The sequence below is a fragment of the Stenotrophomonas nitritireducens genome (assembly GCF_001431425.1).
Taxonomy (GTDB): Bacteria; Pseudomonadota; Gammaproteobacteria; order Xanthomonadales; family Xanthomonadaceae; genus Stenotrophomonas; species Stenotrophomonas nitritireducens.
In genome coordinates this window covers 1-55,193 of the sequence record NZ_LDJG01000004.1, presented here as the reverse complement: position 1 = coordinate 55,193, position 55,193 = coordinate 1, and the positions used below count along the sequence as shown (strand labels likewise).

General features: G+C 68.8%; 54 protein-coding genes and 1 pseudogene (1 of these 55 running past the window's edge). 17 read left to right on the top strand and 38 right to left on the bottom strand.

Translation table 11 applies throughout. From position 1 onward, the window contains the following. The 3 genes from ABB22_RS03600 to ABB22_RS03590 all read left to right on the top strand — a co-directional run. On the top strand, nt 1-1,641 hold the 3' portion of the coding sequence (locus ABB22_RS03600; RefSeq protein WP_082443479.1) for a sensor domain-containing diguanylate cyclase. The gene continues 9 nt to the left of window position 1, outside the view; the window shows 1,641 of its 1,650 coding nt (coding positions 10-1,650); the start codon falls outside the window, past its left edge; its stop codon occupies nt 1,639-1,641. A gap of 7 nt (nt 1,642-1,648) precedes the next feature. Continuing rightward, nucleotides 1,649-2,371, top strand: a complete 723-nt coding sequence (locus tag ABB22_RS03595) for a pseudouridine synthase (RefSeq protein ID WP_055764428.1) — start codon at nt 1,649-1,651, stop codon at nt 2,369-2,371. A 90-nt stretch (nt 2,372-2,461) separates the two neighbouring features. Then, nucleotides 2,462-3,526 carry a sensor domain-containing diguanylate cyclase gene (locus ABB22_RS03590; protein ID WP_055764430.1) on the top strand — a complete coding sequence of 355 codons (1,065 nt, stop codon included), beginning with the start codon at nt 2,462-2,464 and terminating at the stop codon, nt 3,524-3,526. Between the two features lie 7 nt (nt 3,527-3,533). Here ABB22_RS03590 and ABB22_RS03585 read toward each other — a convergent pair whose 3' ends face one another. The 3 genes from ABB22_RS03585 to ABB22_RS03575 form a co-directional block, all read right to left on the bottom strand. Beyond that, a complete protein-coding gene (locus ABB22_RS03585) occupies nt 3,534-4,463 on the bottom strand; it encodes a DMT family transporter (protein WP_055764433.1) in 930 nt (309 codons plus the stop codon). Between the two features lie 46 nt (nt 4,464-4,509). Beyond that, nucleotides 4,510-5,340, bottom strand: coding sequence for a DUF72 domain-containing protein (locus tag ABB22_RS03580; protein WP_055764435.1), 831 nt, complete (start codon nt 5,338-5,340; stop codon nt 4,510-4,512). A 97-nt stretch (nt 5,341-5,437) separates the two neighbouring features. Next, nucleotides 5,438-5,869: a VOC family protein gene (locus ABB22_RS03575; protein ID WP_055764438.1), complete on the bottom strand. Its 432-nt coding sequence runs from the start codon at nt 5,867-5,869 to the stop codon at nt 5,438-5,440. 97 nt (nt 5,870-5,966) lie between these two features. Between ABB22_RS03575 and ABB22_RS03570 the strand changes: the two genes are divergently transcribed. Further along, the gene (locus ABB22_RS03570; protein WP_425529550.1) at nt 5,967-7,547 is read left to right on the top strand and encodes a serine hydrolase; all 1,581 of its coding nucleotides are present in this window, start codon (nt 5,967-5,969) and stop codon (nt 7,545-7,547) included. 414 nt (nt 7,548-7,961) lie between these two features. Then, entirely contained in the window at nt 7,962-9,794 is a 1,833-nt protein-coding gene (locus ABB22_RS03565; RefSeq protein ID WP_055764442.1) for an ABC transporter ATP-binding protein, read from the top strand. 97 nt (nt 9,795-9,891) lie between these two features. Here ABB22_RS03565 and ABB22_RS03560 read toward each other — a convergent pair whose 3' ends face one another. The 12 genes from ABB22_RS03560 to ABB22_RS03505 form a co-directional block, all read right to left on the bottom strand. Then, entirely contained in the window at nt 9,892-10,404 is a 513-nt protein-coding gene (locus tag ABB22_RS03560) for a DUF1993 domain-containing protein (protein WP_055764444.1), read from the bottom strand. A 539-nt stretch (nt 10,405-10,943) separates the two neighbouring features. Beyond that, a complete protein-coding gene (locus tag ABB22_RS03555; RefSeq protein ID WP_082592144.1) occupies nt 10,944-11,573 on the bottom strand; it encodes a TMEM175 family protein in 630 nt (209 codons plus the stop codon). A gap of 13 nt (nt 11,574-11,586) precedes the next feature. Then, complete coding sequence (locus ABB22_RS03550) at nt 11,587-12,066, bottom strand: iron chaperone (protein WP_055764448.1); 480 nt, start codon at nt 12,064-12,066, stop codon at nt 11,587-11,589. Nucleotides 12,067-12,112: 46 nt separating this feature from the next. Next, entirely contained in the window at nt 12,113-12,364 is a 252-nt protein-coding gene (locus ABB22_RS03545; RefSeq protein WP_055764450.1) for a DUF6868 family protein, read from the bottom strand. Between the two features lie 31 nt (nt 12,365-12,395). Beyond that, complete coding sequence (locus ABB22_RS03540; RefSeq protein WP_055764452.1) at nt 12,396-12,734, bottom strand: tRNA-binding protein; 339 nt, start codon at nt 12,732-12,734, stop codon at nt 12,396-12,398. A 75-nt stretch (nt 12,735-12,809) separates the two neighbouring features. Beyond that, nucleotides 12,810-13,199 (bottom strand): YybH family protein, encoded by a 390-nt coding sequence (locus ABB22_RS03535; RefSeq protein ID WP_055764454.1) that lies wholly within the window; start codon nt 13,197-13,199, stop codon nt 12,810-12,812. Between the two features lie 406 nt (nt 13,200-13,605). Then, nucleotides 13,606-13,995 (bottom strand): VOC family protein, encoded by a 390-nt coding sequence (locus ABB22_RS03530; RefSeq protein WP_055764456.1) that lies wholly within the window; start codon nt 13,993-13,995, stop codon nt 13,606-13,608. Between the two features lie 67 nt (nt 13,996-14,062). After that, the gene (locus ABB22_RS03525) at nt 14,063-14,461 is read right to left on the bottom strand and encodes an MAPEG family protein (protein WP_055764458.1); all 399 of its coding nucleotides are present in this window, start codon (nt 14,459-14,461) and stop codon (nt 14,063-14,065) included. Nucleotides 14,462-14,559: 98 nt separating this feature from the next. Then, a complete protein-coding gene (locus ABB22_RS03520; RefSeq protein ID WP_055764460.1) occupies nt 14,560-15,048 on the bottom strand; it encodes a hypothetical protein in 489 nt (162 codons plus the stop codon). 90 nt (nt 15,049-15,138) lie between these two features. After that, nucleotides 15,139-15,693, bottom strand: coding sequence for a hypothetical protein (locus tag ABB22_RS03515; RefSeq protein WP_055764461.1), 555 nt, complete (start codon nt 15,691-15,693; stop codon nt 15,139-15,141). 86 nt (nt 15,694-15,779) lie between these two features. After that, complete coding sequence (locus tag ABB22_RS03510; RefSeq protein WP_055764463.1) at nt 15,780-16,040, bottom strand: SHOCT domain-containing protein; 261 nt, start codon at nt 16,038-16,040, stop codon at nt 15,780-15,782. 147 nt (nt 16,041-16,187) lie between these two features. Then, nucleotides 16,188-17,990, bottom strand: coding sequence for a DUF885 domain-containing protein (locus tag ABB22_RS03505; RefSeq protein ID WP_055764466.1), 1,803 nt, complete (start codon nt 17,988-17,990; stop codon nt 16,188-16,190). Nucleotides 17,991-18,095: 105 nt separating this feature from the next. Here ABB22_RS03505 and ABB22_RS03500 point away from each other — a divergent pair, with 105 nt between their 5' ends. Further along, nucleotides 18,096-18,452, top strand: a complete 357-nt coding sequence (locus ABB22_RS03500) for a GFA family protein (RefSeq protein ID WP_055764468.1) — start codon at nt 18,096-18,098, stop codon at nt 18,450-18,452. After that, nucleotides 18,449-19,246 (top strand): DUF4349 domain-containing protein, encoded by a 798-nt coding sequence (locus ABB22_RS03495; RefSeq protein WP_055764470.1) that lies wholly within the window; start codon nt 18,449-18,451, stop codon nt 19,244-19,246. Before ABB22_RS03500 ends, ABB22_RS03495 begins: the two co-directional genes overlap by 4 nt. Nucleotides 19,247-19,286: 40 nt before the next feature. Here ABB22_RS03495 and ABB22_RS03490 read toward each other — a convergent pair whose 3' ends face one another. Together ABB22_RS03490 and ABB22_RS03485 are read right to left on the bottom strand one after the other, a co-directional pair. Next, nucleotides 19,287-19,517, bottom strand: a complete 231-nt coding sequence (locus ABB22_RS03490) for a hexameric tyrosine-coordinated heme protein (RefSeq protein WP_055765344.1) — start codon at nt 19,515-19,517, stop codon at nt 19,287-19,289. A 131-nt stretch (nt 19,518-19,648) separates the two neighbouring features. Then, nucleotides 19,649-19,942: a hypothetical protein gene (locus ABB22_RS03485; protein ID WP_055764472.1), complete on the bottom strand. Its 294-nt coding sequence runs from the start codon at nt 19,940-19,942 to the stop codon at nt 19,649-19,651. Between the two features lie 192 nt (nt 19,943-20,134). Between ABB22_RS03485 and ABB22_RS03480 the strand changes: the two genes are divergently transcribed. Then, nucleotides 20,135-21,001: a DMT family transporter gene (locus ABB22_RS03480; protein ID WP_055764474.1), complete on the top strand. Its 867-nt coding sequence runs from the start codon at nt 20,135-20,137 to the stop codon at nt 20,999-21,001. 59 nt (nt 21,002-21,060) lie between these two features. Here the strand turns inward: ABB22_RS03480 and ABB22_RS03475 are convergent, their stop codons facing one another. After that, the gene (locus tag ABB22_RS03475; RefSeq protein ID WP_055764476.1) at nt 21,061-21,957 is read right to left on the bottom strand and encodes a peptidylprolyl isomerase; all 897 of its coding nucleotides are present in this window, start codon (nt 21,955-21,957) and stop codon (nt 21,061-21,063) included. A gap of 152 nt (nt 21,958-22,109) precedes the next feature. Here ABB22_RS03475 and ABB22_RS03470 point away from each other — a divergent pair, with 152 nt between their 5' ends. Both ABB22_RS03470 and ABB22_RS03465 read left to right on the top strand, forming a co-directional pair. After that, complete coding sequence (locus ABB22_RS03470; protein ID WP_055764478.1) at nt 22,110-22,475, top strand: PadR family transcriptional regulator; 366 nt, start codon at nt 22,110-22,112, stop codon at nt 22,473-22,475. Then, a complete protein-coding gene (locus ABB22_RS03465) occupies nt 22,472-23,455 on the top strand; it encodes a sensor domain-containing protein (protein WP_055764479.1) in 984 nt (327 codons plus the stop codon). Before ABB22_RS03470 ends, ABB22_RS03465 begins: the two co-directional genes overlap by 4 nt. 167 nt (nt 23,456-23,622) lie before the next feature. Here the strand turns inward: ABB22_RS03465 and ABB22_RS18700 are convergent. From ABB22_RS18700 to ABB22_RS03455, 3 genes and pseudogenes are all read right to left on the bottom strand, one after another. Then, nucleotides 23,623-23,676, bottom strand: a pseudogene (locus ABB22_RS18700) (hypothetical protein); the annotation flags it as partial. Nucleotides 23,677-24,054: 378 nt separating this feature from the next. Beyond that, the gene (locus tag ABB22_RS03460) at nt 24,055-25,368 is read right to left on the bottom strand and encodes a polyhydroxyalkanoate depolymerase (protein WP_055764481.1); all 1,314 of its coding nucleotides are present in this window, start codon (nt 25,366-25,368) and stop codon (nt 24,055-24,057) included. Between the two features lie 130 nt (nt 25,369-25,498). Continuing rightward, complete coding sequence (locus ABB22_RS03455; protein ID WP_055764483.1) at nt 25,499-26,095, bottom strand: class I SAM-dependent DNA methyltransferase; 597 nt, start codon at nt 26,093-26,095, stop codon at nt 25,499-25,501. 62 nt (nt 26,096-26,157) lie between these two features. Between ABB22_RS03455 and ABB22_RS03450 the strand changes: the two genes are divergently transcribed. Next, complete coding sequence (locus ABB22_RS03450; protein WP_055765347.1) at nt 26,158-26,613, top strand: CopD family protein; 456 nt, start codon at nt 26,158-26,160, stop codon at nt 26,611-26,613. 116 nt (nt 26,614-26,729) lie between these two features. On the opposite strand, the gene ABB22_RS03445 is transcribed toward ABB22_RS03450, so the two are convergent. The 17 genes from ABB22_RS03445 to rpsB all read right to left on the bottom strand — a co-directional run bounded on the left by ABB22_RS03445 (nt 26,730) and on the right by rpsB (nt 47,802). Continuing rightward, nucleotides 26,730-27,689 (bottom strand): acetyl-CoA carboxylase carboxyltransferase subunit alpha, encoded by a 960-nt coding sequence (locus ABB22_RS03445; protein WP_055764485.1) that lies wholly within the window; start codon nt 27,687-27,689, stop codon nt 26,730-26,732. A 74-nt stretch (nt 27,690-27,763) separates the two neighbouring features. Then, nucleotides 27,764-31,351 (bottom strand): DNA polymerase III subunit alpha, encoded by a 3,588-nt coding sequence (gene dnaE, locus ABB22_RS03440; RefSeq protein WP_055764487.1) that lies wholly within the window; start codon nt 31,349-31,351, stop codon nt 27,764-27,766. Between the two features lie 230 nt (nt 31,352-31,581). Further along, entirely contained in the window at nt 31,582-32,229 is a 648-nt protein-coding gene (locus tag ABB22_RS03435; RefSeq protein ID WP_055764489.1) for a ribonuclease HII, read from the bottom strand. Then, on the bottom strand, nt 32,226-33,488 hold the full coding sequence (gene lpxB / locus ABB22_RS03430; RefSeq protein WP_082443456.1) for a lipid-A-disaccharide synthase: 1,263 nt from the start codon (nt 33,486-33,488) through the stop codon (nt 32,226-32,228). The genes ABB22_RS03435 and lpxB overlap by 4 nt, the downstream gene beginning before the upstream one ends. After that, complete coding sequence (gene lpxA / locus ABB22_RS03425; RefSeq protein WP_055764491.1) at nt 33,485-34,276, bottom strand: acyl-ACP--UDP-N-acetylglucosamine O-acyltransferase; 792 nt, start codon at nt 34,274-34,276, stop codon at nt 33,485-33,487. The genes lpxB and lpxA overlap by 4 nt, the downstream gene beginning before the upstream one ends. A gap of 19 nt (nt 34,277-34,295) precedes the next feature. Then, the gene (fabZ, locus tag ABB22_RS03420; RefSeq protein ID WP_055764493.1) at nt 34,296-34,754 is read right to left on the bottom strand and encodes a 3-hydroxyacyl-ACP dehydratase FabZ; all 459 of its coding nucleotides are present in this window, start codon (nt 34,752-34,754) and stop codon (nt 34,296-34,298) included. Next, a complete protein-coding gene (gene lpxD, locus ABB22_RS03415; RefSeq protein ID WP_055764494.1) occupies nt 34,751-35,773 on the bottom strand; it encodes a UDP-3-O-(3-hydroxymyristoyl)glucosamine N-acyltransferase in 1,023 nt (340 codons plus the stop codon). The genes fabZ and lpxD overlap by 4 nt, the downstream gene beginning before the upstream one ends. Nucleotides 35,774-36,004: 231 nt before the next feature. Then, nucleotides 36,005-38,470, bottom strand: a complete 2,466-nt coding sequence (gene bamA, locus ABB22_RS03410) for an outer membrane protein assembly factor BamA (RefSeq protein ID WP_055764496.1) — start codon at nt 38,468-38,470, stop codon at nt 36,005-36,007. 71 nt (nt 38,471-38,541) lie between these two features. Then, nucleotides 38,542-39,900 carry an RIP metalloprotease RseP gene (rseP, locus tag ABB22_RS03405; protein ID WP_055764498.1) on the bottom strand — a complete coding sequence of 453 codons (1,359 nt, stop codon included), beginning with the start codon at nt 39,898-39,900 and terminating at the stop codon, nt 38,542-38,544. 26 nt (nt 39,901-39,926) lie between these two features. Beyond that, nucleotides 39,927-41,141 carry a 1-deoxy-D-xylulose-5-phosphate reductoisomerase gene (locus ABB22_RS03400; protein ID WP_055764500.1) on the bottom strand — a complete coding sequence of 405 codons (1,215 nt, stop codon included), beginning with the start codon at nt 41,139-41,141 and terminating at the stop codon, nt 39,927-39,929. 1 nt (nt 41,142) lies between these two features. Next, on the bottom strand, nt 41,143-41,964 hold the full coding sequence (locus ABB22_RS03395) for a phosphatidate cytidylyltransferase (protein WP_055764501.1): 822 nt from the start codon (nt 41,962-41,964) through the stop codon (nt 41,143-41,145). Next, nucleotides 41,961-42,710: a polyprenyl diphosphate synthase gene (gene uppS / locus ABB22_RS03390; protein ID WP_055765354.1), complete on the bottom strand. Its 750-nt coding sequence runs from the start codon at nt 42,708-42,710 to the stop codon at nt 41,961-41,963. Before uppS ends, ABB22_RS03395 begins: the two co-directional genes overlap by 4 nt. A 27-nt stretch (nt 42,711-42,737) precedes the next feature. Continuing rightward, nucleotides 42,738-43,295 carry a ribosome recycling factor gene (gene frr / locus ABB22_RS03385; protein ID WP_055764503.1) on the bottom strand — a complete coding sequence of 186 codons (558 nt, stop codon included), beginning with the start codon at nt 43,293-43,295 and terminating at the stop codon, nt 42,738-42,740. A 165-nt stretch (nt 43,296-43,460) separates the two neighbouring features. Continuing rightward, nucleotides 43,461-44,189: a UMP kinase gene (pyrH, locus tag ABB22_RS03380; RefSeq protein ID WP_055764505.1), complete on the bottom strand. Its 729-nt coding sequence runs from the start codon at nt 44,187-44,189 to the stop codon at nt 43,461-43,463. A 109-nt stretch (nt 44,190-44,298) separates the two neighbouring features. Next, nucleotides 44,299-45,804 carry a GGDEF domain-containing protein gene (locus tag ABB22_RS03375; RefSeq protein WP_055764507.1) on the bottom strand — a complete coding sequence of 502 codons (1,506 nt, stop codon included), beginning with the start codon at nt 45,802-45,804 and terminating at the stop codon, nt 44,299-44,301. Between the two features lie 182 nt (nt 45,805-45,986). Further along, nucleotides 45,987-46,868: a translation elongation factor Ts gene (gene tsf, locus ABB22_RS03370; RefSeq protein ID WP_055764510.1), complete on the bottom strand. Its 882-nt coding sequence runs from the start codon at nt 46,866-46,868 to the stop codon at nt 45,987-45,989. A gap of 145 nt (nt 46,869-47,013) precedes the next feature. Then, the gene (gene rpsB / locus ABB22_RS03365; protein WP_055764512.1) at nt 47,014-47,802 is read right to left on the bottom strand and encodes a 30S ribosomal protein S2; all 789 of its coding nucleotides are present in this window, start codon (nt 47,800-47,802) and stop codon (nt 47,014-47,016) included. A gap of 352 nt (nt 47,803-48,154) precedes the next feature. Here rpsB and map point away from each other — a divergent pair, with 352 nt between their 5' ends. The 6 genes from map (at nt 48,155) to ABB22_RS03335 (ending at nt 55,051) form a co-directional block, all read left to right on the top strand. Then, on the top strand, nt 48,155-48,946 hold the full coding sequence (map, locus tag ABB22_RS03360) for a type I methionyl aminopeptidase (protein WP_055764514.1): 792 nt from the start codon (nt 48,155-48,157) through the stop codon (nt 48,944-48,946). After that, the gene (locus ABB22_RS03355; protein WP_055764517.1) at nt 48,943-51,591 is read left to right on the top strand and encodes a [protein-PII] uridylyltransferase; all 2,649 of its coding nucleotides are present in this window, start codon (nt 48,943-48,945) and stop codon (nt 51,589-51,591) included. The genes map and ABB22_RS03355 overlap by 4 nt, the downstream gene beginning before the upstream one ends. Further along, a complete protein-coding gene (gene dapD / locus ABB22_RS03350) occupies nt 51,591-52,625 on the top strand; it encodes a 2,3,4,5-tetrahydropyridine-2,6-dicarboxylate N-succinyltransferase (RefSeq protein WP_055764518.1) in 1,035 nt (344 codons plus the stop codon). Before ABB22_RS03355 ends, dapD begins: the two co-directional genes overlap by 1 nt. Nucleotides 52,626-52,742: 117 nt before the next feature. Further along, nucleotides 52,743-53,099 carry an arsenate reductase gene (locus ABB22_RS03345; protein WP_055764520.1) on the top strand — a complete coding sequence of 119 codons (357 nt, stop codon included), beginning with the start codon at nt 52,743-52,745 and terminating at the stop codon, nt 53,097-53,099. A gap of 50 nt (nt 53,100-53,149) precedes the next feature. Further along, the gene (gene dapE, locus ABB22_RS03340) at nt 53,150-54,277 is read left to right on the top strand and encodes a succinyl-diaminopimelate desuccinylase (RefSeq protein ID WP_057505053.1); all 1,128 of its coding nucleotides are present in this window, start codon (nt 53,150-53,152) and stop codon (nt 54,275-54,277) included. A 123-nt stretch (nt 54,278-54,400) separates the two neighbouring features. Further along, nucleotides 54,401-55,051 (top strand): GGDEF domain-containing protein, encoded by a 651-nt coding sequence (locus ABB22_RS03335; RefSeq protein ID WP_268768248.1) that lies wholly within the window; start codon nt 54,401-54,403, stop codon nt 55,049-55,051. The last annotated feature ends 142 nt before the right edge of the window (nt 55,052-55,193 follow it).

Genomic DNA, 55,193 nt, shown 5'->3' with positions numbered 1-55,193 from the left:
TCCCTGCTGCTGGCGCTTCTGCTGTTCCCGCTGGCTGCCGCCGCCCAGACTCCGCAGGCAGGCCGGGATTACCTGCTGGTCGGCGAGCCGACCGACGAACAGGCGCCGATCCGCGCCTGTCCGCCCGAAACGCTGGAGCGGCTGGGCGACGGCATCCTGATCGCCGCGCCCGCCGAAGGCTGGTCCGGCGCGCCGCAGGCGGTGGACGTGTTCAACGTGTTCGCCGGCGAAGTGATGATCTCCCACGGCGACCGCCGGATCTGCGGCAACATGCAGGACGCGCGTACCCGCGATTCGCGCTTCCGGGCGGGCATCGGCATGGTGCTGGTGCCCAAGCCGGGTGACATGGAGCCGATCCGGGTGGCCTGGGAAACGCCGCTCAAGGCGCGCTGGGTTCCCACGCTGCGGCTGGGTGCGCCAAGCCCGGTGCAGCAGATGGATACGATGCGCCTGCTGGTGCGCACCGCCTGCATCGCCATTGCCATCGCCCTGGCGCTGTCGGCGCTGATGGGTTTCCTCACCACCCGCGATCGCGACTTCCTGGTCTACACGCTGGCGACTGCGCTGCTGGTGGTCTGGCAGTCGGTACTCAGCGGCCTGAGCGGCTATCCCGAACCCTGGCTGCCGGTGGGCGGTTTCGCCCCCTGGTGGATGGTGTCGGCCTCGGCGCTGAGCATCGCGGTGATGGGCTGGGTGCTGTGGCGTCTGTGCGGCGGCCTGCAGACCTGGCCGCGATCGCGCCCCTGGGTGCGCCGTTTCGCGCAGCTGCTGCTGGCGCTGGCTCTGGTCACGCCGCTGTTGCCATGGGCCGGGCTGGCCTGGGCCGCCGCCGCGCTGGACCACGCTTTCAGCCTGGTCTGCGTGCTGGCGCTGGTGGCCGGGATCGTCTCGCTGCGCCGTGGCGACTACCAGGCGGTGGATGGCGTCGCCGCGGTGGCTCCGCTGCTGTTGATGGCGCTGGCGGACATCGCCGGCAGCCGCGACCTGGTGCGGTTCCGGGTCGAGGCCGTGCAGCTGTCGGTGACCTGGTTCCTGATGATGTATGCCTACGGCATCAACCGCCGGCTCGGCCAGCTGCGCCAGCAGCGCGACGAGATGCGCCAGCTGGCCGACACCGACGCCCTGACCGGGTTGCCCAACCGCCGCGCCGGCCTGCGCCAGCTCGAACGCCACATGCTCCGTGCGCGGAAGGACCGGCTGCCCCTGTCGATCGGCTTCCTGGACATCGACCTGTTCAAGCAGATCAACGACCGCTTCGGCCATGAGATGGGCGATGCGGTGCTGGTGTCGGTGGCCAACATGCTGCTTGCCGCGGTGCGCGACCGCGACGACGTGATCCGCATGGGCGGCGAGGAATTCCTGGTGCTGTTGCCAGGCACGCACGCCGAGGCGGCCCTGCCGCGGCTGGAGCAGCTACGCGGGAAGATCGCGCGGCAGGCGGCCGAGCGGCGCCATGACGGGCCGGTGGTCACGGTCAGCATCGGCTTGGCGGAAATGCGTGCGCAGGGCGATGACCTGACCGCGCTGCTGCGCCGCGCCGACAACGCCATGTACCAGGCCAAGCGCGGCGGCCGCGATCGCGTGGTCGCCGCGGGCGACGATGCGCCCGTGCTGTCCGGCGACCCGGGCGATGGCGGATAATCCGTCGATGACGAACCGACTCAACAAGCACATCGCCGAAACCGGCTTCTGTTCCCGTCGCGAGGCCGACCGCCTCATCGGCGCCCGCCGCGTGACCGTCAACGGCATCGTCGCCGGCACCGGCGCGGTGGTCGGCGAGGGCGACGAAGTGCGCGTGGACGGCCAGCCGCTGCGTGCCCGCGTCGTGCAGAAGACCACCGGCCGCCGGCATGTCTACATCGCGCTGAACAAGCCGGTGGGCATCACCTGCACCACCGAGAGCGCGGTCAAGGGCAACATCGTCGACTTCGTCGGCCACGAGCAGCGCATCTTCCCGATCGGTCGCCTGGACAAGGATTCCGAGGGCCTGATCCTGATGACCAGCAACGGCGACATCGTCAACCAGATCCTGCGCGCCGAGAACGGCCACCAGAAGGAATACCTGGTGGCGGTGAACAAGCCGGTCACCGACGAGTTCCTGCGCGGCATGGCGCGCGGCGTGCGCATCCACGACCAGATGACGCTGCCGTGCCGCGCCACGCGCATCGCCAAGTTCGGCTTCCGCATCGTCCTCGAGCAGGGCCTGAACCGCCAGATCCGGCTGATGGCCGCGGCCTTCGGCTACCGCGTCACCCAGCTGCGCCGGGTGCGCATCGACAACGTCAAGCTCGGCGCGCTCAAGCCCGGGCAATGGCGCAACCTCACCGAGCAGGAGCTGCGCGGACTGCTGCCGCAGCAGCGGGAATGGTGAAGTGTGACCGGCTCGCCGCGCTGATCGCCGCGCGGTGAGGCTAGACTCGGCCTGTTTACGCCGTTTCCAAGGACACAGGCCCGGACCCGGATGATCAAGCCCGCCCTTCCCGCCAACGAGGCCGAACGCCTGGCCGCGCTGCAGCGCTATCGCATCCTCGATACCCCGCGCGAACAGGAATTCGAGGACCTGGTGACCATCGCCCGCACCATCTGCGGCACGTCGATGGGGGCGGTGACCCTGATCGACAGCGAGCGGCAGTGGTTCAAATCTCTGCAGGGGCTGGAGGGCGAGCAGACCCCGCGCGACGAAGCGTTCTGCGCCCATGCCATCCTGCAGCCGACGCACCTGACCGTGGTCGAGGACGCGTGCCAGGACGAGCGCTTCCGCGGCAATCCCTCGGTCACCGCCGATCCCTTCATCCGCTTCTACGCCGGCGCGCCGCTGCTGAGCAGCGACGGCTACGCGCTGGGCACGCTGTGCGTGTTCGATTCGAACCCGGGCCAGCTTGCGCTCGGCCAGGCCGAAGCGCTGTGGGCGTTGTCGCGGCAGGTGGGGCTGATGCTGGAGATGCGCGGCCTGCGCCGCCGCATCGACCTCCACCAGGGCGAGCATGACTGGTACGAGGCACGCCTGGCCGAGTACTACGCGCAGCTGGAGCAGCAGAACGTGGAGCTGTCCGAGCAGACCCGCACCGATCCGTTGACGGGCCTGCCGAACCGGCGCGCGCTGTCCGCGGCGCTGGCCGAGGCGATCGAGCGGGGGGCCGACCGGCCGCCGGCGGTGGCCATCGTCGATATCGACCACTTCAAGCAGGTCAACGACATCCACGGCCACGACGAAGGCGACCGGGTGCTGGTCGAGCTGGCCGGCGTGCTGCGCGCGCACTTCGCCGGGCGCGGCATGGCCGCGCGCTATGGCGGCGAGGAATTCGTGATCCTGATGCCGGACACGCCGCTGGCGCAGGCCGAACTGCAATGCCAGTACCTGCGCGAAGCGGTGGCGCACCTGCCGATGGGGTTGCCGGTCACGATCAGCATCGGGTTGGCGGTGCAGCACGCCGGCGAATCGGCGCAGGAAACGCTGCGCCGTGCCGATGCTGCGCTCTACCAGGCCAAGGCGCAGGGCCGCGACCGCGTGGTGGTCGCCGGCTGAAAGTCGTTTATTCCAGCCCCGGGCTGCTGGCCGTAGCGGGCAGCGGCCGCGTGCGGTTGAGCAGCGGGTGCAGGAACACCGCGCCGATGATGATCGCCACGCCCAGGTAGAACAGCGGCGTCAGCTCGCGCTGCTCGCCCAGGAACAGCACCGCCAGCACGATCGCGTAGACCGGTTCCAGGTTGGTGACCAGCTGCATGGTGTAGGCGCTGAGATGGCGCAGCGCCACCAGCGCCAGCGCGAACGGCAGCAGGGTGCACAGGCCCGACAGCGCCAGCAGCAGGACGCCGTCGTGCAGGTCGGGCATCACCCACAGCGGGCTGGCCAGTGCCGGCAGCAGCAGCGGCAGGGCCGGTGCCAGCAGGGTCAGGGTGAGGGTGCCGGCACCCAGTTCCAGCGCGGTGACGGTCAGCGGATCGGCATGGCTGACCAGGCGCTTGTTGAACGAGCCGAACAGGGCCACCAGCAGCGCCGACAGCGCGCCCACCGCCACGCCCAGGCGCATGCCATCGGGCACGCCGCCGACCACCAGCGCCACGCCCGGCAGCACCGCCACGCCGAAGGCGAGCTCGCGCGGCTGGAACGGCCGCTTGGCGATCCAGGGCTCGACGATGGCGGTGAATACCGGCGCCAGTGCGATGCAGGTGGCCGCCACCGAGGCATTGGCCAGCTTCACCGCGCCGTAGAACGTGAGCCAGTGCAGCGCCACCAGCGCGCCGATGCCGCCGTAGCCCAGCGCCAGCCGCAGGGTGAGCGCCGACAGCCCGCGCCATACCCGCGGCAGCAGCGCCAGCATCGCCACCACCAGCAGCATGCGCCACCACACCAGCGGCAGTGCGGGCAGGGTGATGAGCTTGCCGAGGATGGCGGTCACGCCCCATAGCAGCACGCAGAAATGGATCTGCAGCAGGGCCTTGCGGGTATCGGGATTGGGCATCGACGAATTGTCGCCGATGTGTGCGGCCGACGCCGCACCGCGCGCTTCAGTTTCCGCCGAGCAGGCGCAGCAGTTCGCGCGCCGCCGCCGGGTTGCGGTGCTTGGCCGCGCTGATGAAGTAGACGAACACCTCGCGCGGCGCCGGGGTGGCCGTCACCGGGCTGGAGTGCGGCAGGTCGTGCGGGTCGCGGCCCTGGCGCCAGTCGCCGATGCGTTCGGCCCAGCGCGCCAGTTCCCGCGGCGGATAGCCGGCGGCGCAGTCGTCGCGGCTGCGCATCAGTCGCGCGTAGACGAAGTCGGCGCACAGGTCGGCGGCATTGGGATGGTCCGGCGAATCGGTGAAGACCAGCGCCATCCCGCGCTGCCGTGCCTGCGCGACCAGCCCGGCGTCGAGGAAGGCCGGGTCGCGGATCTCCAGTGCGTGCCGCTGCGCCCGGCCGTCCACCTGCGGCGGCAGCAGGTCGAGGAAGCCGGCGAAGTCGTCGGGGTCCAGCGTGCGCCCGGCCTCGAACTGCCAGACCAGCGGCCCCAGCCGGTCGCCCAGCGCGGCGATGCCGGCGATGAAGTCCTGCACCTGCGTACCGGTGCCGGCCAGCTGCCGCGCGCCGGTGATGCGCTTGGGCGCCTTGGCCGAGAACACGAAGCCTTCCGGCGTGGCATCGCGCCAGCCGGCGTAGATGGCCGGCTTCTGCGTGCCGTAGTAGGTGCTGTTGATCTCGATGGCGGTGAGCTGGCGGCTGGCGTATTCCAGCTCGCGCCGCTGCACCAGCCCCGGCGGGTAGAACATGCCGCCACGCCAGGGCGCGTAGGTCCAGCCGCCGATGCCCACGTGCACGCCCTGCGTGGTTGCGGGGGCGGGAGCGAACAGGTCATCCATGGGCATGCGGGTCCGGGCGGGGCGTCATCGCGCCGATTCTATCGGCAGGTTCCGCGGACGCATCGCTGCCGCGCCCATCCGCGTACCGTCCTTGGGTTCATGGCGCTTTCGCGGCCCACGGGTCGTAGCTGCCGAACCACCACAGGTGGCCTTCCGGGTCGCGGCAGGCATAGCCGCGGCCGCCGTAGTCCTGGTCGGCGATGTCGATGACGATCTCCGCGCCGGCCGCCGTGGCGCGCGCATGGTGGGCGTCGGCGTCGCTCACGATCACACAGGCGCTCTGCGTCTCCATGCCGCCCACCTCATCGGGCTGGATCATGTTGCTGCCCCAGGCGCCGGGCTGCACCGAACCGAGCATCACCATGCCGTTGCCGAACACCAGCTGCGCATGGTGGACGGTGTTCCCGTCCTGGTAGACGGCGTGGCGCTGGAAGCCGAAGGCGCGGCACAGCCAGTCGATGGCCGCCGGCGCGTCGCGATAGCGCAGGCACGGGATGATGGTGGCGGTGGTGCGGGCGGCGAGGTCCATGGCGGCGTTCCGGTGGCGTGGAGGGCGAGGGTGGGCGCGGCCGCGTTACCATCGCGAGAAGGCCGGCATGCCGGCATCGATCTCGAGGGAGAACGCATTGAACAAGTGGTTGGGGAGCGGGCTGGCGCTCGCGATGGGCATGGCGGCGCAGGCGGCCGACGCACAGGAGACGGCAATGCCGGGGGAACTGCAGCAGCTCGACGCCACCGTGGAACGGGTGCGCCAGCAGTTCGACGTGCCGGGCGTGGCGGTGGCGGTGGTCAAGGACGGCAAGGTCGTGCTGGAGCGCGGCTGGGGCCTGCGCGAGATCGGCAGGCCGGAGCCGGTACAGGCCGATACGCTGTTCGCCATCGCTTCGAACACCAAGGCTTTCACCGCCACCTCGCTGAACCTGCTGGCCGAGGAAGGCAAGCTGAAGATGAGCGACCGGGTGGTCGACCACCTGCCCGGCTTCCGCATGTCCGATCCCTACGTCACCGGCGAGATGCGCATCCGCGACCTGCTCTCGCACCGCAGCGGCCTGAGCCTGGGCGCCGGCGACCTGCTGTTCTGGCCGACCACCACCTACAGCAACGCCGAAGTGGTGGCGCGGCTGGCGCACGTGCCGCTGAAGAACGGCTTCCGCGACCGCTACGCCTACGACAACATCCTCTACGCGGTGGCGCAGCAGGTGATCGAGAAGGTGTCCGGCCTGTCGTACGCCGATTTCCTGCAGCAGCGCATCTTCGACAAGGTCGGCATGGCCGGCACCCGCTACAACGCCGACCACCTCAAGCCCGGCGACAAGCCGGCCATCGGCCACGCCAAGTTCGACTTCAAGGACCTGCGCCCGGTGGCGCCGCTGACCTGGTCCAACAACGCCGGTGCCGGCGGCATCTATTCCAGCGTGCACGACCTGGCCCGGTGGATGAACGTGCAGCTGGCCGGCGGCAGGCTGGCCGACGGCACGCCGCTGTTCTCGGAAAAGACCCAGCAGCAGATGTGGCAGATGCAGATCCCGCAGGTGGTGGCCACGCCGTCGGTGCCGGAACTGATGCCGGCCAAGCCCAATTTCGCCGGCTATGGCGAAGGCTGGAGCCTGAGCGACTACCGCGGGCAGAAGCTGGTGTGGCACACCGGCGGCTGGCCGGGGCAGGTGTCGCGGCTGACCCTGGTGCCCGACCAGAACCTGGGCGTGGTGGTGCTGACCAACCAGGAATCGGGCGCGGCGTTCAACGCCATCACCCTGAGCGTGCTCGACGCGATGCTGGGCGCGCCCGCGCATGACTGGGTGGGCGCCTACGCCGCCAGCGTTGCCAAGGCGCAGGACGGCGCCGACGAAGGCTGGCAGAAGCACGTGGCCGCGCGCGATGCGAAGAGCCGGCCGTCGCTGCCGCTGTCCGGCTATGCCGGCACCTATCGCGATGCGTGGTACGGCGACGTGTCCGTGGAGCAGAAGGGCGGCAGGCTGCGCCTGCGCTTCGGCGCTACTGCCGATCTGCAGGGCACGATGGAGCACTGGCAGCACGACACCTTCATCGTGCGCTGGGACAACCGCTCGCTCAACGCCGACGCCTTCGTCAACTTCAGCCTCGATCCCGACGGCAAGGTGCGCGAGGTGCGCATGCAGGCGGTTTCGTCGTTGACCGATTTCAGCTTCGATTTCCAGGATCTGCTGCTGCAGCCGACGGCGCAGTGACGATCCGGCGCCTGCCGGACGCGGTTCTCGGCAGGATGCGCGCCGGGGATGGACGGGAAAGGGGCAGGATTGCCCCTTTCCCGCCAGCCGCACATGGCCGTGTCCGGCGCGCCATCGGCGGTCGGCATCGACCCTGCGGGCTCTCCTGATCGGCATCCTGTCGATTCATTCCCGGCCCGGCATCCACCCGGCACGATCGCAGGGAGTCCGTGCCTTCGCCGTCTGGCAGCGAAGGCGCCATCCCACTCTTCTGGAGACCTCCCCGCGCTGCTGCATGCCGAACGGGCGAGCCCGTCGACATGACCTGCATCGCCCGGGCTGCATGCCGGCGCGCGAACGCCGCGCCTTGCCGGCACCCTGGGTCGCGGGGATACGCGACAATGGCCAACCCCATCCGTTCGCTGGCCCGTCTCCATGTTCCGTTGGTTCGAATCCCGCCTCGACCCGTTCCCGTCCGATCCGCCCACGCAGCCGCCGCGCGGCCTGTATGCCTTCTGTCGCCATTACACGCGCGGCGCGGAAAAATGGCTGCTGCTGATGGCGCTGACCACCGCCGGCATCGCCGTGGCCGAGTTGGCGCTCTATGCCTATGTCGGCTCACTGGTGGACCGGCTTGGCGCGACCACGCCGGCCACCTTCCTCGATGTCGAGGGCCCGCGCCTGCTGTGGATGGCGCTGCTGGTGCTGGTCGCGCTGCCGCTGCTGGTGCTGCTCAATTCGCTGGTGCAGCACCAGACCCTGCTCGGCAATTTCCCGATGCGGATCCGCTGGAGCGTGCACCGCTACCTGCTGCGGCAGTCGATGGGCTACTTCCAGGACGAATTCGCCGGGCGCATCGCCACCAAGCTGATGCAGACCTCGCTGGCGGTGCGCGAGACCGTGGTCAAGCTGTTCGACATCGGCAACTACGTGCTGGTGTTCTTCATCGGCACGCTGGCGGTGGCCGGCGCTTCGGACTGGCGGATGATGCTGCCGTTCGCGGCCTGGCTGGCCGGCTATGCGCTGTTGATGTGGCATTTCGTGCCGCGCATGGAGCGCATCTCGCGCGAGCAGGCCGATGCGCGCTCGGAGATGACCGGGCGCATCGTGGACAGCTACACCAACATCGCCACGGTCAAGCTGTTCTCGCACTCGCGGCGCGAGCAGGCCTACGCGCGCGAGGCGATGGCCGGCTTCCTGGACAAGGTGCATCCGCAGATGCGGCTGGCGACGCGTATCTACTCGCTGCTGTATGCGCTGAACATGCTGCTGTTGTTTTCCGCGGTGGCATTGGGCCTGTGGCTGTGGCACGGCGGCTCGGTGAGCGCCGGCGCGGTCGCGGTGACCGTGGCGCTGGTGCTGCGCATGCTGGGCATGTCGCAGTGGATCATGTGGGAGTTGTCGGCGCTGTTCGAGAACATCGGCACCGTGCATGACGGCATCAATTCGATCTCGTTGCCGCCGACGGTGGACGATGCGCCCGGCGCCCCGGCGCTGGCGCGGTTGGCCGGCGACATCCGGTTCGAGGGCGTGTCCTTCCATTACGGCAAGAACCACGGGGTGATCGAAGGACTGGACCTGCACGTGCGCTGCGGGGAGAAGATCGGCGTGGTCGGGCGCTCGGGGGCGGGGAAATCCACGCTCGTGAACCTGCTGCTGCGTTTCCATGACGTCGAACGCGGCCGCATCCTGGTCGATGGCGTGGACATCGCTTCCGTGCAGCAGGACTCGCTGCGCGCGCAGGTGGGCGTGGTCACCCAGGACACCTCGCTGCTGCACCGTTCGATCCGCGACAACCTGCTCTATGGCCGCCCCGATGCGACCGAGGACCAGCTGCGCGCCGCCGTGGCCAAGGCCCGCGCCGATGGCTTCATCGCCGATCTGCGCGACAGCGAGGGCCGCAGCGGCTACGACGCCCATGTCGGCGAGCGCGGCGTGAAGCTCTCCGGCGGCCAGCGCCAGCGCGTCGCCATCGCCCGGGTGCTGCTCAAGGATGCGCCGATCCTGGTGCTGGACGAGGCGACTTCGGCACTGGATTCGGAGGTGGAAGCGGCCATCCAGGAGAGCCTGGATGAGCTGATGGGCAACAAGACGGTGATCGCCATCGCCCACCGCCTGTCCACCATCGCGCGCATGGACCGGCTGGTGGTGATGGACCATGGCCGCATCGTCGAGACCGGCAGCCATGCCGAGCTACTCGCCGCCGGTGGCCTGTACGCGCGGCTGTGGGCGCGGCAGACCGGTGGCTTTGTCGCGGCCGAAGACTGAGGCCGCGGCGCCGGCGGCTGTTGTCCCGCGCCGTGAAAAGCCGCTGCCGGCAGCGCCGGCAGCGGCTTCCAGGCAGGGCCCGGCCGGGCCGGCGGACTCAGTAGCTGCCCATGTAGTCGCGCTTGCCGATCTCCAGGCCGTTGTGGCGCAGGATCGCGTAGCTGGTGGTCACGTGGAAGAAGAACTGCGGCAGGCCGTACTGCAGCAGGTACACATCGCCCTGCAGCTTCTTCTCCTTCGGCGTACCGGCGCGCAGCACGATCTCGCGCGACTCGCTGCCTTCGAACTGTTCGGCGCTGAAGCTGTCCAGGTGTGCCAGCGCCTTGGCGATCAGCGCCTGCAGTTCGGCGAAGCCGGCCTCGGCGTCGTCCGGCCAGGACGGCACCTCGGTATTGCCCAGGCGCGAGCTGATGCCCTTGGCGAAATCGGCCGCGATCTGCACCTGGCGCACCAGCGGGAACATGTCCGGGAACAGGCGCGCACCAAGCAGCGCGGCCGGTTCGATCTTCTTCTCGGCGGCATGGGCTTCGGCCTTGGCCAAGACCCCGGACAAGGCGCCGAGCATCTGCTTGAGAACGGGTATCGAGGCGCTGTACATCGAAAGAGACATCGTGGAACTCCGTCAGAGGGAAAACCGGCGCGGCGGGGTGGCCGCGCGCGTACTGAAACCCCGACAGCATAGGTCGTGCACGCGCGATATGCGCCTGAAGCGCAAGGCGGGATTGCTGGTCGGGCGCCACCGGCGCGTTGCATGGCTCATGCCGGCAGCCTGATCCGCGCCGGCACCCGTAGCAGACCCGGCACAACGACCGCGGCAAAGCCGCCGTTGGCAAAGCCGCCATTGGCGATGTCGTGTGGTCGCCTGTGCGGCCTCGCTGCGGGCGCTGGACTGCGGCGCGGTCCTGGCGATCAACGCCCGCGCCTGGGTTGTGCGCGGGTCCGCGTCCAGCTCGCCGGCCCTGATCGCTTCGGCGATGATTTACAGCTGCCGCACCGCCTGCGGGTACTGGTGCGGCAATTGACGTGCGGCGCGGTAGTCCCTGGACAGCGTCTGCCTTCGCGGATGGAACCGGATGGAGGAGGATTCCTGCGCCTGCCGGATCGGCCGTGACCGTTCGAGCTGTACTTCGGCCTGCCTGCCGCGGCGGCTCAGCCGATGCGACGTTCGATGCGGCGGTCCGGGATCAGCCAGAGCAGCGCCACCAGCGCGTAGGTTGCCTGCGCCAGATGCACCTGTACGAAGCTCAGGCCGATGCCGAGCAGATACAGCACCGGGGACAGCTTGCCTTTCCAGTCACCGGCCAGCATCTGTTTCAGTGCCGAGCTGTCGCCTTCGGCGGCGATGATGCGCCGCTGCAGCAGCCAGTACGCCACCGCTGCGCCCAGCAGCACCACGCCATAGGCCGCGCTGGGCAGCGGCTGGGTGTAGTAGTCGTCCATCCAGCGGGTGCCGAAGGGCAGCAGCGACAACCAGAACAGCAGGTGCAGGTTGGCCCACAGCACGCTGCCGGAGATGCGGCTGGACGCCTGCAGCAGGTGGTGATGATTGTTCCAGTAGATGCCCACGTAGACGAAGCTGAGCACATAGGCCAGCAGCGTGGGGATCAACGGTTCGAGCGCGGCCAGCGTGGCCCCGTCCGGGACCTGGATCTGCAGCACCATGATGGTGATGATGATCGCCAGTACGCCGTCGCTGAATGCTTCAAGACGTCCCTTGCCATGTGCTGTCCCCGTTGGTTGCTGTCCTGGCGGTGATCTCCCGTCGCGGGAGAGATGGATGGTCGATTCCGGCTCAACCGGCTGCCCTGCGCACCAGCGAGGCCAGCGTGGCGGCCTCGGCGTCGCCGAAGCGGTGGATGGCGAACGACGTGGGCCACAGGCCGCCGTCGTCCAGCCTGGCCTGGTCGCTGAAACCGAAGGTGGCGTAGCGCGTCTTGAACTTGCCCGCACTCTGGAAGAAGCACAGCACCTTGCCGTCCTTCGCCCAGGCCGGCATGCCATACCAGGTGCGTGGCTGCAGGCCGGGCGCAGTGGCCATCACCAGCGCGTGGATGCGGCGTGCCACGTCGCGCTCGGCCGCGGGCATTTCCTCGACGCGGGCCAGCAGGTCGGCCTCGCCTTCGGCGCTGCTGCGGTTGGCGCGCGCCTCGGCCTTCAGTTCCCGCGCCCGCGCCTTCATGGCGGCCTGTTCTTCCGCGGTGAAGGTGCTGGCGGCCTTCTTCGTGGCCGTGCTTTTGCGCGGACTGCTCTTGGCGGTGGCAGAGCGGGTCATGGGAATCCTCGTCGCGGAACCGGCGGATGCCAGCGAAGGTTGTGGGTCAACCGCCGTTGCGCGCCAGGCAGAGCGCGACCAGCGGGGCGAGATTGAACAGCAGGATGCCGATCTTGTACACGGCCATGCCACCGTAGTGGATCGCATCGAAGGTGGCGTCCGGCAACGCGAACCAGCGGCCGTGCAGCCGCCGTAGCGCGCCGCGCGCGGAGATGAAGGCGATGAACCAGGTCAACAGCACGGCGTAGTTGAAGGCGAGCGACCACAGCAGGAAACGGCAGAGGAAATCGCTGTGCATGGCAGTGCTCCGCAGGGAGGGAAAAAGCCCGTTACAGCAGCCGGGTGCCGAGCGGGACTTCGTGCTCGGGTACGCACAGCGATACCTGTCCCCCGGCGTTGTGGAAGCCGGTGACCAGGCACCCGGACATGATCGGCCCGATCTGCTTGGGCGGGAAATTCACCACGGCCACCACCTGCTTGCCGATCAGCGTTTCCGGCGCATACAGGTCGGTGATCTGCGCGCTGGACTTGCGCACGCCGATCTCCGGGCCGAAATCCACCTGCAGGATGTAGGCCGGCCGGCGCGCCTGCGGAAACGGCTCGGCGGCCACCACGCGGCCCACGCGCAGTTCCACCTTGGTGAAGTCGTTCCAGTCGATCGTTTCCACGCGCGCGTCTCGGTTGGGGGGTGCCGATCAATAGCGCCGATGGTCGCGGGCCGTCAATACGCGTTGCCATGCGGATCATGCGCCGGGGCCGAGCAGGTTGGCGTCGCGCGCCAGTACCCAGTGCCCGTTCCGGCGGTTGAGGATCGTCAGCGTGTGGCCCTCGCGGGATACCGGGCGGCCGCCGGGCGGGGTGATGGTGACGGCCAGCTGCTGCCACAGGAAGGCCCAGTCGCCGAGCACGCGGATTTCCCGTATCGCATTGCTGCCCTCGACCCTGGGCGCATCGGCGCCGGCCTGCGCGCGCATGGCGGTGGCGAAATCGGCCTTGCGCATGGGCGGATTGCCGGGCGTAAGAAAGACCGCGTCGTCGGCGACCAGCGCCAGCACGGCGTCCACGTCGCCGTCGCGGCTGGCGGCGAGCCAGGAGTCGACCAGTCGCCGGATTTCCTGTTCATCGTCATGCATGGGGCGCCCCCTCCGGATGTCCCAAGGTAACGCTGCACCGCGCTGTCGCCGCGTGAGGACGACGGGGTTTCAGTGGCCGGCAGGCGACGCGGGTTCCTGCATGGCGCGCCTCTGCGTGTGCCCCCTTCGGGTGGCTTGGCCGTGGAAAATGCCTGTCCTGCGGTTGCCACGGCCTGCCCGTCATGCGGCACCGGTACGCCGGGCAGGCCGCGTTCCGCCGCTTCCAGCGTCCTCGGGCTGAAGAGCCCGGACGGATGGCGCAGAAGTAGGCAAGGTTTCCGTCGAGGGCGTCGGGTGGAGGACGCCAGGCGGACCGGAGGCGGTCATGCTTGTTCCCTGCCGCGGCCGATGCGTGTGATGCAGGAAGAGGAGGCGCTGTACGGCGCGGGGCGATCGTCGCCTGCCATCAGATCGCGTCCTGCGCGCTGATCATGACGTAATAGCCGTCCGGATCGCGGACGGCGAACTCCAGGGTTCCCGTGCCGGGATTCAGGGCGGGCGCGAGCGCCAGCGCCGCGACCTGCCGCAGGGCGCGTTGCAGGGCCTGGTCGAAGTCGTTCACGCGGAAGAACAGCAACAGGCCGTTGCCGGGCTCCGCATGCGCCGGGGTGGCGAGCGTGGGGTGGTCGTGCGCCTGCCATCGATGCAGGCACAGGAGCACCGTGCCGTCCGCGTCGACGAGCTGGCCGAAATGATCGTGCGCGGGTTGCGAAGGGGGCAGCCCCAGGAGCGACTGGTACCACGCGAAGCTGCGCGCGACGTCGGCCACGGCGATGATCGTCCAGAGGCGTTTCATGGTGACTCCGTTGCTGGGGGCGGGCGGGGCAGGTCCGCGGTACCGCCTTGCCCACCGGGATCAAGCGTCAGCGCGACCACGTTCCCACCGCTTCGACCCACAGGCCCAGCACGGCGAGGAAATTGAGGGTGAAGACGATTCCCCGGAGGCGGACGTTGCGGGTCAGGATCTGGACGGTGCTGTGCAGGACGCGGCCGGCGACGAACAGCCAGGCCAGTGCGAGCGTCATCGGGCCCGGCGGGAACGGCAGCAGAGCCAGGCAGGCGGCGTGGAAGAACAGCGGCCATTCGAACTGGTTGGAAAGATTGGCGCTGATGCGCGGTTCGACGTCGGCCCAGGGATTGCCGCCGTCGACCCGGCGGCCGATGCCCCAGACCGCGGGCGCCCGGGCGACGGTGAGCAGGACGTACAGGAGCGCGGCCAGAGCGACGTGGGCCGCCATCGGGAAGATCAGGGCATTGTGCATGTGCGTTCCTGTTTCACGAATGAGGTGGAGCGACGTGCATGCGACGGCCGGTTTGCGTCATCACCGGATGCGCGGGAGCGGCGGGGTGATGGCGGCCTTCAGGGGCTGCCGGGCGCGCGTCTGAAATAGGCAGTCCGCAGCACCGGCGTTCCATCCTTGAAATAGGCCTCCGTCTCGGTCATGACCTTCCCGTCTCCGCTCACCGAATAGACGCGGGTGGAGCGCGGGATGCCTTCGTAGACGAACTGCATGACCAGGACGTTGGGCGCCGGCATCTTGGCCGCGAGGACATCGACCCAATAGGTGCCGGATGCGCGGCCGGGCGTGCCGTCCAGGGACAGGGTGGACTCCGAATGCAGCGCATTGCCGCCCTGGTCGACGATTTCGACGCGTTCGTTCCACTGGCCGTCCGGCGTGGCGGCGAAGGCGATGTTGACGCTTTTCGGTCGCGCTTCGGGCGGCATCGGCAGGCTGTCCACCTCCAGCACCCAGTGGCCGACCAGCGGTGAATCGGCCGGCGAAGCGGCATGTGCGGGCGTACCGGCAAAGGCGGCGGCGGACAGCAGCGCGGCGAGCATCACGTTCATGCGGTCTCCATCGGGGTGTCGGGGGAAGGGTGCCTGGAGCGGATCATGCCTCCGGGCGGTATCGGCATGGGTGAACGGCGGACCCGCGCTTCACGCCCAGAACATGAGGACGAGCGTGCAGGCCGTCAGCACCCCCAGGCCTGCGCGGTGCCACCGCTGGCGCCCGGCGAAGATCAGGGCAAGCGGAATGGCCAGCGGCAGGACGTACTTCATCGCGATGAACAATGGCTCCTGCAGGAACGCGGATCCCGACAGGGCGATGTTGCTGGCGAAGCTGACGCAGGTGGGAATCAGCAGCGCGGTCATCAGCGCGCGCCTGTTTTCCAGATAGTAGTCGTCGATGCTGGCATAACCGGCGTCCGTCCGCGGGAACATGACGCGGGCGATGAAGATGTAGGGCAGGGCCATTCCCAGGCAGACAAGAACCTTCCATGGGTCCATCGCCAGGCCGCCGCGTCCATCCCAGAAGGAGGTCCATTGTCCCGCTGCGCGCAGCAGGATGAGAAGACCGAGCAGGATCGTCGATGCGCCGAGGGCGGTCCGCGCGCGATCCACCCAGCTGTCGGCGAAGCCGGTCATCGCGTGCGCCACGGCAAGGCCGAGCAGCAGCGAATAGAGCGAGAACAGAAAATCGAAACCGTCCATTTCTTCCCCTGTGGCGACGATGGGTGCCGCGGGCGCCGCATCGCGCCGCCGGCAGGCACGGGTCTGCAGAGACGCCGGGGGCGGGACTAGAGGTCGTCGAGCAGCGCGGCGCGCTTCTGCTCGTACTCCGCCTCGCTGATCAGCCCCTGTGATTTCAACGTGGCCAGTTTCTGCAGCCGCGCTCCGGTCGATGGCAACGGCGGCGGCCTCGAGGGCACCGGCATGGCGGCGCGGGCGGATTTCCCCGAGCCGCGGGCCGCCAGCCAGACGAGCAGGCCCACCAGGATGACGGGTATGCCCAATACCAGGAGCAGGATGATCCAATGCCAGATGCTGAAGCTGCCCATGTCGTTCCCCTCATGCAGTGTCGCGGAGTATCCGGTCCCGGCTGCTGGATGGGAAGGCGCCGGCACTGGCCGGATTTCCGGTTCCAGGCGGCGCAACGGCAAAGGCCCGGGATTCCCGGGCCTTTGCGCATCCATCGAGCCGGGCGATTATTCGATCGGCTGGTCCAGCATCAGCTGGCGGGCGAAGCGCACCGGCGGCGCGCCGTAGGACAGGATCTGGTCGTGGTAGGCCTTCAGGTTGAAGCCGGCGCCCTGCTTTTCCTGCACGGCCTTGCGGGTGTCGAAGTGTTCCTGCGCACCGACGAAGTAGGTCGGCAGCTGCGCCGAGGTGAGCTGGGCGCGCACCCACTTGCCGGACGCTTCGCTCTCCTGCTGGAAGGCGTCGTGGGTCATCAGCTGCATGGCCTGCTCGCGGCTCCAGTTGTCCACGTGCACGCCCTGGTCGAGGATGGCATTGGCGATCGTGCGCAGGTAGAACTTCAGCTGCACCAGGTGGAACAGCGGGTCGTTATCCAGGTAGCCCTGTTCCTGCATCATGCGCTCGGTGTAGACCGCCCAGCCCTCGGCGAACAGGCCCGAACGCAGCACGGCGCGCAGGGTGGAGGGGAACTTGCCCGAGTGCCAGCCTTCCAGGTAGTGGCCCGGCGTGCCTTCGTGGATCGAGAGCAGGTGGATCATGCGGCTGTTGTATTCGCGCAGGAACGAATCGACCTGCTTGTCGTTCCAGTCGTCCGGAATCGGCGAGACCGCGTAGAAGGTCTTCAGGTTCTTGTCCAGCGGGCCGGGCGAATCGCAGTAGGCCACGGCCACGCCGCGCTGGAATTCCGGCATCAGGATGATGTCCACCGGCGCGTCGGGCAGGGTCACCAGGTCGTGCGTGCGCACGAACTCGGTGGACTGCGCCAGCGAGGCCTTGGCGTCTTCCACCACCTTGTCGCGCGCGGGCTTGTCGGCATAGGCCAGTTCCAGCGCGGCCTCGATGGCCTTCTGCTGCTGCGCGTCGCTCGGCTCGGCCGGCATCTCCGGCGCGCCCGGCTTGTCCTTCAGCACCACCTGGGCGATGCCGTACATGTCCTTGCGCACGCGCGCCAGTTCGGCGCGGGCGCGCTCGCCGATCTCCGCGCGCGACAGCGAGGAGTTGAGCGAGAACTTCAGCTTCTGGTCGTACTTCTCCGCGCCGATGCGGAAATCGCCCCTGGCGTTGGGCACCAGGGTCTTGTCCAGCCATTCCTGCTGCTCGGCGACGGCCTTGTTGAGGTTGTCGATGGCGGTGGTCAGGCGCTGCTGGTCGGCCGCCTCGAGCTGGCCGATGTTGGGGGTGATGAAGGTCTCGACGAGGCTGAGGATGCCCTTGTTCTGTTTGGCCACGGTCTCGGCGTGGATCTTCGGCACGCGCGCCGGGTCCAGGTTGGCGCGGGCGGCGGCGAAGATCTGCGGGATCTTCTCGATGCGCGCGGTGGCCGACTTCAGGCGCTCGGGCAGCGGCGCGAATTCGCGCGCCATCAGGCCATAGATGGCGCTGCCGGCCAGGCCGTTGTAGACCTGCGGGTCCCACTGCCAGGACTGCAGGCTCTCGTTGCTCCAGATGTCGGACTGCAGCTGGTTGCGCAGGATCGCGGCGTCGACCTGGTTCTCGCGGCCGAGCTTGCCGGCATCGATCTTGTCCAGGTCGGCGAGCAGCGCCTTGCTGGCTTCCAGGCCCTTGTGCTGGCCGGCGGCGCTGAGGTCGTCGAGTTCGCTGTCGTAACGGTGGTCGCCGATCTGGGTGGCGCTGACCGGGGACAGCTGCATCCAGGTATCGAGCGCCTTCTTCGACAGCTCGGCGAACTGGGCGTCGGCCTGGCTCTGGCCGGCCTGTTCGGCGGCGGTGGACGGGGCGGTCGGGGCGTCGCTGTTCTGGCAGCCGGCCAGGCTGGCGAGCAGGGCGGCGGCGAGCAGGTGCTTGCGCATCGGGATACCTGTTGCGGAGGGAAAGCCGGAGCATAGGGCAGCTGCCGCACGGGCGCCCATGCCATTGGCTTACCATGGCCGCCGGTGCCCCCTGGAGGTCGTGCGATGCATTACGAAGGCAGCTGTCACTGCGGGCGCATCGCGTTCGCGTTCGAATCGGCCGAACCGGTCGCCAGCGCGCTGTCCTGCAACTGCTCGATCTGCCGGCGGCGCGGTTCGCTGCTGTGGTTCGGCCCGCGCAGCGGTTTCGAGCTGAAGAGCGATCCCGCCGGACTGGAAAGCTACCGCTTCAATTCCGGGCATATCGACCATCATCATTGCCGCGTCTGCGGCGTAGCCCCGTTCAGCGAAGCGGTGGACCCGCGCAGCGGCGAGCCGACCGTGGCGATCAACCTGCGCTGCGTGCCGGCCGTCGATCTGGATGCGCTGGAAATCACGCGCTACGACGGGGCCAGCCGATGACGGCTGCGCTGCGCCGTTCCTGCGCGCTGGTGGGCATGCTGCTGGCGCTTATGCTGGCAGTGGGCTGCAGCAAGCACGATGCGCGCACCGCGGGCGTCGCCGCCGAGGCCGCGATGGCCTCGCCGGAAGGCGCGTTCCTGGCCTATGAGCACACGGTGCAGCTGCGCCTGCCCGGCGGGCAGATCGCGCCGCGGTTGAAGGCGGTGGCCGAGGCCTGCCAGGGCGGGAAGTTTGGCGACTGCGCGGTGCTGCAGCTGTCGCAGAGCGGTGGCGATACCGCCTCCGGCGCGATCGAGGTGCGCATCGCGCCACGGGGCGTGGAGCCGATCATTGCGCTGGCCAGCGAGAAGGGCGAAGTAACCCGCCGCGACACCCGCGCCGAGGATCTCGCGCAGCAGGTGGCCGACACCCGTCTGACCCAGGCGCGGCTGAAGAACGAGCACGCGCGCCTGGGCGAATACCAGCAGCGCAAGGATCTGGCGGTGGCCGACCTGCTGACCATTTCCCAGCGCCTGTCCGAGATCGAGGCGGGACTGGAGCAGGCCGGGCGCGATGCGGCCCAGCAGCACCGGCGCATCGATACGCAGAAGGTGACGATCCAGCTGGATTCGACCAGCAGCCAGCGCAACCGCAGCGAGATCGGCCGCGCGCTGGCCGAGTCCGGCGGCATCTTCACCACCAGCCTGGCCTACCTGATCCGCGTATTCGCCGGCCTGCTGCCGCTGCTGCTGGTCGGCGGCGCGCTGTCGTGGGGCGGGCTGAAGCTGTGGCGCCGACGGCGCAGGCGCGATTGATCCACGCGCAGGAGCGCAGCAGGACGCGCTCCTGCGGCTTTCACGGCCGCCAGTAGTCGTTGGCCGCGGCCACCGTCTGGAAGTTGGTGGCCACGACCTGCGAGGCGGCGGTGAGCGCGTCGGCGGAGTCGGCGTATTCCGGGCGCAGCTTCTGCAGGATGGACAGGTCCGGCTGCGTGTATTTGACGCCGCGGCGGCTGAGCAGGACGGCGAGTTCGAAGCCCTGCTGCGGCGTGTCGGTGATGAGGCTGTCGAGCCAGTGGTCGGTCATCGCGGCGATCTCCTGTACCGGTGTGCGGACAGGCGAATGTGCGCCGCCGCCGGCCATGCCGTCTTGATCTGGATCAAGCCGCGCGCGCAATGCTTCACCGCCGCCGGCCGTCGCATCGGCTGCAGGGCGGCTCAACCCTCGTCGTGCTCGTACTCGATGACCAGCCCGCGTTCGCGCGCCAGCCGTTCCACCGCCTGCCGCGCCTTCCGCGCAGTGGCGTCGTTGCCGACTTCCACTTCCAGTTCGTGGATGCCGGGGCCGATGTCGTCGGACAGGCCGGCCGAACTGGAATCCTCGTCGTCCATGTGCGGCATCAGGTCATCGGTTTCCTCGACATGCTCGATGCCTTCCAGGCCATGCAGCAGGTCGCCAACGGCCAGGGCGTCGTCGGCGCTGCCGGTGATGCGGATGCGCAGCAGGGACATGGCGATCTCCGTGGGAATGGAGCGTCCAGCCTGGTCAGTCGCCGGGCAAGGGGGCGTGAAGCGCGATGGATGCCGGCGCGGTGTTTGTCAGCGCGCCCGGTTGGGCGGATGCTTGCGTTCCATTACCGGAGGGATGTCCATGGCGTGTGGAGTGCGGGCGGGAAAGGGCGTGGCAGCGCCGGGAGAGGAACGATGAACGGCGCGACGCCGGCCGCGCGCGACTGGTTGACCCCGCTGGAGTTGCTGGGCCTGGGCATGGTGTGGGGTTCGTCCTTCCTGTTCATGCGCATCGCGGTACCGGACTTCGGGCCGTATGCGCTGGTGGAAGTGCGCCTACTGCTCGGCGCGCTGGTGCTGGTGCCCTTCCTGTGGCGCGCACGCGCGCAGTTCCCGGCGCGGCGCTGGCTGTGGCTGGCGCCCATCGGCCTGGTCAATTCGGCGTTGCCGTTCGTGCTGTTCGCCTGGGCGGCCGAACGCGCGCCGGCGGCGATCGGCGCGATCTGCAATGCGATGACCGTGCTGTTCGCCGCGTTGATCGGCTTCCTGTTCTTCGGCGAGAAGATCGGCCCGCGCCGTGCGTTCGCCCTGCTGGTGGGTTTCTCCGGCGTGGTGGTGCTGGCCACGGCGAAAGTCTCGGGCCTGGCGATCGGCGCGGCGGTGGTCGCCGGCACGGTGGCGGCGCTGCTCTACGGGCTGGGCGCCAACCTGGTCCGGCGGCACATGCATGGCCTGCCGCCGGCAGCGGCGGCAGCGGCCACGCTGGGCTGCGCCTCGTTGTGGATGCTGCCGATGGCGGTGAGCCACTGGCCGCGACAACCGGTGCCGCTGGGCTCGTGGGCCAGTGCCGTCGCCCTGGGCATCCTCTGCACGGGCCTGGCGTTCCTGGTGTTCTATCGCCTGATCGGTCGGGTCGGGCCGTCGCGCGCGGCCACCGTCACCTACCTGATCCCGCTGTTCGGCGCGCTGTTCGCATGGCTGTTCCTCGGCGAGCCGGTGACCGTGCAGATGCTGGTCGCCGGCGGCCTGATCCTGGGCAGCGTGGCGGTGAGCCAGCGCTGAGCGTCCCCCATGAAGGCGTGCGGCGACGGCATCCGGACGTCATCCGCACGCGGCCCGGCTCAGCGCACCGGCAGCGGGATGTTGCACAGGTCGATGTGACCGGCCGCGCGCTTGTAGAAGTCGTCACGGCGGTTGCGGCGGGCCTCCACCGCCTCGGCGAAGGTCCTGGAGTCGGTGCGCAGCACCCGCAGCGGCGTGCGCTGGTCGGCGGGCACGTCGCTGGCCAGGCGGATCGATCTGATCGGCGTGCGCTGCGCGGTGTCCTCGTAGAAGCCCATCGGATCCGGTCCGCGCCTGGTCGCGCTGAGCAGTTCCATGCCCTTGAGCACGCGCCCGACCAGGGTGATGTTGCGGTCGAGCTGGCGCGGCGACTGGCCGGTGACCACGTACAGCTCGGCGCCGATGCTGCTGTCCTCGTCGTTGTTGCGGCCGGCGCCGACCGCACCGTAGCAGTGCGCCAGCCAGGTGTGTTCGCCGTCGCTGGCCACGGCGAAATCGCCGGCGAAACCGGTCCGTGCGGCCCAGCCGTCGCGGTCGGGCAGGGCAGTGAATGCCAGTCCGCGCGAGGGCCGCTGGAACTCGGCGGGCAGGTGGGTCTTCGCGCTGCCCAGCGGCCGCGCCTTGGCGGGGTCGTCGGCGTCGGCATCGCCGAACTGGACCACGAAGTTGTCCTGCGAACGGTAGATGCTGGTGCCGTTCCAGAAGCCCTCGCGTGCCAGGGTGCGGATGTTGCCGGCGTGTTCCGGCGCGAATTCAGGCGCCAGTTCGATGATGACGCGACCGGCGTCCAGGTCCATGTACAGCAGGTTCTCGGCGGCCGGTGCATGCCAGTCGCTGTCCGGCGAAGCGGCGAGGATTTCCTGCACGCTGCGGTACTTGGCCGGCGCATCGGCGGCCAGCACCGGCAGCGGGGACAGCGTCAGGGCCAGGGCCAGCAGGGTTGGGCGTAGCGTCATCGGGCGCGTTCCGTGGTCGGGTGTGGGCCGATTCTGCGTGATCGCCCGGTGCCGCCGCCAGACCGTGCCGGGAGTGGGGTGACTATCGGCACATCCACTATAGCGAAGTGAGTAATAGTGTTGGCTTCAGGCTAGTTGGCAGGAGCAAGGCCATGGGCGACTTCGAAGCCCAACTGCGCAAATTCCAGAAGGAGCTCAGCGCCGGCACAGTCTCGCTGGCGCTGCTGGCGGTACTGGCCAAGGCGCGGGAGCCGCTGTACGGCTACCTGATCGCCAAGGAGCTGGAGCGCACCGGCGATGGCGTGCTCAGCGGCAAGCAGAGTGCGTTGTATCCGGTGCTGCGGAACCTCGAGGGCGCCGGCCTGCTGGAAAGCCATGTCGAGCCGTCGGTAGCCGGACCGCCGCGGCGCTATTACCGCATCAATGACGAGGGCCGTGCCGTGCTCAAGCAGTGGATCGCGGCCTGGAACGCCACCCGGGACTCGCTGGAGTCCGTACTGGAGGGAGTGGAACGATGAACAACGAGATCCATGCGCGGCCGCTGCCGACCACGATTCCCGAGTATCTGGAACAGCTGCGCGCGGCACTGGCCGGCGCGGACCCAGCGATGATCCAGGACGCGTTGTACGACGCCGAGGAATACCTGCGCTCGGAGCTGGCCGAACAACCAGGCAGGAGCGAGGCCGAGGTGATCGCCGGCGTCGCTGGCAGCTATGGCGCGCCGGAAGAAGTGGCCGATATCTACCGCGAGACCGAGGTGACGGTGAACCGCGCGCTGCGCACGCCGCTGCCCGGGCGACCGCCGGTGGCGGCGCCGCCGCTGGCGGCAGGCGTCGCTGCTGGCGCTGCCGGCGTGGCTGCAGCAACGACGAAGCCGCGCTCGGCGATGGCGCGTTTCTTCGGCGTGGTACTGGACCCGTATACCTACGGCGCGCTGTTCTACATGCTGCTGTCGCTGGTCACTGGCATCTTCTTCTTCACCTGGGTGGTGACCGGGCTGTCGCTGTCGATGTCGCTGCTGATCCTGATCATCGGCATTCCGGTGTTGCTGCTGTTTCTGGGCTCGGTGCGGGTGCTGTCGCTGGTGGAAGGCCGCATCATCGAAACCCTGCTGGGCGTGCGCATGCCGCGCCGGCTGACCTACGCGGACAAAAGCCTGGGCTGGACGACGCGGATCGGTGCGATGTTCACCGACAGCCACACTTGGCTGACGCTGCTGTATTTCCTGCTGATGCTGCCGCTGGGCGTGGCCTATTTCAGCCTCGCCACCACGCTGCTGTCGACCTCGTTGGCGCTGCTGTTCGCACCGTTGGCCGATGTGCTGTTCCACCAGCCGGTGGGCATCTGGGTTGACGGCGTGAATCTGGCCGAAGGCTTCTGGCTATGGCCGGTGCTGGTGATCGCAGGTGTGCTGCTGCTGTTCGCCACGATGCATCTGGCGCGGGCCATCGGCAAGGTGCACGGCGCCGTGGCCAAGCACCTGCTGGTGCGGTTGTAGGCGGTACAGGAGGAAGAAACGAACGGGGCGCCAAGGGCGCCCCGTTCTCGCGTGCTGGTCACTGGATGCGGCCTCAGTGCAGCGCACCACCGGCAGGAGCAGCAGCAAAACGGGAAGGCAATGAGCCAGGACACGCCCCAGGCGCCGAACCATCTGGACGTGAGATGAGGTGACAGGCCGAGGCTTTTCACGGTGCTTGTCAGCGATACGGCGCTGGTCATCAGGATGGACATCAACAGCGGCATGACCCACGCCCCTCAGCGCGCAGGAAGTTTGGGAATGCCGAGGAATAGAGTGGTTTCTTGTGAAGCGTTCACGAATGATCTCCTGGATCCGGTCAAGCAAAGGCGCCTCCCGCCCGTAGGAGGGCGAACGGCCCCTGCAGGGCCGGAGTCGATGGGCGCGTTGGTTGACGTGAACGCTTACGGCCCTGGCGGGAGCCGAGAGGACGGAGCGCGTGGTAAGTACGCCGTGCTGTCCTGGCAAGGAGCCAGTGAGCGCACCTTGTCGCGATATCGCCTTTGGAGCAGCTCAACTTTGCCCGCGTTCGCTTCGATCACCTTCCCATGAAGGAAAGGCTCCCGGGGATGCCGGATGCTTCAACGCTGCGCGCGGCGACGCAGCGGAGTGACGTTGCTGGCGGACTTCCTCGCCTTCTTCGCGGCCGGCTGCGCGGACTGCGCGCCGAAGAAATCGCGCACCTTCGGGTAGACCACCTCGCGCCAGCGGCGGCCGCTGAAGATGCCGTAGTGGCCGGCGCCTTCGACGATGAAGTGATCGCGGCGCGCGGCCGGAATGCCGGTGCAAAGTTTCTGCGCGGCTTCGGTCTGGCCCAGCCCGGCGATGTCGTCCAGCTCGCCCTCGATGCTCAGCAGTGCGGTGTCGCGGATGGCCGAAGGATCGACGTGTTCGCCACGCACATACCACTCGCCGCGCGGCAGCAGGAATTCCTGGAAGACCACGCGGATCGTGTCCAGGTAGAACTGTGCCGGCATGTCCAGCACGGCGTTGTATTCGTCGTAGAAACGGCGATGCGCATTGGCATCGTCCAGGTCGCCCTTGACCAGGTCGGTATAGAAATCCCAGTGCGACATCAGGTGGCGGCTGGGGTTCATCGACATGAAGCCGGCATGCTGCAGGAAGCCCGGATAGACCCGGCGCCCCTGGCCCGGATACGGTGCCGGGATGGTGTGGATGACGTTGTTCTCGAACCAGGACAGCGGATTGCGCGTGGCCAGGTTGTTCACCGCGGTGGGGCTGCAGCGTGCATCGATCGGCCCGCCCATCATCACCAGCGAGCGCGGCGTGGTTTCGCCGCGGGCTGCCATCAGCGATACCGCGCCCAGCACCGGTACGGTCGGCTGGCAGACGCTGACCACGTGCAGCCCGGCGGCGCCGAGGTGGCGGATGAACTCCTGCACGTACTCGACATAGTCGTCCAGGCCGAACTCGCCCTGTTCCACCGGCACCATGCGCGCGTCCACCCAGTCGGTGACATAGACGCGGTGGTCGCGCAGCAGGGTGCGCACGGTGTCGCGCAGCAGCGTGGCGTGGTGGCCGGACAGCGGGGCCACCACCAGCACCGCGGGCTGGGCGAGCAGGGCTTCGACCCTGGCGCCGTCGTTGCTGTGGCGCTTGAAGCGCAGCAGCCGGCAGAACGGCTTTTCCAGTTCGGTGAGCTGGGCGACGGGAACGACCTCGCCATCGAGTTCCAGCTCGTGGATGTCCCACTCGGGCTTTTCGTAGTCCTTGCCGAGGCGGTGGAACAGTTCGTTCATCGCCGCCAGCCGGTCGGCGCCGGGCATGGACGACCACCAGTGCCCCGGGTTGTTGAAGAACGCCGCGTTGGCCTGCGCCTGGTGGACCCAGGGCGCGAGCAGATTGCGGGTCATCTCATGCAGTTGATAGAGCATGCCGGGCAATATGTATGGTCATATGGTGCCATGCAGCATAACGCAAACCGGCGCGCACGGGGTTAAGCCGTGGTGCCGCCCGCGGGACATCCCGATTGCGTAGTGCCGGGCAGCGGCCGGCAGCCGGCCTTCAGGGGGAGCTTTCCAGTGCGGCCATGTCTTCGCCGAGCATCGGCCCCAGCCAGCAATGCGAGCCTGCCGCGCGGAAGCCGGCATCCCGCAGCTGGCGGCGATACCAGCGCGCCGGACGCGCCTGGAAACCTTCGTGGTCGCCGTGGAATTCGTCCTCGGCGGCGAAGGTTTCCAGGAAGGCCACGCCACCGCACAGTTCGGCCAGGCCGGCCAGGCCCTGGCGCAGTTCGCGGCTGGGCACGTAGTGCATGACATCCGAACAGACCAGCAGGTCCACCGGCGCGCACGGGCGCAGCCACTGGAAATCGCCGAAGCGCGCCAGATGCAGATTGCGGCTGCGGCCATAGCGACGCACGGCGTACTCGCTGCCATCGAACCCCATGTAGTGCAGCTTCGGCCGCAGTTTCAGCAGGGGCGCGCGCCACGCGCCTTCGCCGCAGCCGATGTCGAGCACGCTGCGGACCGGGCGCTCCAGGTAGTACTCGGCGGTGGCCACGGCCAGCTGCACCTTGCGCGCCAGCCGCGCGGGGCCGCCGATGTCGCCGCGGCGGTACCAGCGCTGGAAGTAGGCGGCGTCGTATTGCTTTTCCTGCATGTGCGTGTCGGGAGCGGATGGGCGAAAATGCGGCCATCCTACGCCGCCGATGGAGCCAGCGCATGCAGTCGTATTTCTGGGTGAAGACCTTCCACCTCGTGTTCGTGGTGGCGTGGATGGCCGCGGTGTTCTATCTGCCGCGGATCCTGGTCAACATCGCCGAGGCCGCCGGGCAGGCCCAGGTCGGCGAACGCCTGCAGTTGATGGGGCGACGCCTGTACCGCTTCGGCCACGTCATGTTCGGCCTCGCCTTCGTACTGGGGCTGGTGCTGTGGCTGGGCTACCGGGTACTGCCGGATTTCCCGACCATGGTCGCTCCCGGCGCCGCCGGCTGGCTGCATGCCAAGCTGGGGCTGGTCGTGCTGCTGCTGGCGTATTTCATCTTCACCGGGCGCTGGCTCAAGGGCGTGGACAAGGGCAGGACGCTGCCATCGTCGCGCACGCTGCGCTGGTTCAACGAGCTGCCGCTGCTGCTGTTCATCGCCATCGTCTATCTGGTGCTGGCCAAGCCGTTCTAGCCGTTGGTGCGGATGGCGCGGGCGCTGCGTCGCGGGAAACGGGGCCTGTTCTTCGCTCCGTGAAAAACCGAAGGCCGGCATGGCCGGCCTTCGGTCGATGCCTTGGCCAAGCGGGCTTACGCCGCTTCGTAGGCACCATAGCTGCGCAGGCGCTCGTAGCGCTTGGCCAGCAGTTCGTCGACCGGCAGTTTTTCCAGGGCGTCCAGTTCGTTGAGCAGCACCGCCTTCAGGCGCTTGCCCATCTGCTTCGGGTTGCGGTGGGCGCCGCCGATCGGCTCGCGCACGACCTTGTCGATCAGGCCCAGGCCCTTCAGGCGCGGGGCGGTCATGCCGAGCTGCTCGGCCGCTTCCTTGTTCTTGCCGGCGTCCTTCCACAGGATCGAGGCGCAGCCTTCCGGGCTGATGGTCGAATAGACGCTGTACTCCAGCATCACGGTGCGGTCGCCCACGCCCAGCGCCAGCGCGCCGCCGGAGCCGCCTTCGCCGATCACCGTGCAGATCACCGGCACCTTCAGTTCGGCCATTTCCATCAGGTTGCGGGCGATGGCCTCGGACTGGCCGCGCTCCTCGGCGTCGATGCCCGGCCAGGCGCCGGCGGTGTCGATCAGGGTCAGCACCGGCAGGCCGAAGCGCTCGGCCATCTTCATCAGGCGCAGCGCCTTGCGGTAGCCCTCCGGCTTGGGCATGCCGAAGTTGCGCTTGATCTTTTCCTTGGTGTCGCGGCCCTTCTGGTGGCCGATCAGCATCACCGGGCGGCCGCCGATGCGGGCCAGCCCGCCGACGATCGCCTTGTCGTCGGCGAAGGCGCGGTCACCGGCCAGTTCCTGGAACTCGTCGCAGAAGATGCCGATGTAATCCATGGTGTAGGGGCGCGACGGGTGGCGCGCCACCTGCAGCACCTGCCAGGACGACAGGTTGCGGAAGATCTGCGCGGTACGCAGGCGCAGCTTGTCTTCCAGTGCCCGGACCTCGGCTTCGACATTGACCGCCGGGCCTGCGCTGGCGCTGCGCAGGTCCTGGATCTTGGCTTCCAGATCGGCGATGGGCTGCTCGAAATCGAGGTAGTTCGGATTCATCGGAAACCGTCTTGAATGAAAGTGGGGAAGTGTATCCGAACGCGTCGGCGTGACCCGTACGCGGCCGTCCGGACCTAGGTGGCCCAGGGCGGGCTGTAGGCCAGCTTGACGCGGCGCACCGCCGGGTCCTCGCGCAGGGCGTCGAGCAGCTGCGTGCTGACCCGTACCGCGCCGCTGCCGCCGAGGTCGAGCATGCCGGCGACGCCGCCCTCCTTGCCCCGCAGCAGCAGGTCCAGGCGGATCGGGGTGCGCCCCGGGCGGTGCGTGGCCAGCAGCGGTTCGATGCGCTGCCAGATCGGGCCGCCGCGGCCGTCCACGCGCAGCGACAGCCGCACCGCATGGTCGGCGCACAACTGCTCGAAATCCCAGCACTGGCGGATGCGCAGCGCGTAGCCGCCGTTGAATTCGTCCTCGCGCAGGCCGCCCTTGACCACCAGGATGCGGTCCTTGGTCATCAGGTGGCCGAACTCGGCCAGGCCATCGGAGAAGGCGCTGCATTCCACGCGGCCCTTGCCGTCCTCCAGCTGCACGAACACCTGGCTGTCGCCCTTGCGGCGCACGCCGATGACCATGCCGGCTAGGATCACCGGCGCTTCCTGGCGCCAGCCGCGTTTCTCGCCGTCGCGCGGCGGCGGTGCCGGCGCGACCAGCTTGTCCAGCGCGCCCAGGTCGGTGCCGACCAGTTCCTTGACGTCGTCGGCATACGGGTCGAACGGATGGCCGCTGAGGTAGAAGCCCAGCGTCTCGCGCTCGCCATTGAGCAGCTGCGCCACCGGCCATTCGCGGCTTTCCGGCAGGTCCAGCTGCGCGGCGGCGTTGACCGGGTCGGGCGCGCCGAACAGCGAGTTCTGGCCCGACGCCTTCTCACGCGCCATCTGGTCGGTGGCCTTGAGCACTTCGGGCAATTGCAGCATCAACGAGGCGCGGTTCCGGCCCAGGCCATCGAGCGCGCCGCACTGGATCATCGCTTCCAGCGTGCGGCGGTTGAGCTTGGCCGTTTCCACGCGCGCGCAGAAATCCAGCAGCGAGGCGTACTCGCCGCCGCGCAGGCGCTCGGCCACCACCGCTTCGCAGGCGCCCTGGCCGACGCCCTTGATCGCGCCCAGCCCGTAGCGGATGGTGTCGGCGCTGGAAGCCTCGAACATGTAGGCCGAGGCGTTGACCCGCGGCGGCTCCACGTTCAGGCCGAGGTTGCGCACCTCGGCCAGGAAGCCGACCACCTTGTCGGTGTTGTCCATGTCCGAGGACAGCGTCGCGGCCATGAACTCGGCCGGGTAATGACGCTTGAGCCAGGCGGTCTGGTAGCTGACCAGCGCGTAGGCGGCGGCGTGCGACTTGTTGAAGCCGTAGCCGGCGAACTTCTCCATCAGGTCGAAGATCTCGTCGGCCTTGGGGCCGTCGACGCCGCCCTTGGCCGCGCCTTCGCGAAAGATCTCGCGGTGCTTGGCCATCTCGGCCGGCACCTTCTTGCCCATCGCGCGGCGCAGCAGGTCGGCGCCGCCCAGCGAGTAGCCGCCGACGATCTGCGCCATCTGCATGACCTGCTCCTGGTACACCATGATGCCGTAGGTGTCGCTCAGGATGGCCTCGGTGCGCGGGTCGGGATAGATGATCTCTTCCTGCCCGTGCTTGCGCGCGTTGAACGAGGGAATCAGGTCCATCGGGCCCGGGCGGTACAGCGACACCAGCGCGATCAGGTCCTCGAAACGGTCCGGGCGCGCGTCCTTCAGCAGGCGGCGCATGCCCGAGGATTCGAACTGGAACACCGCGCCGGTATTGCCGTTGGCGAAGATGTCCTTGTAGGTGGGCGCGTCGTCGAGCGGGATCGCGGCGATGTCCACCGGCGGGATGCCGGCGCGCTCGTGGCGCTTGTTGATCGCCTTCACCGCCCAGTCGATGATGGTCAGCGTGCGCAGGCCGAGGAAGTCGAACTTCACCAGGCCCACTTCTTCCACGTCGTTCTTGTCGAACTGGGTGACCGGGTTCCTGCCCAGGCTGCCTTCGTCGTGTTCGGCGTACAGCGGGCAGAACTCGCTCAGCGGCTCGGGGCCGATCACCACGCCGCCGGCATGCTTGCCGGCGTTGCGGGTCAGGTCTTCCAGCTGCAGGGCCAGGTCGATCAGGTCGCGGACGTCGTCCTCGGTCTCGTAGCGCTGGATCAGTTCGGACGAGGCCATTTCCGAATCCGGCCCTTCCTTGCCCTTGCCCAGCGCATCCTTCAGGCCGATGCCGAGGATGTTGGGGATCAGCTTGGAGACGCCGTCGACCAGGCCGTACGGGAAGCCGAGCACGCGGCCGGTATCGCGCACCACCGCCTTGGCCGCCATGGTGCCGTAGGTGATGATCTGGCTGACGCGCTCGCGGCCGTACTTGCGCGCGACGTAGTCGATCACTTCGTCGCGGCGGTCCATGCAGAAGTCGATGTCGAAGTCGGGCATCGACACGCGTTCCGGGTTGAGGAAGCGCTCGAACAGCAGGTTGTACGGCAGCGGGTCGAGATCGGTGATCTTCAGCGCCCACGCCACCAGCGAACCCGCGCCCGAGCCGCGGCCCGGGCCGATCGGGATGCCCTGGTTCTTTCCCCACTGGATGAAGTCGGCCACGATCAGGAAGTAGCCCGGGAAGCCCATCTTGATGATGGTGTTCAGCTCGAACTCGAGCCGCTCGAAGTAGTCCTCGCGGCTCATGCCCGGCGCAAGCGGATTTTTCTCCAGGCGCTCGGTCAGGCCGTCGCGCGACATCTTCTGGATCCAGGTGTCCAGGGTCTCGTCGTCGGGCACCGGGTAGTTGGGCAGGAAGTAGGTGCCCAGCCGCATCTCGACGTTGCAGCGCTGCGCCAGCGCCAGCGTGTTGTCGATCGCGTCGGGGATGTCGGCGAACAGCTCCGCCATCTGCTCCGGTGTCTTCAGGTACTGCTCGCGGCTGTACTCGCGCGGGCGCTTGGGATCGTCGAGCACGCGGCCGGTGGAGATGCACACGCGCGCTTCGTGCGCGTCGAAATCCTGCGGCGACAGGAAGCGCACGTCGTTGCTGGCGATCACCGGCAGGCCGCGCTGGCCGGCGGCCATCAGCGCGAACTGGTTGAAGGGCTCCTCGCCGTCGCGGCCGGTGCGGGTCAGTTCCAGGTGCAGGCCATCGCCGAACACGCGCTGCCAGTCGGCCAGCTGCTGCTCGGCCAGGTCATGACGGCCTTCGCCGGCCAGTCGCCCGGCCAGGCTCTGGCGCCCGGCCAGCGCGAACAGGTTGTGGCAGCCGTCCTTCAGCCATTGCGGGTGGATGGCGACGCCGCCCTCCGGGCGGTGGCCTTCCAGCCAGGCGCGGCTGAGCAGGCGCGACAGGCTCAGGTAGCCCTCGCGGTCGCGGCACAGCAGGGTCATGCGCCACGGGTCGTGGCCTTCCTCGGCGATCAGCACGTCGGCGCCGGCGATGGGCTTGATGCCCACGCCTTCGGCGGCCTTGTAGAACTTCACCAGCGCGAACATGTTGTTCAGGTCGGTGACCGCAAGCGCCGGCGCCCGCATCTCCACCGAGCGGCTGAGAAGGTTGGCCTGCTTGGCCTTCTTCGGATCGGCCTGGTCCGGCTTGGCCGGGACGCGGATGGTGGAGTCCACCATCGAGAATTCGGTGTGGACGTGGAGATGGACGAAGCGGGGAGTGCTCATGCCGGATCACTGCGATGACAGGGCAGGGTAGCGGCGGGGGGCGCGTGGAACAAGCTTGACAGGCGCCGCACGCAGCCACACGCAGGAGCGGCTTCAGCCGCGGGGAGCCTTGTCCAGCGACCTGGCTCCCGGAACAGGCGAAGCTTCCTTCGCGGCCGAAACCGCTGCTGCGGCATGCGCGGCATTGGGCCAGGCAATTCGGGAAGGCCCCATCGTGGCCGGGGCGGCTTCTACGGGGAGGGAGGCAGGCAGTCGCGGACCGGCGCGAAGCTGCGCCGGTGCTCGGGGCAGGGGCCATGCGCGCGCAGGGCCGCCAGGTGGGCGGGGGTGCCGTAGCCCTTGTGCTGGTCGAAGCCGTACTCGGGGTGGCGCTGGTGCAGCTCCTGCATGTAGCGGTCGCGGCTGACCTTGGCCAGGATCGAGGCGGCCATGATCGCGCGGTCGATGGCGTCGCCGCCGACCAGGGCCTCGGCCGGGCAGGGCAGGCCCTTGGGGATCTTGTTGCCGTCGATGCGGGCGAACCGGGCCACGTGGGCCACGCCTTCCACCGCGCGGCGCATGCCCTGCATGGTCGCCTGGAAGATGTTGATGCCGTCGATCTCGGCCACGTCCACCAGCACGATGCAGTGGGCCAGGGCACGCTCGAGGATGCGGTCGTAAAGCTGTTCGCGGCGCGCGGCGCTGAGCGCCTTGGAGTCGTCCAGGCCGTTGATGCGCGGCCGTTGCGGGTCGAACACCACTGCGGCCACGGCCACCGGGCCGGCCAGCGGCCCGCGCCCGGCCTCGTCCACGCCGGCAGTCAGGCGAGGGCCCTGGCGGGCGGCCAGCAGCCCGTCGTCGAACAGGGCGAGCGAGGAGGCGGCGGCGCGTGCGTTCACGCAGGCTCGGCCAGCAGCGAGGCCACCGCGTCGGCGGCGCGGGCGGAGGCGTCCTGGCGCAGCTGCAGGTGCAGGCGCTGGTAGTCGTCCTGCAGGCCGGCCACGCATCCGGGCTGCTCGAACCATTGCAGCACCGCCGCGGCCAGGCGCTCGGGCGTGCAGTCGTGCTGGATCAGCTCCGGCGCGAGGTCGCGGCCGGCCAGCACGTTGGGCAGGGCGTAGCGGTCGACCTTGACCAGCTTCAAGGCCCTGGCGATGCGGTAGGTCAGCTCCGAGACGCGGTAGCCGACCACCATCGGCCGCTTGACCAGCATGGTCTCCAGCGTGGCGGTGCCGGAAGCCAGCAGCACCACGTCGGCGGCGGTCACCGCGTCGCGGGCCTGGCCGTCGAGCACGTGCAGGCGCGCGGCGGGCAGGGCCGAGGCGGCGATCTGCTGGTCGATCAGTTGCCGGCAGCCGGCGTTGGCGGCCGGCACCACGATGTGCAGGTCGGGCATGCGCTCGGCCACCTGCCAGGCGGCCTCGAAGAAGGCCGGGCCGAGCCGGCCGATCTCGCCCAGGCGGCTGCCGGGCAGCACCGCCAGCACCGGCGCGGTGGCCGGCAGTGCCAGCCGGGTGCGGGCGTCGGCGCGGTCGCTGTCCAGCGGGATCGCATCGGCCATGGGATGGCCGACGAAACGCGCATCCACGCCATGGCGGGCGTAGATCGGCGGTTCCATCGGGAACAGGCACAGCACCATGTCGGCGCTGGCGCCGATCTTCTCGGCGCGCTTCTCGCGCCAGGCCCATACCGAGGGGCTGACGTAGTGCACGGTGCGGATGCCGCGCTGCTTGAGCCAGCGCTCCACGCCGAGGTTGAAGTCGGGTGCGTCGATGCCGATGAACACGTCCGGGCGCCAGTCGAGCACGCGCTCGCGGAACGCGCGGCGCAGCTTCAGCAGTCGCGGCAGGTGGCGCAGGATCTCGGCCAGGCCCATCAGCGCCAGTTCGCTGGCGTCGAACCAGGTCTGGCAGCCGGCGCCGCGCATGGCGTCCCCGCCGATGCCGGCGAACTCGGCATCGGGGAAGCGCCGGCGCAGTTCGGCGATCAGGCCGGCGCCAAGAAGGTCGCCGGAGGTTTCCCCGGCCACCAGCGCGATGCGCAGGGAGCCGGTGGCAGGGAAGCGGGAAGCGGCAATGGCAGATGCGGGGATGGCCGCGTGGCTGCCATCGTTCCCCGTTACCGCGTCCCGGCTCCCGTTGTTGCCGCTGGCACTCATCGCTGCAGCGGGCGGTCCGCGTGTTCGATGAAGTCCAGCATCTGCCGCACGTCGTCGCTGTCCCTGGCCTGCTCGGCCAGTTGCAGCTTGGCCTCGGCCAGCGGCACGCCGGCCACGTACAGGGTGCGGTAGGCGCGCTTGATGGCGCCGATGCGCTCGGCGTCGAAGCCGCGGCGCTTGAGGCCTTCGCTGTTGATGCCGCGCGGGCGCCCGTGGCCGTCGATGCCGACCATGGTGAATGGCGGGATGTCGCCGGTGACCAGTGCCCCCATGCCGAGGAAGGCATGGTCGCCGATGCGGCAGAACTGGTGGGCGCCAGCGAAGCCGCTGATGATCACCCAGTTGCCGACGCTGACGTGGCCGGCCAGGGTGGTGTTGTTGGAGAACACGCAGTGGTCGGCGACGTGGCAGTCATGGGCGACGTGGGTGTAGGCCAGCAGCCAGTTGTCGTTGCCCAGGGTGGTGACGCCGCCGCCGCCGGCGGTGCCGCGGTTGACGGTGACGAACTCGCGGAACACGTTGCGGTCGCCGATCACCAGTTCGGTGCGTTCGCCGGCGTACTTCTTGTCCTGCGGTTCGCCGCCGATGGCGGCGTGGCCGATGAAGCGGTTGTCGCGGCCGATGCGGGTCGGGCCATGGATGCTGCAATGCGGGCCGACGACGGTGCCGGCGCCGATCTCGACGTCGGCGCCGATCAGGCTGAACGCGCCGACGCGCACGTCGTCGGCGAGCCTGGCCGACGGATCGACGACGGCCGTGGGATGGATCAGGGGGGCGCTGTCGCTCATGCGCGGGCTCCGGTCGGGGTCATTCGCGGGTGCCGGCGCACAGCACCTCGGCATGCGCCACGACTTCGCCGTCCACCTTGGCCTCGCCGTAGTAGACGGCCATGTTGCGGATCACGCGCTTGACCTGCACGTGCAGCTCCAGCACGTCGCCCGGCACCACCTGCTTCATGAAGCGCACGTTGTCCACCTTGACCAGGTAGAACAGCTTGGACTGGGCGTCGCGGCCGAGGCTGAGCTGGGTCAGCACGCCGCCGGCCTGCGCCAGCGCCTCGATGATCAGCACGCCGGGCATGATCGGCTGGGTGGGGAAATGCCCCTGGAAGAACGGCTCGTTGATGGTCACGTTCTTGTGCGCGACGATCGTCCTGGCCTCGGTGTCCAGCGCGACCACCTTGTCCACCAGCAGGAACGGGTAGCGGTGCGGGATCAGCGTGCGGATGGTGTTGACGTCGATGGGCAACGGCAGCGGTGAGTTCATTCCTTCTCCTTGCTCACAGCCAGGACCCTGCGTGCCAGGCTGTCCAGCTGCTTGAAGCGCGCGGCGTTCTTGCGCCACGTGCGGTTGTCGGTCAATGGGGTGCCGGACGAATACTCGCCCGGTTCGGTGATGGAGTTGCGCACGACCGACTTGCCGGTGACGACGACGTGGTCGCAGATTTCCAGGTGGCCGACCACGCCGACCGCGCCGCCGAGCAGGCAGTAGCGGCCGATCCTGGCGCTGCCGGCGATGCCGGTGCAGCCGGCGATCGCGCTGTGCGCGCCGATGTGGCAGTTGTGGGCGATCTGCACCAGGTTGTCCAGGCGCACGTCTTCTTCCAGCACGGTATCTTCCAGCGCGCCGCGGTCCACGCAGGTGTTGGCGCCGATCTCGCAGTCGTCGCCGATGCGCACGCCGCCCAGCTGCGGCACCTTGATCCAGCGGCCGGCATCCATCGCCAGGCCGAAGCCGTCGGCGCCCAGTACGGCGCCGGGGTGGACGCGCACGCGCTTGCCGAGGCGGACCCGGGTGACCAGGGTGACGCGCGCGATCAGTTCGCAGCCGGCGTCCAGCGCGCAGTCCTCGCCGATGATGCTGCCGGTGCCGACGATGCAGTTCTCGCCGACCACGCTGCGCGCGCCGATGCTGACGAACGGGCCGATGTGGGCGCTGGCGGCGACCTGCGCCGACGGATCGATCACCGCGCTGGGATGTATGCCGGCCTCGCGCAGCGGCACCGTCTCGAACAGCGCGCCGATCTTGGCGAAAGTGGTGTACGGGTCCTTGGCGACCAGGGCGGTGCCGGGCGCGGCCTCGGCGTCGTCGGCGCGCAGCACGACGATGGCCGCCCTGCTGTCGGCCAGCTGCGCTCGGTAGCGCGGATTGGCCAGGAAGGTCAGCTGGCCGGGGCCGGCATGGGCCAGCGTGGCCACGCCATGGATGGCCGTGGACGGATCGCCGTGCACCTGCAGCCCGAAGCGCTCGGCCAGTTCCTGTGCGGTATGGGTCGGAGTATTCACGCCGGGAGTTTAGCGTCTGGAAGTGGCGCGGTCATGCGGCATGACTGCGGAGTGGGCCCGATATGCCTGTGCAGGCATCGCCACAGTGTAGGAATCGTTCTGGAGGAAAGCCCCCTTGGTAAGGGGGCGCGCCGAAGGCGGGGGGATCGGAAAGCCAGAGCGCGACCCATAGTTCCGCCGGGCGGAACTATGGGTACCCGGGGCATGGCCCCGGGTGCGGCGGGCAGTTCCTCAGAACTGCCCGCCGAAGGTGAACTGCAGGCGTTCGATCTCGTCGCCTTCCTTCTTCTTCAGCGGGAACGCATAGCTGATCGAGATCGGGCCGACCGGCGCGCGCCACAGCAGGGCGATACCGGCCGAGGCGCGAAGTTCGCCGGCATCGAAGTTCTTGGTGCCGTTGTAGACGTTGCCGAAATCGAGGAAGGCCGAGACGCGTGCCGACGGGCTGTCGAACAGCTTCGGGAAATAGGCCTCGACCGCACCGACCGTCTTCACCGAGCCGCCCAGCGGCTGCCCGCGGTAGTAACCGCCGATGACCTCCGAACGCGGTCCCAGGGTGTTGTCGCGGAAGCCGCGCACCGAGTTGGTGCCGCCGGCATAGAAGTTCTCGAAGAACGGCAGGCCCGAGGCGACGACCTGGCGGTGGTTGGCGGTCGGGTTGGTTGCGCAGTCCACCACCTCGGTGGTTTCCGGCGTACCCGGCACCGCGGGGGTATCGCCGTCGGCCGGCGTGCCGGGCGTGCCCGGGATCACGTTCCAGCAGATATCGCGGACCTTGTCCTTGCCGTAGGAGTCGCCATAGCCGAGCTCGACGCGGGTGTTGATCACCAGCGAGGGCATGATCGGCCAGTATTTGGAGATCTGGTAGCTGAGCTTGTAGTACTCGGCGGTGGAGCCGGGCAGGGTGGCTTCCAGGCCCAGGCGCTGGTAGGTGCCGCGGGTGGGCATGAAGTAATCGTTGCGGGTGTCGCGCGCCCAGCCCAGTTCGGTACGCCAGGAGTGGAAGGTGCGCGTGCCCATCGCATCGATGTAGTCGATGATCGCCTTCGGGGTGTAGCCGTTGTAGGTCGTGATCTGGTTGCTGTCGATGCCGAACATCAGCGAGAAGCTGTCGTTCTCGGTGATTGGCACGCCGAACACCATCTGCGCGGCACCGTTGGTGCTGTTGTACTGGGCGGTGTTGAAGTCCGAGTAGTCCAGCTCGCGCCAGGACAGGTTGTAGCCCAGCGACACGCCGTCGTCGGTGAAATACGGGTTCATGTACGAGAAGCCGTAGCGCTGCAGGTAGCTGCTGCGCGAGGCTTCGACCGAGACGCGGTTGCCGCCGCCCAGGAAGTTGTTCTGCGACAGCTGCACCGAGGTGGTCATGCCGTAGGACTGCGAATAGCCCAGGCCGAACACGAAGCTGCCCGAGGTGGTCTCCTTGACGTTGTAGACCACGTCGACCTGGTCGTTGCTGCCGGTGACCGGGGAGGTCTCGACGTCGACCGATTCGAAGTAGCCCAGGCGCTGCAGGCGGATCTTGGAGCGGTCGATGGCCGCCTGCGAGTACCAGGCATTCTCGAACTGGCGCATCTCGCGGCGCAGCACCTCGTCGGCGGTGCGGGTATTGCCCTTGAACACGATGCGGCGCACCGATACGCGCGGGCCGGGCACCACCTGCATGTTGACCGCCACCGTGCGATCTGCGCGGTTGCTGGTCGGGATCGGGTTGACCTTGGCGAAGGCGTAGCCGACGTTGGACAGCGTGTTGCTGATCGCGTCGGCGCTCAGTTCCAGCAGGCCGCGCGAGAACGTGTCGCCTGCCTTCTGGAACACCATGCGCTCGACGTTTTCCTGCGGCAGGACGGTATCGCCGGTGACCTTGATCTCGGAGATCTTGTACTGCTCGCCCTCGGTCACGCCGGCGGTGATGAACATGTCGCGCTTGTCGGGGCTGATCGAGACCTGGGTGGAATCGACGCTGAAATCGACGTAGCCGCGGTCCAGGTACCAGGAGTTGAGCTTCTCCAGGTCGCCGGACAGCTTTTCCTTGGAGTACTGGTCGTCGCGGCGGTACCACGAGGCCCAGTTGTGCTCCTTGGATTCCCAGGTATCGAGGATGTCCGCGGACTCGAACTTCTCGGGGCCGACCAGGTTGACGTGGCGGATCTTGGCCGCCTTGCCTTCCTTGACGGCGATGGCGACGTCGACGCGGTTGCGGTCCAGCGGGCTCACCGTCGGGGTGATCTCGACGTTGTACTTGCCGCGGTCGTTGTACTGGCGGCGCAGTTCCTGGGTCACGCGGTCCAGGCTCAGACGGTCGAAAGTGCCGCCCTCGCTCAGGCCGATGTCGCTCAGGCCCTTGAGCAGCTGCTCGCTCTTGATGTCCTTGTTGCCGGTGACGGTCAGCTTGTTGATCGCCGGGCGCTCCTTGACCGTGACCACCAGGATGTCGCCCTGGCGGTCCAGCTGCACGTCCTCGAAGAAGCCGGTCTTGTACAGGGCGCGGATGGTATCGCCGACCTTGGCGTCGTCGACGCGGTCGCCGCGTTCCACCGGCAGGTAGGTGAAGACGGTACCGGAAGAGATGCGCTGCAGGCCGTCCACGCGGATGTCGCTGGCGGTGAAGGGCTCGGCTGCCTGCGCGAGCGCGGGCGCGGCCAGACCGGCGGCGAGGGCGAGGGCAAGCAGGCGGCGATTGGGAAGTCGCGTCATGTCACGTCCGGTTGGAGTCGATTTCATTGTTGCGTGGGTGCCGGCGTATGACGACGTCAGCGGGAAAAAGTTCATCGCGGGACCAGGCCGAGGATGTCGTTGTAGAACGCCAGCCCCATCAGCCCGGCCAGCAGTGCCAGGCCGACGTACTGTCCGGCGGCCATGGCGCGCTCGCTCAACGGGCTGCCCTTGACCAACTCGATAAGGTAATACAGCAGGTGACCGCCGTCCAAGATCGGAATCGGCAGCAGGTTGATGATGCACAGGCTCAGCGACAGCAGGGCCAGGAAGTACAGGAACCAGTCCACGCCGCGTTCGGCCGAGGCATTGGCGACGCGGGCGATGGTGATCGGCCCGGAAATGTTCTTGACCGAGGCATGGCCGGTGAGCATGCGCCGCATCATGCCGAGGGAATCACCGGCCAGCCGGCCGGCCTCGCGCACGGCGGCCGGCAGCGCCGCCAGCGGCCCATACTGCTGGCGGGCGTCGTAGGCCGGCGCCTGGCCGGTGACGAAGCCCACGCCGAGCAGCCAGCGGTCCTTGCCCGCCTCGTCCGTTGCCTTCTGCGGCTGCAGTTCCAGGGCCAGGCGCTGGCCGTCGCGTTCGACCTCGATCATGCCCTGGCCGCCGCGCTCGCCCAGCCGCTGCACCAGCCCCGCGACCTGGTCGGCGCTTTCCACGCGCAGCCCGTCGATGGCCAGGATCAGGTCGCCGCGCTGCAGCAGGCCGCTGGCGGCCGAGCCTGCCACCACCGATTCGATCTGTGCCGGCTGCAGCCAGAACTGCCAGGCCAGGCCGGCCTGCACCGGCACGGTGCGTTCGTCGAAACCGGCCGGCAGGGTGGACAGCGGCAGCACGCGGGTATGCGCATTGTCCAGCGGGTCGAGGACGCGCACCCTGGCGTCCTGGCGGTCCATGGCGGCGGTGGTGAGGGCCATGCTGGCCTCGGCCCAGGTCGCGACGGTGCGGCCGTCCACGTCGACGATGCGGTCGCCGGCGTTGAGGCCGGCGGCGGCGGCCATGCCGCTGCTGCGGCCGATGGTCGCCGAGTAATCCTGGCGGCCGATCACGAACATCACCCACAGCAGGGCGATGCACAGCAGCAGGTTGGCGGCCGGGCCTGCGGCCACGATCGCGATGCGCTGCCATACGCTCTTGTTGTTGAAGGCCACGACGCGCTCGCCGGCCGGGACCTCGACCTCGCGCTCGTCCAGCATTTTCACGTAGCCGCCGAGCGGGATGGCGGCGATGGCGAACTCGGTACCGTTGCGGTTGCGGCGGCTCCACAGCGGGCGGCCGAAGCCGACCGAGAAGCGCAGCACCTTCACGCCACAGCGCCGGGCCACCCAGTAGTGGCCGAATTCATGGAACGTCACCAGCACGCCGAGGCTGACGATCATCCACCACACGGAACCGAGGAAGTCAGCCATGGTCGCGGCTCGGTTGGAAGACGGGGTCAGGCATGGGGCAGGCGGGCGATGGCGGTGGTGGTGACCTGGCGGGAGCGCGCGTCGGCCGCCAGCAGGGCGTCCAGTGTATCGGCAGCCATGTGAGGCAGGGCGGACAACGCGTGTTCCACCAGCGCAGGGATCGACAGGAAGCCTATGCGGCCCTGAAGAAAGGCTGAAACGGCGACTTCGTTGGCGGCGTTCAGGATCGCCGGGGCGCTGCCGCCGGCCTCCATCGCCTGCCAGGCCAGGCGCAGGCAGGGGAAGGCGTCCAGGTCCGGGGCCTCGAAGTCGAGGCGGCCCTGGGCCAGCAGGTCGAGTCCGGCCACCCCCGATTCGATGCGCCGCGGCCAGCCCAGGCCCACCGCAAGGGTGGTGCGCATGTCCGGCAGGCCAAGCTGGGCCAGGGTGGAGCCGTCGATGAACTCGACCAGCGAATGCACCAGGCTCTGCGGGTGCACCAGTACGTCGATGCGCGCGCCGGGCACGCCGAACAGGTGGTGCGCCTCGATGACCTCCAGGCCCTTGTTCATCAGCGTGGCCGAATCGACCGAGATCTTCGGGCCCATCGACCACTTGGGATGGGCTACCGCCTGGGCCGGGGTCACCGCTTCCAGTTCGGCGCGGGTGCGGCCGCGGAACGGGCCGCCGGAGGCGGTGAGCAGGATGCGGCGCACGCCGGCGCCTTCGACGCTGGCGTCGCGCGAGCGCAGGCACTGGAAGATGGCGTTGTGCTCGCTGTCGATCGGAATGATGTCCGCGCCGGCCGCGGCCGCCTCGCGGGTCAGCAGCTCGCCGGCCAGCACCAGCGACTCCTTGTTGGCCAGCAGCAGGCGCTTGCCGGCGCGGGCCGCGGCCAGGGTCGAGGACAGCCCGGCCGCGCCGACGATGGCTGCGACCACCGTGTCGCAGGCGTCGCCGGCGGCAAGCGCGTCGATCGCCGTGGCGCCGGCGTGGGCCTCGGTCGCCAGGCCGGCGTCGCGCAGCCCGTCGCGCAGGCGCTGGAACAGTGCCGGGTCGGCGATGGCGGCGTGCTTGGGCCGGTGGCTCCGGCACAGCGCGACCAGCGCATCGACGTTGTTGCCGGCGGCCAGAACGCTGGCGCGCATCTGCTCCGGATGGCGGGCGATGACGTCCAGCGCCGAGGTGCCGATCGAGCCGGTGGCGCCAAGGATGGCAACCCGGCGCGGGGCATCCTGGTGGAAAGGCGAAGAAACGGACATGTCAGAAACCGAAGATTTCCTTGCCCAGCGCGAACACCGGCAGGGCGGCCAGCACGCCGTCGATGCGGTCCAGGACGCCGCCGTGGCCGGGAATCACGCTGCCCGAGTCCTTGGCGCCGGCGTGGCGCTTGAGCAGGCTTTCGAACAGGTCGCCGAGCACCGAGGCCAGCACCGCGACCGCGGCCACCAGCAGCAGCCAGCCGATATCGGCTGGCTGCACGCCGGCCAGCCAGCCGAACCCGACGGCGACGGCCAGGCCGGCGACCAGTCCGCCCAGCAGGCCTTCGATGGTCTTGTTGGGGCTCACGCGCGGGGCCAGCTTGTGCCTGCCGAAGGCGCGGCCGGCGAAATAGGCGCCCGAATCGGCGGCCCAGACGATGGCCAGCGCGGTCAGCAGCCAGCGGTTGCCATGCGGCCCGCCGGCGTGGATCAGCACCAGCGCCGCCCAGGCCGGGACGATGGCCAGGCTGCCGGCGGCCAGCTTGAGCATGCGCGCGCTGCTTTCCTCGTGCGCGCCGAAATCGAAGAAGCGCAGCCACAGCAGCGCCAGCAGCCAGAAGCCGACCCCGGCCAGCGCGGCCAGCTGGAACAGCACCAGGCTGCCGGCCGATGCCCACACCAGCAACACCATCAGCAGCAGGTTCAGCACCAGCAGCACGGTGCGCGGCAGGCCGTCCACGCCCGTGAGCCGGAACCATTCCCACAGGCCGGTCAGGAACACCAGCGCGGCGGCGGCGGCCAGCCACTGGGTAGGCAGCAGCAGGATCGCGCAGATGGCCACCGGGGCCATGATCAGCGCGGCGATGACACGGGTCTTGGTCATGGGGAAACGGTCTCCGTGGCCGCCGCGGCGACCTGTGCGCTTGTCAGTCCATAGCGGCGCTCGCGCTGCGCGTAGTCGTCCAGCGCCCGTTGCAGGAGGTCGGCATCGACATCCGGCCACAGCACCTCGGTGAACCACAGCTCGGTGTAGGCCAGCTGCCACAGCAGGAAATTGCTGATGCGGGTATCGCCGCCGGTGCGGATGAAAAGGTCCGGCGGCGGCAGGTCGGTCAGCGCGACATGCCGGCCGAGCAGGTGTTCATCGATCTGTTCCGGCAACAGGGTGCCGGCGGCGACCTGCTCGGCGAGCAGGCGTGCGGCATGGGCGATGTCCTGGCGGCCGCCGTAGCTGGCGGCGATGCTCAGGGCCATGGCGCCGTTGCCGGCGGTGCGCTGCTCGGCCCGGTCCATGCGCTGGGCGATGCCGGAGGAGAAGCGCGAGCGTTCGCCGATGAAGCGCACGCGCACGCCGCGGCGGTCGAGCTCGTCCACCTCGCGGTCGAGCGCGCCCAGGAACAGCTTCATCAGCGCATCCACTTCTTCCTGCGGCCGTCCCCAGTTCTCGCTGGAAAAGGCGAACAGCGTGAGCGCGGCGATGCCGCGCTCCAGGCAGAAATCGATGGTGCGGTTGACAGCGCGCGCGCCGGCGCGGTGGCCGATCATGCGCGGGCGCCGCCGCTGCTGCGCCCAGCGGCCGTTGCCATCCATGATGATGGCAACGTGCGCGGGCAGGCTTGGTGCTGGCATGCCGTTGGGCATGGCGGACGGCACCGGTCAGACTGCCATCAGTTCCTGTTCCTTGAGCCTGACCACTTCGTCGACGTCCTTGATCGCCTTGTCGGTCAGCTTCTGGATATCGTCCTGCGCGCGACGGTCCTCGTCCTCGGTGATGGCCTTGTCCTTGAGCAGCCGGGCCACTTCCTGGTTGGCATCGCGGCGGATGTTGCGGATGGCGACCTTGCTGTCCTCGCCTTCCTTGCCGACGGTCTTGGCCAGTTCCCTGCGGCGCTCTTCGGTCAGCGGCGGCAGGTTCAGGCGGATCACCGTGCCCATGGTGGTGGGCGTGATGCCGATGTCCGACGCGTAGATGGCCTTTTCCACTTCCTTGATCATGTTCTTGTCGAACAGGGTGATGACCAGCGAGCGGCCTTCGGACACGCTGATGCTGGCCACCTGGTTCAGCGGCGTATCGGTGCCGTAGGCCTTGACCTTGATGCCGTCGAGCAGGGCCGGCGATGCGCGGCCGGTGCGGATGGTGGTGAGGGTGTGGCGCAGAGCGTCGAGGCTCTTGGCCATGCGCGCCTGCGCATCTTGCTTGATGTCGTTGATCATCGCCGGAATCCTGGATGTTTCTGGAACCGGCCGATTATAGGCGAACAGCCCTGCCGGCCGGACGGGAATCGTGGAGCGGGGCGCGCCGGCTTCCCTGCGCGCCCCTTGAGTCGTGCCGTGCCGGGCCCGTGCCGGCGGCGCGGGCCTGCCGGAGCGGGCGCGTCGTCAGTGGGCGTCGCGGCCGTGGACCAGGGTGCCGATGTTCTCGCCGCGCAGGATCTTCAGCAGCTCGCCGGGCTGGCCCATGTCGAACACGCGCAGCGGCAGGTCGCTGTCGCGGGCCAGGGCGAAGGCGGCGGTGTCCATGACTTCCAGGCCCTGGCTGATGACCTGGTCGTAGCTCAGGGTGTCGTAGCGCACCGCATCGGCGTGCTTGTTCGGGTCCTTGTCGTAGACGCCGTCGACCTTGGTGGCCTTGAGCAGCAGGTCGGCGCCGATCTCGATGGCGCGCAGCGCGGCGCCGGAGTCGGTGGTGAAGAACGGGCTGCCGACGCCGGCGGCGAAGATCACCAGCCGGCCCTTCTCCAGGTGGCGGATGGCGCGGCGGCGGATGTAGTCCTCGCACACGTCGTTGATCTTGATCGCGCTCATCACGCGCGCCTTGGCGCCGAGCTTCTCCAGCGCGTCCTGCATGGCCAGCGCATTGATGACCGTGGCCAGCATGCCCATCTGGTCGCCGGTGACCCGGTCCATGCCGCCGGCGGCCAGGCCGGCGCCGCGGAAGATGTTGCCGCCGCCGATGACCAGCGCCACTTCGGCGCCCGCCTGCTGCGCCTCGATGACCTCGCGCGCCAGGCGGTTGATGATCTTGGGGTCGATGCCGTAGTCCTCGTCTCCCATCAGCGCCTCCCCGGAAAGTTTCAGAAGGATGCGTTGGTAGGCGAGCTGGGACATGGGCGACCTCGGTGGCTGGAAAACGCGGGAATTCTAACGGATCGAGGGCATGCCGGGCAGCGCTTTTGTTGCGCTGCAATGACGGATTGCCACCCGCGTTCGCCCGTGTTCAGCCGGAAGCCGGCTGCGGCTCGGGGGCGCGGGCGATCACCCGGTTGCGGCCCAGGCTCTTGGAGCGGTAGAGCACATCGTCGGCGGCTTTGAGCAGATCCTGCACATTGGCAAAGCGCTCGTAGTCGCCATGCGTGGCCACGCCGGCGGAGAAGGTGACATGCAGCGGAGCGCCCTCGATCTCGGCCATCGGCGTGTGCGCGATGGTATCCAGCACGCGCCGCACCACCTCCAGCGCGAGGCGCTCGTTGGTGTCGGGGAACAGCACCACGAACTCCTCGCCGCCGAAGCGGGCGACGGTATCGCTGTTGCGCAGCTGTTCCTGCAGGTGCGAGGCGAAGGACTGCAGCACCTGGTCGCCGGCCAGGTGGCCGTGGGCGTCGTTGATCTTCTTGAAGTCGTCCAGGTCGATGAAGGCGATGGACAGCGGCTGGTTCATGTGCGCGGCGCGGGCGAACTCCTGCTCCAGCACCGTTTCCAGATGCCGGCGGTTGAGCACGCCGGTCAACGCGTCCAGGTGCGCCTGTTCGGCCAGGCGCCGGGCCATCAGCTCGAAATCGTCGGCGCGCCGGCGGGTGGTCGAGGCATCCTGCAGTTCGCGCAGGCTGCGCAGTTCCTTCAGTTCATTGGCGTGGTCGAGCAGGAAGTGCAGGCGCGCCGAGCTGGGCACCGGTACGTCGAGCAGGGCGCACAGTTCCGGCAACGCCTGGCTGACCCGCTGCAGCACCAGTTCGAAGCCCTGGCTGTCCATGCCCAGTTCCTGGTAAGCCTGCTGCAGGGCATGGCTGCGCGCGCTATCGGCATCCGGCGCCAGCCAGATTTCCGCCACGCAGCCGGACAGGGCGACGCAGCGCTGGAACGGGTCGGTCGGTTCCACCGGCGGCTCGCTGCGGGCGATCGCTTCCACCAGGTAGCGGGGCAGGTGCCACTGCTCGCACAGCTGGGCGCCGGCCTCGGCGTGGCTGCAGCCGAGGATGGCGCGCTCATGGGCGAGCAGTTCCTCGTTGCAGGTGGCGCTGTCGAACAGCGCCGGGTAGATGTCCGGGCTGGCCTGCATCAATGCCAGCGCGCCGATGTCCTGCAGCAGGCCGGCGAGCATCAGCTCCTCGACGCGCCGCACCCCGCAGCCCATGCCGAGGAAGCGCGCGGCCAGGGCGCAGAGCACGCTGCGGCGCCAGATGCGTTCCAGCAGGCGCGGGTCCTGGCCTTGCTTTTCCAGCGCATGCGCCAGGGAGAAGCCGAGCGCCAGCTGCAGGGTCGCGTTGAGGCCGAGCATGGTCAGTGCCTGCCCCAGGTTCTCGATCCGGCGCCGGCTGGCGTACAGCGGGGAGTTGGCGATGCGCAGCATGCGCGCGCTCAGGGCCATGTCCATCGCGATGGCATCGGCCGCGGTGGCGATGTCGGTCTCCGGATCCTGCGCCAATTCGATGATGCGGATGGCGATGCCGGGCGGCGAGGGCAGGTTGCGGCAGAGCGACAGCGCTGCGTTGAGCTCGGGGGACATGTCGGAGGAGGTGTTCAGCAGGCCATCAAGGATACGGACGGGGCGGGCGCCGGGGTGTTTGCGTCACAGTATCGGGCAATGGGACTTGAAGTCCACAGGAAAAACGGGGTCGGCTGCGTGCGCCGGATAAAAAAGAAGCCGCGGAGTCCGCGGCTTCTTCTGGGCTCCGGATCGGGGCCGTGTCAGACCTGCATCGCCTTGGCGACTTCGGCGGCGTAGTCCTCGACCACCTTCTCGATGCCTTCGCCGACCACCAGGCGCTGGAAGCCGACGACGTCGCCGCCGGCGGCCTTGACGGCCTGCTCGACGGTCTTGTCGCCGTCCAGCACGTAGCTCTGGCCGTACAGGGTCACTTCGCTGATGATCTTGTTGATCTTGCCGCTGATGATCTTCTCCAGGATCTCGGCCGGCTTGGCCTTGTCCTTCTCGCTCATCTTGGCCAGCTCGATTTCCTTTTCCTTGGCGACGAACTCGGCCGGCACGTCGGCGGCCTTGTTGTGCGGCGGGTTCATCGCGGCCACGTGCATGGCCAGGCCGTTGGCCAGCTCGGCGTTGCCGCCGGCCAGGTCGACCAGCACGCCGATCTTGCCGTTGGTGTGCACGTAGGCGCCGACGGTGTTGCCACCATCGACCTTGGCCAGGCGGCGGATCTGGATGTTCTCGCCCAGCTTCTGGATGGCGGCGGCGCGGGTTTCCTCGACGGTTTCGCCGGAAGCCAGCTTGGCCGACTTCAGGGCTTCCACGTCGGCGGCGCCCGAGGCCAGGGCGGCCGCGGCGACGGCATCGACGAACGCCTTGAAGTTGACGTCGTTGGCGACGAAGTCGGTTTCCGAGTTCACTTCGACCAGCACGGCCTTGCCGCCGTTAACGGCGACGCCGATGCGGCCTTCGGCGGTGACGCGGTCGGCCTTCTTGTCGGCCTTGGCGGCGCCGGACTTGCGCAGGGCTTCAGCGGCGGCGTCGATGTCGCCGTTGTTCTCGGCCAGCGCCTTCTTGCATTCCATCATGCCGGCGCCGGTGCGCTCGCGCAGTTCCTTGACCAGGGATGCGGTGATTTCAGCCATGGTTAAAACCTCTGAGAATTTGGGTGGATGTGTAGGAGCGGCGTAAGCCGCGAACAGGCTTCACGTGAAAGCCGCATCGCGGCTTACGCCGCCCCTACCGGGGGAAGCAGCCGCGCGATGGTCGCGCGGCTGCATTGCGCCACGATTACTCGGCGGCTTCGGCCTTCTTGGCGCGCGGCTTGCGGGCCGGCTTGGCTTCGCCTTCGGCGCCTTCGGCGAACTCTTCCTCGCGCACCGAGGCGGCGTTCGGGGCGGCGGCCTTGCCTTCCAGCACGGCGTCGGCGGCGGCGCGGGCGTACAGCTGCACGGCGCGGATGGCGTCGTCGTTGCCCGGGATGGCGTAGTCCACCAGCTCCGGGTTGTAGTTGGTGTCGACCACGGCGATCACCGGGATGCCGAGCTTCTTGGCTTCCTTGATGGCGATGTCTTCATGGCCGATGTCGATCACGAAGATCGCGTCCGGCAGGCGGTTCATGTCCTTGATGCCGCCCAGCGAGGCTTCCAGCTTGTCGCGCTCGCGGCGCAGGCCCAGCACTTCGTGCTTGACCAGGCGCTCGAAGGTGCCGTCGGTCTCGCCGGCTTCCAGTTCCTTCAGGCGCGCGACCGACTGCTTGACGGTGCGGAAGTTGGTCAGGGTGCCGCCCAGCCAGCGCTGGTTCATGAACGGCATGCCGCAACGCTCGGCTTCTTCCTTGATGGCGTCGCGCGCGCTGCGCTTGGTGCCCAGGAACAGGATGGTGCCGCGCTTCTGGGCAACGGACGAGATGAAGTTCATCGCATCGTTGAACAGCGGGACGGTCTTTTCCAGGTTGATGATGTGGATCTTGCCGCGGGCGCCGAAGATGTACGGAGCCATCTTCGGGTTCCAGTAACGGGTCTGGTGGCCGAAGTGGACGCCGGCTTCCAGCATCTGGCGCATGGTGATCTGGGACATTGCAGGACTCCTGACAGGGAACCGGCGATTCCGCCCGCGGGCAAAGTGTGCGGGACGCGTGGAAGCGCGCTGGGTTCCGGGGTTGGGCTTCCCTGCTGCCTCCGTGACCGACGACATGCGTACTGGGGCCTTGGCTCCAGCTGGCACGCGCACCCCGGCACGGATGGGGGCAGCAGGTGTGGATTCACCGGTGACGCCCGGTGTGGGCGGCCCGAAGCGGCCAGGGACCGGCGACGGAGCCGCGGAATTATAGGGGCAGGGCCTCCGGCGCGCAAACCGCCGCCCGGCCCGGCCACGCGCGGGCAGGGGGAGAGGTCGTTCAGGCAGGCGCCAATGGGTGATAATGGCGGCCATGAGCGTGAACCTGAAAACCCCCGAAGAAATCGCCAAGATGCGCATTGCCGGCCGCCTGGCGGCCGAAGTGCTGGACATGATCGGCGAACACGTCAAGCCCGGTGTCACCACCGAGGAACTGGACCGCATCTGCCACGACCACATCGTCAACGTGCAGGGCGCGATCCCGGCCAACGTCGGCTACCGCGGCTTTCCCAAGACCCTGTGCACCTCGGTCAACAACGTCATCTGCCATGGCATCCCCAGCGAGGCCAAGGTGTTGAAGGACGGCGACATCGTCAATATCGACGTGACGGTCATCAAGGACGGCTGGCACGGCGACACCAGCCGCATGTACTACGTCGGCACGCCGTCGGTGATGGCCAGGCGCCTGGTCGAAACGACCCGGGAAGCCATGTGGCGCGGCATCCGCGCGGTCAGGCCGGGCGCCACGCTGGGCGACATCGGCAACGCGATCCAGGAATACGCCGAGTCCGAGCGCTTCAGCGTGGTGCGCGAGTACTGCGGCCACGGCATCGGCAAGGTCTACCACGACGAGCCGCAGGTGCTGCATTACGGCCGCCCCGGCCAGGGGCTGGTGCTCAAGCCGGGGATGACCTTCACCATCGAGCCGATGATCAACGAGGGCACCCGCCATACCAAGGTGCTGCCGGACGGCTGGACCGTGGTCACCAAGGACCGCAAGCTCTCGGCGCAGTGGGAGCACATGGTGGCGGTGACCGAGGACGGCGTGGAAGTGCTGACGCTGTCGCCGGCCGAGGCCGAGCGCGCGCGATCCGGGGCGGCATGAGCCCACTGCCGGCGGATCTGGTCCAGCATGTACCGGACGCGCCGGCCGATCCCGCGGGCGATGCGCAGTGGGCCGCCGCGGCGCGGCAGTCGCTGGCCCACGCCGATGCACGGCTGGGCCGGCGCTTCGAGCAGGGCGACAACATCGAGCGCCTGCTGGCGCTGCGCGCGCGCAGCGCCGACCACCTGATCCAGCAGGCCTGGCGGCGTTGCCTGCCGGGCGCTGGCGGGCTGTCGCTGTTCGCGGTCGGCGGGTACGGGCGCGGCGAACTGTTCCCGCGTTCTGACATCGACCTGCTGGTGCTGGGCGAGCCTGAGATGCAGCAGGCGAACGAGGCCGCGCTGGCGCGCCTGTTCGCGCTGTTGTGGGATGCGGGGCTGCCGGCCAGCCATGCGGTGCGTTCGGCCGCGCAGTGCGTGCAGGCCGCGGCCGACCAGACCGTGCTGACCGCGCTGATCGAAGCGCGGCCGCTGTGCGTCGAGCCGGGTGCGCAGCAGGCGCTGGCGCGCGCGGTATCGCCGACCCTGGTCTGGCCGGCGCGCGAATATTTCCTCGCCAAGCGCGAGGAACTGCTGCTGCGCCACCAGCGTTTCGGCGACACCGCCGACAACCTCGAACCGGACATCAAGGACGGTCCCGGCGGCCTGCGCGACCTCAACACCCTGGGCTGGATGGCGCTGCGCGCGTTCGGCGTGAGCGACATCGACGCGCTGGTCGGGCTCGGGCACCTGGGGCTGGACGAAGCCGCCGCGCTCAAGCGCGAGCGCGCGGTACTGGCGCGGCTGCGCTTCGGCCTGCACCTGGTCGCGCAGCGCACCGAGGAGCGGCTGCGCTTCGACCACCAGAAGGCGCTGGCCGAGCGCATGGGTTTCGCCGACGACGCCGGCAATCTCGGCGTGGAAAAGATGATGCAGGGCTTCTACCGCAGCGCGGCGGTGGTGCGGCGGATCAGCGACCGCCTGCTGCAGCGCTTCGAGGAACAGTTCGACGGCGAAGCGTCTCCCGAGCCGGTCGGCGATGGCTTCTCGCTGCGCCGCGGCTACCTGTCCGCCGATGACCCGTTGTGGCCGCACGGCGACATCGCGGGCATCTTCGCCCTGTTCGCCTGCTGGGCGCGCACCCCGCAGGTGCGCGGCCTGCACTCGATGACCGCGCGCGGCCTGGCCGAGATGCTGGATGAGATTCCCGCCTACACGCAGGTAGGCGAAGCCGTGCGCGGGCAGTTCATCGGCCTGCTGCGCGGACCGCGCGCGGTGGACACGCTGGCGCGCATGGCGCGGCTGGGCGTGCTGGGGCAGTGGATACCGGCCTTCGCACAGGTGTCCGGGCGCATGCAGTTCGACCTGTTCCATGTCTACACCGTGGACCAGCACACGCTGATGGTGCTGCGGAACATCGGCGTGTTCGCCGCCGGCCGCGCCGACGAGCGTTTCTCCATCGCCCACGAGGTCTGGCCGCGGCTGCGCAAGCCGGAACTGCTGCTGCTGGCCGGGCTGTTCCACGACATCGCCAAGGGCCGCGGCGGCGATCATTCCGAACTCGGCGCGGTGGACGCGCGCGCGTTCTGCGCCGCGCATGGCCTGAGCGCCACCGACACGGACCTGGTGGCCTGGCTGGTGGAACAGCACCTGCGCATGTCGGTCACCGCGCAGAAGCAGGACATCACCGATCCGGAGGTGATCCACCGCTTCGCCGGGCTGGTCGGCAGCCGCGAACGGCTGGACTACCTGTACCTGCTGACCTGCGCCGACATCGCCGGCACCAGCCCCAAGCTGTGGAACGCCTGGAAGGACCGGCTGCTGGCCGACCTGTATTTCGCTGCGCGCCGCGCCCTGCGCGAAGGGCTGGAGCCACCGCTGCCGGAAGCCGAGCGGGTGCAGGAAGCGCGAGCCAACGTGCGCGGGCTGATGCGCGCGCTGGGCCATGCCGACGCGGTGATCGAGCGCCAGTTCGGCGCGATGCCGGACGAGAGTTTCATGCGTTTCCGCCCCGAGCAGCTGGTGTGGCAGGCCGCCTCGCTGATGGAGGTGGCGCGTGGCGGCACCCTGGTCAAGGCGCGGCGGATTGCGCCGGAGAGCGATGCGCTGGAAGTGTTCGTGCACTCGCCCGACCGCGACGGCCTGTTCGCCGCGATCGTGATGACGCTGGACCGCGCCGGCTACAGCATCCACCGCGCGCGCGTGCTCGACGGGCCGGAGGACACCATCTTCGATACCTTCGAGGTGACGCCGGCCGGCAGCTTCGCCGATGGCGACACCGCGCGCCTGGAGCTGCTGCTGCGCAAGGCGCTGGCAGGCAATATCCAGATACTGCGGCCGGCGCGGCGGGTGATCCCGCGCCAGCTCAAGCACTTCCGCTTCGCCCCGCGCATCGAGTTCATCGAGAACGCCGAGCACGGCCGCACGGTGCTGAACCTGGTGGCCCCCGACCGCCCCGGCCTGCTGGCCGACGTCGCGCACGTGCTGCGCGACCAGCGGTTGCGGGTGCAGGACGCGCGCATCGCCACTTTCGGCGAGCGCGCCGAGGACCAGTTCCAGCTCACCGACCGCCACGACCAACCGCTTACCGAAACCTCCCGGCAGGCTCTGCGCGACGCATTGCTGGCCTGCCTGGAACCCGATAGAACGCCAGGAGACCCCTACTGATGGCCACCAGGAAGACCCCCGCCAAGAAGACTGTGCCGAACAAGGCCGCCCCGGCTCCCAAGCCGGCCGCCAGCAAGGCCGTGCCGGTGAAGAAAGCGACGAAGGCCGTGGTGAAGAAGGCGCCCGCGATCAAGCCGAAGGCCGCGCCGAAGGCGGTCGAATCGATCGGCCCGCGCAGCCTGCGCAAGCCGCCGGCACCGGGCGTGGCGGAAATGAAGTTCGGCATCGAGAGCGCGTTCGAACGCCGCGCGATGCTGACCATGGACGAGATCGAGGGCTACACCCGGCCGCTGGTCAACCGTGTCATCGATGGCCTGGAGTCGGGCGAATTCCGCGTGGCCGAGCCGGACGGCAATGGCGGCTGGAAGGTCAACGAGTGGTTGAAGAAGGCGGTGCTGCTGTATTTCCGCGTCAACGACATGAGCGTCATGGACGGCCGCCCGGCGCCGTTCTGGGACAAGGTCGAATCGCGCTTCGCCGGCTACGGCGAGGCGGAGTTCCGCGCCGCCGGCGTACGCGTGGTGCCCGGCGCCATCGCCCGCCGCGGTTCCCACTTCGGCCGCGACGTGGTGCTGATGCCGAGCTTCACCAACATCGGCGCGCACGTGGGCGAGGGCACCATGGTCGATACCTGGGCCACGGTCGGCTCCTGCGCGCAGATCGGCAAGCACTGCCACCTGTCCGGCGGCGCCGGCATCGGCGGCGTGCTGGAACCGCTGCAGGCCAGTCCCACCATCATCGAGGACCACTGCTTCATCGGCGCGCGCTCGGAAGTGGTGGAAGGCGTGGTCGTCGGCCACCACAGCGTGATCGGCATGGGCGTGTTCCTGAGCCAGAGCACGCGCATCTACAACCGCGCCACCGGCGAGATCAGCTACGGCTACATTCCGCCCTACAGCGTGGTGGTGTCCGGTTCGCTGCCGAGCAGGGACGGCAGCCATTCGCTGTACTGCGCGGTGATCGTCAAGCAGGTCGATGCCCGCACCCGCAGCAAGACCAGCGTGAACGACCTGCTGCGCGGGTTGGCGGATTGAAGCAGGCAACGGGCGGGGAAACGGGTAGGGGCCGCGGCCCGCGCTTTCCCGCTTCTTGTCGTCTTCCCTCGTGTCCCGCTTCCCTCCACTCGTTCCACGCTCCAAGGATTCCATGACATGACGACCCTGTATGGGCTGAAGAACTGCGACACCTGCAAGAAGGCCAGCAAGTGGCTGGACCGCTTCGGCGTCGCCTACACCTTCGTCGATTACCGCGACAACAAGCCCAGCCCGGAAACGCTGGTCGAATGGGCCGGCAAGGCCGGCAGCTTCGCGGCATTGATCAACAAGTCCTCGACCACCTGGCGGCAGCTGCCGGACAACCGCAAGGCGGCCGCGTCGGATGCCGAATGGAAGTTGCTGCTGCGCGAGTACCCGCAGCTGATCAGGCGCCCGCTGGTCGTCACCGGCGACGGCGCGATGACGCAGGGTTTTTCCGACAACGGCTTCAAGCAGCGCTTCGGCGTCGCGTGACGGCACGCGCAGGAGCACGCCTTGGGGCGCTCCTGCAGGAGACATATCGCATGAACGATGTGCTTGAACTTACCTGTGAGCTGATCGCGCGCCCTTCGGTAACGCCCGAGGATGCGGGCTGCCAGCAACTGATCGGCGAGCGCCTGCAGGCCGCCGGTTTCGCCTGCGAACACCTGCGCCTGGGCGAGGTCGACAACCTGTGGGCCACGCATGGCAGCGGCGCGCCGGTGCTGGTGCTGCTCGGCCATACCGACGTGGTGCCCAGCGGCCCGATCGAGGCCTGGGCCAGCGATCCGTTCCGGCCGGAGGTGCGCGACGGCGTGCTGTACGGCCGTGGCGCGGCCGACATGAAGGGCAGCGTGGCCGCGTTCGTGGTGGCGGTCGAACGCTTCGTCGCCGACCACCCGGACCACGCCGGCACGCTGGCGGTGCTGCTGACCAGCGACGAGGAGGGCGATGCCATCGATGGCGTGCGCCACGTCGCGCGGCTGCTGCGCGAGCGCGGGCAGCGCATCGACTGGTGCATCACCGGCGAGCCGTCGTCCAGCGCCACGCTGGGCGACCTGCTGCGCGTGGGGCGTCGCGGCAGCCTGTCGGCGAAGCTGCGGGTCAAGGGCGTGCAGGGCCACGTCGCCTATCCGGAGAAGGCGCGCAACCCGATCCACCTCGCCGCGCCGGCGCTGGCCGAACTGGCCGCGCGGCACTGGGACGATGGCTACGAGAGCTTCCCCCCGACCAGCCTGCAGATTTCCAACATCGAAGCCGGCACCGGTGCCAGCAATGTGATCCCCGGCGAGCTGCGGGCGATGTTCAACCTGCGCTACAACCCGCACTGGAACGCCGCGCGCCTGGAGGCGGAGATCGCCGCGCTGCTGGACCGCCATGGGCTCGATCATGAGCTGCATTGGCACCGCAGCGGCGAGCCTTTCTACACGCCGGAAGGCCGCCTGCGCAGCGTCGCGCGCGAGGTGCTGGCCGGGTTCGCCGGCACCACGCCGGAGGAAAGCACCGGCGGCGGCACCTCCGATGCGCGCTTCATCGCGCCGCTGGGGGCGCAGTGCATCGAGGTGGGGCCGGTGAACGCCAGCATCCACCAGGTGGACGAACACGTGCGGCTGGACGATCTGCGGGCGTTGCCCGATCTTTACCGGCAACTGATCACCCGGCTGCTGGCCTGAACCATGCCTGCCTGTGGGTGGTGGGCAAGGCCGGGCTGACCCGCCTGCACCTGCCTTCGCCTTGGACGTGTTCGACCAGCGGCGTGTGCCGGCCTGCTGATCGGCGACCGGCTTGGCCTGGCGGTGCTCACCCCGGGGCGGAGCAGCCGCGGCGGTTGTACGGTCCGCGCCTCTGGGCAACGGCGTCCATGCCCTGCTGCCGTCGGCGTTCGACGCCACGCGGGCGCTGGCGGTGGGTGGCCAGGCTCTGGCTGGCGTGGCTGGCAGCGCTGCGCCGAGCATGGCGAGCCGTTGGCGGTGGTGATGGCCGACGTGGACCACTTCAAGCAGTTCAACGACAACCACGACCACCAGGCCGGCGACCAGCAACTGCGGCGGGTGGCCGGCGCGCTGGCCGCGGAGGTGTCGGGGGTCGACGAACTGGCCGCGCGCTATGGCGGCGAGGAATTCGTGCTGATCCTGCCCGGGATCGACCGCGCGGCGGCCATGCAGCGCGCCGAGCGCGCGCGGCGCCAGGCCGAAGCGGCGATGGCCACCGCTGGCCTGCCGGGCAGCATCAGCCTTGGCGTGGCGGTAACCGTGCCCGCCGCCGGTGGCGACCCGGCGCTGCTGGTGCGCTGCGCCGACCAGGCGCTGTACCGGGCTAAGCACGGCGGCCGCAACCGGGTCGAATGCGCCGGCGGGGACGATTTGGCCGTGCTCGCGCAGGCCGGTGTGATTGCCGCTGAAACTGTTGCGCGGCCCCCGCAACCCACGCTATCGTCGGCCCCATGAACCGCAACGCCTGCGCCAACGTGAATGCTTCGAACAATCGCAATAATGCGATTGCGAACAATCGCGCGCGGCCGATGCGGGTCTGCGACTGAGCCACAAGCACCATACGCCCAGTGACCAGAAAACCCGCATCGGCCGATGC

Bases quoted from the DNA above. Each gene is read 5' to 3' on its own strand.
- ABB22_RS03595 (WP_055764428.1), top strand. From the start codon at position 1,649: ATGACGAACCGACTCAACAAGCACATCGCCGAAACCGGCTTCTGTTCC.
- ABB22_RS03590 (WP_055764430.1), top strand. From the start codon at position 2,462: ATGATCAAGCCCGCCCTTCCCGCCAACGAGGCCGAACGCCTGGCCGCG.
- ABB22_RS03585 (WP_055764433.1), bottom strand. From the start codon at position 4,463: ATGCCCAATCCCGATACCCGCAAGGCCCTGCTGCAGATCCATTTCTGC.
- ABB22_RS03580 (WP_055764435.1), bottom strand. From the start codon at position 5,340: ATGGATGACCTGTTCGCTCCCGCCCCCGCAACCACGCAGGGCGTGCAC.
- ABB22_RS03575 (WP_055764438.1), bottom strand. From the start codon at position 5,869: ATGGACCTCGCCGCCCGCACCACCGCCACCATCATCCCGTGCCTGCGC.
- ABB22_RS03565 (WP_055764442.1), top strand. From the start codon at position 7,962: ATGTTCCGTTGGTTCGAATCCCGCCTCGACCCGTTCCCGTCCGATCCG.
- ABB22_RS03560 (WP_055764444.1), bottom strand. From the start codon at position 10,404: ATGTCTCTTTCGATGTACAGCGCCTCGATACCCGTTCTCAAGCAGATG.
- ABB22_RS03550 (WP_055764448.1), bottom strand. From the start codon at position 12,066: ATGACCCGCTCTGCCACCGCCAAGAGCAGTCCGCGCAAAAGCACGGCC.
- ABB22_RS03545 (WP_055764450.1), bottom strand. From the start codon at position 12,364: ATGCACAGCGATTTCCTCTGCCGTTTCCTGCTGTGGTCGCTCGCCTTC.
- ABB22_RS03535 (WP_055764454.1), bottom strand. From the start codon at position 13,199: ATGCATGACGATGAACAGGAAATCCGGCGACTGGTCGACTCCTGGCTC.
- ABB22_RS03530 (WP_055764456.1), bottom strand. From the start codon at position 13,995: ATGAAACGCCTCTGGACGATCATCGCCGTGGCCGACGTCGCGCGCAGC.
- ABB22_RS03525 (WP_055764458.1), bottom strand. From the start codon at position 14,461: ATGCACAATGCCCTGATCTTCCCGATGGCGGCCCACGTCGCTCTGGCC.
- ABB22_RS03520 (WP_055764460.1), bottom strand. From the start codon at position 15,048: ATGAACGTGATGCTCGCCGCGCTGCTGTCCGCCGCCGCCTTTGCCGGT.
- ABB22_RS03515 (WP_055764461.1), bottom strand. From the start codon at position 15,693: ATGGACGGTTTCGATTTTCTGTTCTCGCTCTATTCGCTGCTGCTCGGC.
- ABB22_RS03510 (WP_055764463.1), bottom strand. From the start codon at position 16,040: ATGGGCAGCTTCAGCATCTGGCATTGGATCATCCTGCTCCTGGTATTG.
- ABB22_RS03505 (WP_055764466.1), bottom strand. From the start codon at position 17,990: ATGCGCAAGCACCTGCTCGCCGCCGCCCTGCTCGCCAGCCTGGCCGGC.
- ABB22_RS03500 (WP_055764468.1), top strand. From the start codon at position 18,096: ATGCATTACGAAGGCAGCTGTCACTGCGGGCGCATCGCGTTCGCGTTC.
- ABB22_RS03495 (WP_055764470.1), top strand. From the start codon at position 18,449: ATGACGGCTGCGCTGCGCCGTTCCTGCGCGCTGGTGGGCATGCTGCTG.
- ABB22_RS03490 (WP_055765344.1), bottom strand. From the start codon at position 19,517: ATGACCGACCACTGGCTCGACAGCCTCATCACCGACACGCCGCAGCAG.
- ABB22_RS03485 (WP_055764472.1), bottom strand. From the start codon at position 19,942: ATGTCCCTGCTGCGCATCCGCATCACCGGCAGCGCCGACGACGCCCTG.
- ABB22_RS03480 (WP_055764474.1), top strand. From the start codon at position 20,135: ATGAACGGCGCGACGCCGGCCGCGCGCGACTGGTTGACCCCGCTGGAG.
- ABB22_RS03475 (WP_055764476.1), bottom strand. From the start codon at position 21,957: ATGACGCTACGCCCAACCCTGCTGGCCCTGGCCCTGACGCTGTCCCCG.
- ABB22_RS03470 (WP_055764478.1), top strand. From the start codon at position 22,110: ATGGGCGACTTCGAAGCCCAACTGCGCAAATTCCAGAAGGAGCTCAGC.
- ABB22_RS03465 (WP_055764479.1), top strand. From the start codon at position 22,472: ATGAACAACGAGATCCATGCGCGGCCGCTGCCGACCACGATTCCCGAG.
- ABB22_RS03460 (WP_055764481.1), bottom strand. From the start codon at position 25,368: ATGCTCTATCAACTGCATGAGATGACCCGCAATCTGCTCGCGCCCTGG.
- ABB22_RS03455 (WP_055764483.1), bottom strand. From the start codon at position 26,095: ATGCAGGAAAAGCAATACGACGCCGCCTACTTCCAGCGCTGGTACCGC.
- ABB22_RS03450 (WP_055765347.1), top strand. From the start codon at position 26,158: ATGCAGTCGTATTTCTGGGTGAAGACCTTCCACCTCGTGTTCGTGGTG.
- ABB22_RS03445 (WP_055764485.1), bottom strand. From the start codon at position 27,689: ATGAATCCGAACTACCTCGATTTCGAGCAGCCCATCGCCGATCTGGAA.
- dnaE (WP_055764487.1), bottom strand. From the start codon at position 31,351: ATGAGCACTCCCCGCTTCGTCCATCTCCACGTCCACACCGAATTCTCG.
- lpxB (WP_082443456.1), bottom strand. From the start codon at position 33,488: ATGAGTGCCAGCGGCAACAACGGGAGCCGGGACGCGGTAACGGGGAAC.
- lpxA (WP_055764491.1), bottom strand. From the start codon at position 34,276: ATGAGCGACAGCGCCCCCCTGATCCATCCCACGGCCGTCGTCGATCCG.
- fabZ (WP_055764493.1), bottom strand. From the start codon at position 34,754: ATGAACTCACCGCTGCCGTTGCCCATCGACGTCAACACCATCCGCACG.
- bamA (WP_055764496.1), bottom strand. From the start codon at position 38,470: ATGACGCGACTTCCCAATCGCCGCCTGCTTGCCCTCGCCCTCGCCGCC.
- rseP (WP_055764498.1), bottom strand. From the start codon at position 39,900: ATGGCTGACTTCCTCGGTTCCGTGTGGTGGATGATCGTCAGCCTCGGC.
- ABB22_RS03400 (WP_055764500.1), bottom strand. From the start codon at position 41,141: ATGTCCGTTTCTTCGCCTTTCCACCAGGATGCCCCGCGCCGGGTTGCC.
- ABB22_RS03395 (WP_055764501.1), bottom strand. From the start codon at position 41,964: ATGACCAAGACCCGTGTCATCGCCGCGCTGATCATGGCCCCGGTGGCC.
- uppS (WP_055765354.1), bottom strand. From the start codon at position 42,710: ATGCCAGCACCAAGCCTGCCCGCGCACGTTGCCATCATCATGGATGGC.
- frr (WP_055764503.1), bottom strand. From the start codon at position 43,295: ATGATCAACGACATCAAGCAAGATGCGCAGGCGCGCATGGCCAAGAGC.
- pyrH (WP_055764505.1), bottom strand. From the start codon at position 44,189: ATGTCCCAGCTCGCCTACCAACGCATCCTTCTGAAACTTTCCGGGGAG.
- ABB22_RS03375 (WP_055764507.1), bottom strand. From the start codon at position 45,804: ATGTCCCCCGAGCTCAACGCAGCGCTGTCGCTCTGCCGCAACCTGCCC.
- tsf (WP_055764510.1), bottom strand. From the start codon at position 46,868: ATGGCTGAAATCACCGCATCCCTGGTCAAGGAACTGCGCGAGCGCACC.
- rpsB (WP_055764512.1), bottom strand. From the start codon at position 47,802: ATGTCCCAGATCACCATGCGCCAGATGCTGGAAGCCGGCGTCCACTTC.
- map (WP_055764514.1), top strand. From the start codon at position 48,155: ATGAGCGTGAACCTGAAAACCCCCGAAGAAATCGCCAAGATGCGCATT.
- ABB22_RS03355 (WP_055764517.1), top strand. From the start codon at position 48,943: ATGAGCCCACTGCCGGCGGATCTGGTCCAGCATGTACCGGACGCGCCG.
- dapD (WP_055764518.1), top strand. From the start codon at position 51,591: ATGGCCACCAGGAAGACCCCCGCCAAGAAGACTGTGCCGAACAAGGCC.
- ABB22_RS03345 (WP_055764520.1), top strand. From the start codon at position 52,743: ATGACGACCCTGTATGGGCTGAAGAACTGCGACACCTGCAAGAAGGCC.
- dapE (WP_057505053.1), top strand. From the start codon at position 53,150: ATGAACGATGTGCTTGAACTTACCTGTGAGCTGATCGCGCGCCCTTCG.